A 57671-nucleotide genomic window follows, 5' to 3' on the forward strand; every position below is an offset into this window, starting at 1 on the left:
GTAATCCTCTGCAGTACGCCTGATAGTTGCATCAAGGCCATCCTTTTTTTTCTTATTAGTGTCGTTTAAGGTAATTTTAACTTCTTTGGCAATAGGTATAGTATCGTTAGGATTTTTGTTAGCTGCGTTTAGTGTATCTTTCTGTTTTTCAGCAGATATTGGCCTTGTCTTGGAAGTTATTTCCTGTGCCGAAAGTTTCAAGCTTCCCGCTGTTAGGAAAATTGATAATAAAACGATATGAAATAAGTTTGTACGCAACGGTTTTAATACTATTTTTGTAAAAATGTGGCTTATTTTAAAAGTGTCAAACTTACAATATTTTTGGCAAAATTAACCACTAAATGTAATTATAACACACGCAGCATAATATCAATATTACAATGACAGGGAACATGAATCTAAAACTGGTTTTTTTTACATTTATTGCGTTTTGTGCAGCCTCGTTTGGGCAGGATAATTCGAAATTTAAAGTAGTTCTCGATGCAGGTCACGGGGGCAAGGATTATGGTGCTATTTATCATGGTTTTATAGAAAAGAATATTGCACTGAACGTGGCTCTTAAGGTCGGGAAGATTCTTGAAAAAGATAATTCAGTAGATGTTATTTTTACAAGAAAAACTGATGTTTTTATTGAGCTTGATGAAAGGCCGAATATAGCTAACAGGGCTAAGGCAAATGTTTTTGTGTCAATACACTGCAACGGTGAAACAAAAAAAACAGCTTTTGGTACAGAAACATTTATTATAGGTGCTACTAAAAGTGCTTCTAACTTAGAGGTGGCAAAAACAGAGAATAATGTTATACATCTTGAAAAAGATAAAGTGAAATATGATGGATTTGATCCTGATTCACCCGAATCTATAATAGGTATTGCAATTCAGCAGGAAGCATACAGAGATCAGAGTATAGATCTGGCAAGCAGGGTGGAGGAAATTTTTACAGATGAAGTAAAGAGGAAGAAAAGAGGCGTAAAACAGGCTCCTTTCTGGGTACTCCATAAAACTGCAATGCCAAGTATTCTTATAGAGCTTGGTTTCCTTTCTTATAAACCTGAAGGAGACTATCTAAACTCTGATGCCGGTCAGGATGAATTGGCAAAAGCTATTGCTAAAGCAATTTTAGGATATAAAAAAGAATATTTTATTCCTATCGGAAGTACTGTAAACTATAAAGAACCTGAAGTAACAAAGGATACTAAAAATAAAACGGAAGAAAAAACTACTGTTGCAGCTACATCTTCTTCTGCGTCTTCAAAAGGGGTTGTTTTTAAAGTTCAGATAGCTGCAAGCGGAAAGTCACTTGAGCTTGTTCCTTCTAACTTCAAAGGTCTTAAAAATCTTTCTAAAGATGATTCAACTTCTGTTATTAAGTACTATTATGGGCAAACAGATGATTATGAAGAAGCTAAACAATTATTAGCTGAAGCCAGGGATAAAGGGTTTCCAACGGCATTTATAGTTCCGTTTAAAGACGGAAAAAGAATAAAAATTGAGGAAGCTTTAAAAAAATAAATGTCATTAAACCTTTAGAGTAATATTCACATTTTTGTAAAATTATTGTCCTACATTTGTTAAAAAATTATTCCATTTTGAAAGTATCAAGAGAAGTTAAAACCGCAGTATTAGTTATAGGATCTATATTATTGTTTATATGGGGATATTACTTTTTAAGGGGTAGGGACCTGTTTAACTCTTACAAAACATATTATGTGATTTACCAGGATGTGGAAGGTCTTTCTCCTTCAGCGCCTGTGACACTTAACGGACTTGTTGTAGGGAAGGTTACAGGTATTAAGTTTAAAGACTATGAAACAGGTGAATTAGAAATAGAAATGCAGGTGAAAACTGATTTTCCAATTTCTAAAACCAGCCATGCTACATTATATGAACCTGGTTTACTTGGCGGAAAGCAGATAGCTATAATTCCAAATACCAAAGATCATACTGAAGCAGTGGACGGCGATTATTTAATTAGCGGTTTAAAACCGGGTATGCTTTCAGTAGTAGGAGAAAAACTTTCTCCCCTGCAGACAAAAGTTGAAGCTACAGTAGTTACAGCTGACAGTCTTCTTCACAGCCTGCATAATGTTTTTGATGTTAAAACACAGGAGAACCTTCGCATAGCTATTGCGGAAATGAGTCATACTATGGAGCAGTTTGATAAAACAGCCCAATCATTAAATGGTGTGGTATCGGGCAATAAAGCAAATATTGACGCTTCAATGCAAAATCTTAGCAGGACAACGGGCAATCTGGCAAAAATATCAGATTCACTTGAACAGGCTAATATCGGGCAAATGGTTAAAAACCTTGAAAAAACGCTTGGTAAAGTTGATGCATTAATGAATGATGTTCAGCAGGGTAAAGGTACATTGGGTAAATTGATGACAGATGAAGCAATGTATAAAAACTTAACTGATGCCTCAAATGAATTAAAAGAGCTTTTGGCTGATTTTAAAAATAATCCTAAACGTTATGTTCATTTTTCAGTATTTGGAAGAAAATCAACTCCTTATACAGAAGAGGTCAAAATTGAAAAAAAATAGGATTGAAGTTATTAGCTTAATCACCTTTATTATATGAGTTATTTAGATAATATCCTTTTTGTTGTAGTGCTTGCGTTGGGTTTTGGCTATTTTGCGTTCAACGTTAAAAAGCTGATACGCAATATTAAATTAGGCCATGATATTGACCGCTATGATAATCCCGGCGAAAGATGGGCTAACATGGCTATGATAGCTTTAGGGCAGTCAAAAATGGTTAAAAGACCTGTTGCAGGAATATTACATATTATTGTATATGTGGGTTTTATTATAATTAATGTTGAACTTCTTGAAATTATTATAGACGGTATTGTCGGTACTCATAGGCTTTTCTCATTTATGGGAGGTTTTTATAATTTCCTGATAGGCTTTTTTGAAGTTCTGGCTTTTGGGGTAATAGTTGCTGTAGTAATTTTCTGGATACGAAGAAATATAATAAAACTGAAAAGGTTTATTCATAATGACCTTAAAGGCTGGCCTAAAGATGATGCTAATTATATTTTATATTTTGAAACGGTATTAATGATACTGTTCCTTACAATGAATGCTGCCGACGGGCATTTACAATCGGTAGGGGCACATCATTATATACAGGCCGGGTCTTTCCCTGTTTCAGGATTTGTCTCTCCGGTTTTTAACGGAATGCCTGAAAGTACCGTTATAATTATAGAAAGGACTGCATGGTGGCTGCATATTATCGGGATAATGGTGTTTATGAATTATTTATATTTTTCGAAACATCTTCATATTTTATTAGCCTTTCCAAATACTTATTTTGCTAACCTTAAACCTAAAGGTAAATTTGCAAATCTTGAATCTGTTACCAATGAGGTTAAGCTTATGATGGATCCGAATGCTGATCCTTTTGCTGCTGTACCTGCAGGAAATGAAGGAGATATGCCGGCAAAATTTGGAGCAAGTGATGTTCAGGATCTTAACTGGGTACAGTTAATGAATGCCTATACCTGTACAGAATGCGGAAGATGTACAGCTTCGTGCCCTGCAAATATTACAGGTAAAAAGCTTTCTCCTCGTAAAATTATGATGGATACCCGTGACAGACTTGAAGAAGTGGGTAGAAATATTGATAAAAATAAAGGAACATTTGTTGATGATGGCAAATCGTTGCTTAACGATTACATTACGCCGGAAGAATTATGGGCTTGTACTACCTGCAACGGTTGTGTAGAAGCATGTCCTGTTAATATAGACCCTCTTTCTATAATAATGGATATGCGAAGGTACCTTGTTATGGAGCAGAGCGCTGCACCTGTTGAACTTAACGGGATGATGACAAATATTGAGAATAATGGAGCTCCGTGGCAATACAGCCAGATGGACAGGTTAAACTGGAAAGACGAAGCATAATGAGCACTGAAGACATAGACAAAAATTTACAGCCGATCACTGAAAACGGGGAACATTTAAGCCCGATACTTCCTGAAGGTATTAAAAATTATCTTATAGATATTGATGGTACCATTTGTGATGATATACCAAATGAGGAACCGGAAAGGATGGTAACTGCGGCTGTATATCCTGATGCACTTGAAACGCTAAACCGATGGTATGATGAAGGCCATATTATTTTCTTTTTTACTTCCCGTACGGAAGCGCATAGAGAAATTACTGAAAACTGGCTTAAAAAACATGGCTTTAAATATCATGGTATGCTTATGGGCAAACCGAGAGGTGGTAATTATCACTGGATAGATAATCACCTTGTGAAAGCAACACGATATAGAGGTAAATTTACAGACCTTATTGATAAAGAAGTTACAATTCAGGTCTTTGACGACGGTAAGCACGAATAATTAATGATTATGACTGAGGAAAATTTTACAGTTCCGACAATGGCCGATATGATGGCCTCCGGCAAGCAGCCTGAAGTTTTATTTTGGGTTGGCTGTTCTGGTAGTTTTGATGACCGGGCAAAAAAAATTACAAAAGCCTTTGTTAAGATACTTAACAGGGCAAATGTATCTTTTGCAGTTTTAGGAACAGAAGAAAGCTGTACCGGAGATCCGGCAAAAAGGGCGGGTAATGAATTTTTGTTTCAGATGCAGGCAATGACAAATATAGAAGTGTTAAACGCTTATGACGTAAAGAAAATTGTTACTGCATGTCCGCATTGTTTTAATACCATAAAGAATGAATATCCTGAGTTAGGGGGCAACTACGAGGTTGTTCATCATACACAATTTTTAAAATCGTTGCTTGATGATGGCAGGCTTACTATTGAAGGAGGTCAGTTTAAAGGTAAAAAAATAACATTTCATGATCCATGTTATTTAGGACGTGCCAATAATATCTATGAAGCTCCGCGTGATCTTATGGAAAAGCTGGATGCCGAATTGGTAGAAATGAAACGTTCTAAACGTAATGGCTTATGCTGTGGTGCCGGTGGCGCCCAAATGTTTAAAGAACCCGAAAAAGGAAACAAAGATGTAAATGTTGAAAGAACTGAAGATGCTCTTGAAACACAACCGGAAATTATTGCTGCAGGATGTCCTTTCTGCAATACGATGCTTACCGATGGTGTGAAGGCTAAAAACAGGGAACACGACATTAAAGTAATGGATGTGGCAGAATTAATTGCCAATGCGAAGGATTTATAACAATAACAATTATGTACGTTCCGTTTGAAACACTACCTGAAGAATCCAGAATTTGGATTTATCAGTCTAACAGGAAATTTTCTGACGAGGAAGTTGCCGAAATAGAAGGATCACTTAAAAATTTTCTTGAAAACTGGGCTGCACATGGTGCAGGCCTTGAAGCTTCTTACCAAATTAAATATAACAGATTTATAATTTTAGCTATAAATCAAAGCATACAGGCAGCTACAGGTTGTTCTATAGATGCCTCTGTTCAGTTTATACAGGCACTTGAGCAAAAGTATAATGTTGATTTGCTTGATAAAATGAATGTTACTTTTAAATTAGGAGAACATATTGCATATAAGCCTCTTATATATTTTAAAAAGATGGCAAAAGAAAAGGCAGTTTCGGCAAATACAATAGTATTTAATAATTTAGTTAATACAGTAGGGGAATGGCAGGATTATTGGGAAGTACCTGCTGGAGAAAGCTGGCATAGCCGTTTCTTTTAAACAATACCTACAGTAACAAAAATATAGGAATCATCATTAGCAACTGGTAATGATGATTTGTTATTTAAAAAAATATAATTTTTAATGAGGTCTTTTATAATAATTTTCCTGTTATCCATTCAGTTGGTTTCGGCCCAGAAAGCGAGGGTTTTTAATGATTTTGATTCGGAAACCGAAAGAAAATGGGTTGACAGTATTTATAACAGGCTTTCATTTGAAGAAAGGGTAGGGCAGCTATTTATGGTAGCGGCATATTCTAATAAAGACTCCACCCATATTAAAGGCATTGATAAACTAATAACCGATTACAAGATCGGAGGGCTTATTTTTTTTCAGGGCGGGCCTGACAGGCAGGCAAAACTTACAAACCGTTATCAGGCACAGTCTAAAGTGCCTTTATTTATCGGTATAGATGCGGAATGGGGATTAAGCATGCGACTGGATTCTACTTATCGTTATCCCTGGAATATGACACTGGGTGCTGTACAGGATATGAAACTTATTGAAAAAATGGGCCAGCAAATGGCTATTCAGGCAAAGAGAATGGGTATCCATTTTAATTTTGCACCTGTACTTGATATAAATACTAATCCTCTTAACCCTATTATTGGCAACCGTTCTTTTGGTGAGGACAAGTTTAAAGTAACTGAGAGGGCATTAGCTCTTATGAAAGGTATTCAAAGCCAGGGAGTATTTGCTACAGGTAAACATTTTCCCGGTCATGGAGATACCGCAGCCGATTCCCATCATTCATTGCCTTTTCTCCCTTTTAGCAAAGAAAGGCTTAATGATGTTGAATTTTATCCCTATAAAAAATTATTTACGGAAGGCCTGTCAAGTATAATGGTTGCGCACCTTAATGTGCCCAGTATAGAACCAATGCCTAACTATCCTACATCGCTGTCGTATAATGTTATTACCAATATTGTGCAGGGTGAGCTTGGATTTAAAGGACTTATTTTTACTGATGCTTTAAATATGAAGGGGGCAAGCAGTTATATGCAGCCCGGAGATATAGATCTGGAAGCATTTTTAGCCGGTAACGATGTACTGCTTTTTACAGAGAATGTTCCTGTTGCCATAGAAAAATTTAGACAGGCTTATATAGACAGTGTTTTATCTGAGGCCCGATTACAATATTCTGTAAAGAAAATACTAGCTTATAAATATAAAGGCGGACTTAATCATTATAAACCTATTGACCTTCAAAATCTTTATAATGACCTTAATGGGCACGAATATGATGATTTAAATTATCAGTTATATGAAAATGCGGTTACTGTTCTTAAAAATGAACAGGAAACAGTGCCGGTTATGCGACTTGAAAACGAGAAAATAGCATATGTAAAGCTTGGCGACGATGATGGCTCCGATTATTTAAATACTCTTCAGAAGTATGCAGATGTTACAGAGGTAGAGGCTGACAGCCTTCATTTGCTTACTGAAAAACTAAAAGATTATTCAACAGTTATTATTGGTTATCATAAAGCTGATGGTGCATGGAAAAAACATGATCCTTCACCAAAAGAACTCATATGGCTTGACACTATTGCTAAAAATAAAAAAGTAATATACACCCATTTTGCAAAGCCTTATTCGATGATTCCTATTAAAAGTTTTAATAATATTAAAACAGTAATATTAGCTTATCAGAATAATGCTATAGCAGAAACTGTTGCTGCAGAAATTGTTTTCGGGGCTATCGGTTCTAAAGGTAAATCGCCTGTAACAATAGGCAGTGCATTTAAACTTAATGATGGACTGAATACTAAAACAACTAACAGGCTAGGTTTCACCACTCCTGAAAATGTTGCCATGAGTTCAGCAAAGCTGTCTAAGATCGATATGATAGCCCAACGTGCTATTAATGAAAAAATGACACCCGGTCTCCAGGTATTGGTAGCGCGGAAAGGCAAAGTTATATATCAGAAATCTTTTGGGTATCATACTTACGATAATGATATGAAAGTGAAAAATTCTGATATTTATGATGTAGCTTCCTTAACAAAAGTACTTTCTACACTGCCTAATATTATGCAGCTTTATGATAAAGGAAAATTATCCTTAGATGAGAAGCTGGGGGATATGCTGCCTGTGTTTGCTAATACCGATAAGAAAAATATAACCTTGAAAGATATGTTGCTACATCAGGCAAGGTTTCAGGCGTGGATACCTTTTTATCAGGAAACACTTGACAGCAATAAAATGCCGGATTCTTTACTTTATAAAAAGACCTACAGTGCTGAATTTCCAAATCAGGTTGCCGAAAACCTGTTTCTTATAAAAGGTTATGAAGACACAATTGTAAAACGTATAGCAGAAAGTAAATTACTTAAAAAGAAACAGTATAAGTATAGCGATTTCACATTTATCCTTCTCAAAGAATACCTTGAAAAAGTAAGCGGAAAGCCTTTGGATAAATTAAGTGATGAAGCTTTTTATAAACCATTGGGTGCTGCTTTTACATCTTACAATCCATTACGTAAGTGGGATATGAGTATGATACCACCTACAGAAATAGATAATTATTTCCGTTATCAGGTAATTCAGGGATATGTGCACGATATGGCTGCTGCTATGGAAGATGGAGTTGCCGGCCATGCAGGATTGTTTTCTAATGCTATGGATGTTGCCAAGATCATGCAGATGTATCTTCAGAAGGGTAATTACGGAGGAAAACAGTATTTCTCTGCCAAAACTTTTGATACTTTTAATACTTGTTATGCTTGCAAAGAAGGGAACAGGCGCGGTTTAGGATTTGATAAGCCTCAAATTGAGAAGCTGGGGCCTACTTGTAACTGCGTTTCAAAATCCAGTTTTGGGCATACCGGTTTTACTGGTACTATGACATGGGTTGATCCTGAAACAGAAATTGTATATGTATTCCTTTCTAACCGTACATATCCGGAAGCGACAGAAAACAGGCTTTCTAAAGAAAATATCAGAGAGGATATTCAGCAAGCTATTCAGGATGCTATAATAGATAATCAGTAAAAAGGTAAATTTATGCAGTCGTCAGCAACTACACCAAATGAATATATGGAAAACCTTCCTGAGGACAGAAAGGAAGCCATGAACAGACTGAGGGAAGTTATAGTTAAAAATCTTCCTGAAGGGTTTGAAGAGCGAATAAGCTATGGTATGCTTGGTTGGGTTATTCCTCATTCTCTATATGCGCCGGGTTATCATTGTGATCCTAAACTGCCATTGCCTTTTCTTAATATAGCTTCTCAAAAGAATTTTATTGCAGTATATCATATGGGCATATATGGAGATAAAAAATTATATGATTGGTTTGTTGAAGAATTTTCTAAACGCAGTAAATATAAACTGGATATGGGTAAAAGCTGCATACGCTTCAAAAAGCCTGATGCAATTCCGTATGAGCTTATAGGTGAGCTGGTTTCTAAAATTACTCCTGAACAATGGATACAGTGCTATGAAACTAATCTTAAAAGGTAGCAGCTTTTTGGCAGATAACTATTACGTTAATTTCAAAGCAAAACAGGTTTGGCCTGTTTTTTTTGTGTATTTTCGTTACTTTATTCAGTCACTTTATGAAAATTGCAATAGTATGTTATCCAACCTTTGGGGGTAGTGGTGTTGTAGCTACCGAACTTGGATTGGAACTGGCACGAAGAGGCCATGAAATACATTTTATCACCTATAGCCAACCCGTACGTCTGGCACTTTTAAATCCTAATATCCATTATCACGAAGTTCACGTTCCTGAATATCCATTATTTCACTACCAGCCGTATGAGCTTGCATTATCAAGTAAATTAGTTGATATGGTTAAGCTTCATAAAATTGAGTTACTGCATGTACATTATGCTATTCCTCACGCTTATGCAGGATATATGGCTAAGAAGATGCTTAAAGAACAGGGAATTAAAATACCTATGGTTACAACACTGCATGGTACAGATATTACCCTTGTTGGTAACCATCCGTTTTATAAGCCTGCTGTAAGTTTCAGTATCAACCATTCCGATATTGTAACATCAGTATCTCAGGACCTGAAAGATGCCACATACAGGCTGTTTGATATTAAAAGGGAAATTGAAGTTATACCAAATTTTATTGAAATAGATAAAAACAGGATTGATGAAAATTCTGAATGCCACCGTTCGTTAATGGCAACAGAAACCCAAAAAATAGTTACCCATATTAGTAACTTTAGAAAAGTTAAACGCATACCTGACGTAATAAGGATATTTAATGAAATCCAGAAAGTTATGCCGGCTAAATTAATGATGGTAGGTGACGGGCCTGAAAAAGAACCTGCCGAAAAGTTGTGTGTAGAGTTAGGAATAAGTGATAAAGTTATCTTTTTTGGGAATAGTAACGAGATAAGTAAAATATTGTGTTTTTCTGATTTATTCCTTTTACCTTCTGAAACAGAAAGTTTCGGTCTTGCCGCACTTGAAGCGATGGCAAGTGGTGTTCCGGTAATATCAAGTAATACTGGTGGTTTGCCGGAAGTTAATAAAGAAGGTTATTCAGGGTATCTTGGAAATGTAGGAGATGTAAAGTATATGGCTGAAAAAGCTATATCTATATTATCGGATGATAAGGTATTATTTGAATTTAAGTCTAACGCTCTTAAAGTAGCCCAGGAATTTGATATACAGGCTGTAATGCCTATGTATGAAAGGGTTTATCAAAAAGCTTTAAAAATGCATAAAAAATGAAAAAAATAATTGTAGCTATTATATTGCTTATTACCATTGTTGGTTGTGGCAGTCAGGCTGTTAATAATAGTGCTTCACAAGGAAAAGAAGTTACTTTTGATCAGCTTAAAAAAGATGCTTTTGGAGGACGGGAGGAAAGATCTAATGTTATAATTAAGTCTGAAGAAGAGCTAAAAGCTTTATATACAGAAATGAACTGGAACGACATGCCGGATGTTAATTTTAATAAATGGAATGTTGTTGCGTTATTTATGGGACAAATGAGCAGCGGTGGACATGGTATACATGTAAAAAGCGTTACTGTAGATAATGGAACTGCAACCGTACATACAATTGAAACTAATCCGGAAGGAGGTATGGCTCTTGCGGTAATGACAGCTCCTTATTGTGTTGTTATAATTCCTAAAACAGAAAATGTAATTGTTGAATAAACACTTTAAAACTAAACAATAAAGCCACTAAATTAGTGGCTTTATTGTTTAGTTTTTTTTTAAATCTTAAGTTCAGTATATACCGGAAAATGGTCTGAAGGATAACGATTATGTTTTAGCTCTTTTAAAACTATATACTTTTTTACTACTATGCCGCTTTTAGGCACAAATATGTAATCTATTCTTTTTGTAGCTGGTTCGGTAACATTAAAATCATTAAAAGTTGCTACAGGGCCTGTAACATCTTTTGCTGCAGTTTTACTATCATTGAGTTCAGAACTGATAAGTTTTATACTTTCGCTGTCGTCTTCCAGATTAAAGTCTCCGGTAAGAGCAAACGGAAGATTTTCTTTATTGAGTTCTTTTATTTTTTTAAGAATGAGTTTTGCACTATTAATACGTGCAATATTACCCAAATGATCAAAATGGGTGTTGAAAATCCATATTTTTTCTTTTGTTTTCAGGTCTTCAAATAATCCGTAAGTACAAACTCTTCTGCAGGCAGCATCCCAGCCAAAAGAAACTTTATCAGGAGTTTCAGATAACCAAAAAGTTGATTGTTGTAAAACCCTGTATTTAGCACTGTTATAAAATATTGCAGAGAATTCGCCCTCCCGTATTCCGTTGTCACGGCCTACACCTATATATTTATAATCTTTTAATGTTATAGTAAGATAATCTACCTGTTGTGGTAATGCTTCCTGCACGCCCATAAAATCCGGAGATAATTTTAAAACCTGATCTGCAAGCATTTCTTTACGATTATCCCATCTGTTTTCACCGTCACTTGGAACATCAAGCCGGATATTGTAACTCATTACTTTAATTATCTGAGCATTGCTGTAAATTGAAGTCAGTCCAATTACTATATAAACAAATAGTTTTTTCATAGTTTAGTACTTAATAAACGAGTAATTATGAGTTATTGTGATGTAAGCCCAAAGAATTTGAATTCACCATTTAACTTTATGAATTGAAAAGCATGACTGGTTCCTTTGTGGCCTTTTGATAATTCATCAGGTTTGTAAGTTTGCACCCATACCTCATATACTTTTAAGTCTTTAGGGGAGTTTTGCGGTAAAAATGCCGGCCTGAAATCTTTTAATACCATACTATTAAAAGCATAACCTCTTTTTATTAATGCTTTATATACGGGAGAAACCTTAAAATCGGAAGCTACAGTAATATAAAATACCTGCGCGGGAACAAAATGAGTAAAATCTCCTAATTCTCCGGCCCCCGGGCATTCTGCGCAATCAACCTCTTTAAGACTTATAGCAGTATAAGCTGTATTATCTTCGTTTTCCAGTGCTTTTATAAAGGCTACAAATGTCTTGTCCAGTTCATCCCATGTTGTAGCAGATTTCTGTACAGCAGAAACAGGCTTTTTTGTGTTAGACGTTTTCTTTTGGGCAAAGCTGTTATTGCATAATAATAGTAAAATAAATACAAGATATTTCATAGCTATAAATTTCTGCAGCGAATATAATTAATCTGAATGTTATATTGCAAAAAACGCCGGTTAGTACCAGCGTTTTTTATTTTTTTTAGAAGCTTCAGACTTCCTTGAATTATTCTGTTTGTTTTTATTCTTATTGCGAAGATCGGGTTTTTTCTGCTCAGCAGGTTTTGTTCCTGCTGGTTCTTCAGCAAATGGAAAGGGGTGTCCTTCTATTACTTTAAGTTTTATGCGTATAAGTTTTTCAATATCCTTAAGATAAGGTAGCTCATCCTTACCGCAAAAAGATATGGCTAATCCTTCGTTTCCGGCTCTGCCAGTACGGCCTATACGGTGTACATAAGTTTCAGGTATATTAGGAAGGTCAAAATTAATAACATACGGAAGACTTTCAATATCTATGCCTCTTGCAGCAATATCTGTAGCTACTAAAACAGGTATTTCTTTATTTTTAAAAGCATCCAGTATCCGCTGTCTTGCACTTTGAGATTTGTCGCCATGTATTGCACCGGCTTCTACACCGTTCTTTTTTAAAGCTTTTACTACGTTGTCTGCTCCGTGTTTGGTACGTGAAAACACCAGTACATTGCTTAAATTTTCATTACGGATGAGATGATAAAGTAATTTACGTTTATCGCCCTTATCTACGAAATATATCTGTTGTTTAACCCTTTCTGCAGTAGAAGATACAGGAGTTACCGAAACATATTTTGCATTATTTAGAAAAGTATCTGCAAGTTCGCGGATAGCAAGGGGCATAGTTGCCGAAAATAACAATGTCTGCCTGTTATCAGGAGTCAGTTTTATTATTTTTTTTACGTCGTTTATAAAACCCATGTCAAGCATCTGGTCTGCCTCATCTAATACTAAAGTATGAAGATGGTCAAGATTTATAAAACCCTGTTTATGCAGATCAAGCAGCCTCCCGGGAGTTGCTATAAGAATGTCAACACCTTTTTTTAGCTGATCGGTTTGTGGCACCTGGTTTACTCCGCCAAATATAGTTAGCTGGCGTATGTTTGTATACTTACCATAGGTATCAAAACTTTCACCTATTTGTAATGCAAGCTCACGGGTAGGTGTTACTACAAGCGTACGTATATGCTTTACTTTTTTAGACGAACCTACAATATGGTGTAAAGAGTTAAGTATAGGTATTGCAAAAGCTGCTGTTTTTCCTGTTCCGGTCTGGGCACAGCCTACCAGATCTGTTCCTTCAAGTATTATGGGTATTGCCTGCTCCTGTATTGGAGTTGGATTCTTGTATCCTTCTTCCGTTAAAGCCTGTTGTATATTTCGTATTAAATTAAGATCTTCAAATGTCATTTAAATAGTGTTTGGCTCTTAGTAGCCGCTACAAAGATAGTTTAAAAAAAATTAGCGTATATTTTTACAATCCTGCCTTTTAAAAGCTGTATTTTTACAACCCAAAATTCATACGGTATAAGTTCCCAATTTATGACAAAAACTGAAAATAAAGGCCTTAAATCAACATTCATTGGTATAATCGTAAGTGCTTTGCTTGCAGTGCTGAAAGCACTTGGTGGAATTTTTGGTAATTCTTATGCTCTTATAGCAGATGCTATAGAATCTACGGCAGATATTTTTACATCCAGTATGCTTTGGTTAGGTTTAAAATGGGCATCTAAACCGGCTGATGAAGATCATCCGTACGGACATGGCAAGGCAGAAGCCCTTATAGCTATCGGAATTGGCGCAGCTTTAGCAATTGCGGCCTTTGTTATAGGAAAAGAAAGTATTCACAACATCATAACTCCTCATAAAACACCAAAACCTTATACCCTTATTATATTATTAGTGGTAATATTAACTAAGGAAGTATTATATCGTTACGTTAAAAAAACCGGACACGAAACAAACAGTGATGCTATTAAGGCCGATGCTTTTCATCACAGGAGTGATGCTATTACTTCTGCTGCTGCATTTGTAGGTATAAGCATTGCTTTAATAGGAGGTAAAGGGTATGAAGTTGCTGATGATTATGCCGCTTTATTCGCTGGCGTAATTATTCTTATTAATGTATATCACATAGTGAGGCCTGCTATTGGTGAATTGCTGGATGAAGACCTTGACCCGGCATTAAATGAAAGAGTCCGTGAATTAGCAGCCGAAGTTAAGGGAGTTAAAAATGTTGAAAAATGCCATACACGTAAAATGGGTATTTTAAACCATGCCGATCTTCATATCTGGGTAGATGGAGGCTTATCTGTAACAGAAGGGCATACTATTGCACATGCCGTTAAAGATCATATCCAGCATGTATTACCTCAATTTGCGGAAGTTATGATTCATATTGAACCCGATGGTCATCATCATTAATATACATCTGTTAACACTATATATTACAGCCCATTCTTAGCTTTCATAAAATCTGTTACCAGATAGGCTATAAGCTTTCCTGTAATATGGTTATTTTTTTCATTATCAAGATCGGGAGCGCCTTCACAAATATGTAAATAAGCTGCATTTTTATGATGGCCGAAATAATTAATAAACTGCCTTACTTTTTCAACGCTGAAACCACTTGGTGTTATAGCACTGCTGGCAATATTGGGCAAGGCATCAAGATCTATTTCAATTCCGAACGGATCATCACTTATAAAAGAAAGAGCATATACTTTTTCTTCAGCAAAGTTTTTTTCCTTTCTTACAGCTATTTGTTCGTAGGTGTTAAACTTAACAGCATCACTGTGTTTTTTAATAGTTTCCATTACACCTTTAGAAGTATAATTTTCATGAAGGCCAAAAATAAAATACCTTTTAAGAAAGCCTTCTTCAAAAGCGTAAGAAAAGCCATTCCCGCTATGGCGCCCTTCTAATAGCCTGAAGTCAGTATGAGCATCAAAATTAATTGCGTTTACCGGTTTGCCTTTTGCAAGTGCAGTACCTTTTATATTACCATATGCATTATTATGGCCGCCACCTATTATTATAGGTTTTTTACCTGCAGCAACTATCTGGCATACGGTATGGGCTACGTCTTTATCTATTTTTTCTACCAGTTCAGAAAGGCTTTTTCGTCCTTCTTTTGTAGATGCATCAAGGGTAACAGCAGTATTCATGGCTTCGGTTACATCTATCTGGCCAAGAATAATTAAATTATTCCCTTTTGTAAATTTATTATGCTGCAGGTTTACAATGCTCTTAATAGCCGACTCCCACGCAGATGCGGTACCAGGCCTTCCGAAATTAGCACGCACTCCTATATCTTCCGGTACACCCAGCAGAACATATTCAGCTTCAGTGGTTTTAAGAAAATCTACTATGTCAGCTTCTTTGGGAATCGTGAGTATCCGTTCGCCAAATTTTATCTCCCCGCTACGGTGTGCTGTATATTTTGTGAGGTCGTTTAGTGTAAACCTTATGATGTTTTCCATGATGTTTTTGTTGGCGTAAAAATACTATTTTCCGCTAATTTTACGTTAAAATACCATTGGGAAATTAAAATATATATAAATTTGGGAAAAATATTTTAACAATGGAAAATCAAAAAAGTAACTCTAGCCTAAAAGCTATTATAGTAATATTGTCTATATTACTGGTAGGTAGTTTGGCTTACATGTACAAAATGAGTACTGACAGTGAGACTACAGAAAAAACATTAATGTCTGAAAAAGAAAAGCTTATTCATGACCTTGAAGAAACAAAAGCAAGTTATGATGCAGCTATTTCAGAGAACTCATCTTTAAAAGGAGATCTTGAAGCTGAACGTGCTAAAATTGAAGAATTAATTGCCGAAGTAAAAAAATCTAAAGGCGATGCAGCTTCTCTTGCACGTTACAAAAATGATTATTTTAAGCTTAAGCGTGAGCATGATGCATTAATTGCTGAAAATAAAATGCTTAAGGAAGAGAATATGAATTTAACTTCTCAGCGTGACAGTACTATGACTGCACTGGACGAATCAAGAAGGTTTAATGATACTCTTGTAAATCAAAATGAAACGCTTTCTAAAACAGTTGAGAAAGCAGCTAAGCTTCAAATTCTTAATCTGCATATTCAGCCTTATAAAGAAAGAAGTTCAGGAAAACTTGTTCAGACGGATAAGGCAAGAAGGGTAGATGTTGTTAGGGTTACCTTTACAATTGCTGCCAACGAAGTGGCTCAGGCCGGTAATAAAACGTACTATGTACAGGTTATCGATCCTAAAAATAATGTAATTGGAGATAAAGCTACTGAAGTGTTTGGAGACTACACGTTAACTTACAGCTTTATTACGAATGCTATTTATGAGAACAAAACGATTGAAGTTAATGAAACAATTTCGGGCAAAGACTTTGCTAAAGGGCTTTACCACGTAAATGTTTTCGATAAAGGCCAGCTTGTAGGTAATACTACATTTAATCTTAGATAATAAATAACTTTTTATTTATAAAAGAAAAGGAGCCAATTGGCTCCTTCTTTATTATATAGCTTTTCCTTCAATAAATACTGTTTCTATTAAATTGCTTCCAAAAGCGTAGGGTAGCTGATAATAAGAGGTTACAGGCTGAGTAATTATAATATTCGCCTTTTTTCCTTTCGTAATACTTCCATGTGTATCACTGATTCCCATTGCATAAGCACCGTTTATGGTGGCGGCATTAATAGCTTCTTCAGGAGTCATTTTCATTTTAATACATGCAGTTGCTACAACAAGATTCATGTTGCCCGATGGCGTAGTACCCGGATTAAAATCTGTAGCCAGGGCTAGGGGCAGCCCGGCTTCTATCATTTTACGGGCCGGGGTATAAGGAATGCTTATGAAAAAAGAACAGGTAGGTAATGCTACCGGCATAGTATTGCTGTTTTGCAAAGCTTTAATATCTTCATCAGTAACTACTTCAAGATGATCTACACTTAGAGCATCGTATTTCACACAGGCTTCAATACCACTAATTGCAGTAAACTGGTTTACATGAATCTTAGCCTGCAAACCATATTTTTTACCTGCTTCCATAATGCGTTTTGTTTCATCTATAGAAAAATAGCCTGTTTCAAGAAAAGCATCAATGTAATCTGCTAGTTTTTCTTCTGCTATTTTTGGAAGCATTTCATTTACTATTAAATCTATATAACCGGAGTGATTTTCTTTATATTCAGCAGGAAATGCGTGTGCCCCTAAAAAAGTAGCTTTAATAGCAACAGGATATTCTTTTTTAAGGCGTTGTATTACCCTAAGCATTTTAAGTTCACCCTCAACAGTTAATCCATACCCCGATTTAATTTCTACGGCTCCTGTACCTTGCTTCATTACTTCTTCAAGGCGTTGTTTCGATTGCTCATAAATATCATCTTCGCTGGTCTCATTAAGCTTTTTAGCGGAATTTAATATACCGCCGCCTCTGTTAAAAATTTCTTCATAACTTAAACCATTAATACGGTCTACAAATTCCTGTACACGGTTACCGGCATAAACCAGGTGGGTATGGCTATCACACCACGTTGGGAGTACAGTTCTGCCTGAAGCATCAATTACTTCACAATCGTCCTGAGCTGGGCAGGTGTCCATAGTGCCAAAATCTGCTATAAGATCGTCTATGATAAGAAGCCAGGCATTGTTAAGTATTGGGAGGTGAGCCATATCTTTTCCGGACACTTTTGTGATATTTGTATTTCGAACCTGAAGCAGCTCCTTAATATTTATGATAAGAGTTTTCATGAATTAAACTTTTTTGTAAAAATAGAATGGATTTTAAAAAACTCCTATATTTATAGTAAAGAAATAAAAATCTTAGTGAAAAGAATTAAATATAATAAAGTGCGAAAAGTACAACCTAACTCTTTTGAGTATACAGGCGAATACACTGATGAACCTGTAGCAATGCAATTGTTTGTTTATGATGAGCATGGCTACAAAGAATTCAAAAATGTAGTACTGGACAAGGTAATAACAGAATGTAAAGATACACTTCAGGCTGGTAATATAAAATGGCTTAACATACACGGGCTGAACGATACCGGGCTTATTCAAAAAATTACAGATCTTTTTAAAATAGAACCTTTTATTGTTGGCGATATATTAAATACTTCACGGCGTACCAGGATAGAAGAGATGGACGATATATTGTTTTTTAGTGTTAAGTCAATTCTTCCCGAAGAAGAGGACGGTATAATAAAAACAGAGCAAATCAGCTTTTTACTAAAGGATAATGTAATAGTATCTTTTCAGGAAAAAAAGAGTGATTATTTTACGCATATCAGAGAACGCATCCGTACAGGTGGAGGTATAGTTCGCAAGAAGAAAAACGATTACCTGTTATATCTTATGCTTGATGCTATTATGGAGAACTTCTTTGTGACAATCGAGCGTTTTGAAGATAAAGTTGAGGCACTGCATGATGGGAGGATAAATTATAAAAACGATTTTATTGCAGGTATTCAGGAAAGCCGTGATAATCTTAATTTTATAAAAAGATCTATAACTCCCTTAAGGGAAGCTTTATATAACCTAAAAAGCGAAAAAGAAGAAGATGAATATGAAACCATAAGCAAATCTACCCATTCTTACTTTGCACGATTACATCAAAAATGCCTTGAAATGCTGGATCAGGTAGATTATGGGCTAACTTCACTGGATAGTGCATCTAATTTTCATTTTTCAGCACAAAGCCAGAGGATGAATCAGATCATGAAAACCCTTACTATATTTTCAGTTATCTTTATGCCGCTTACTTTTATAGTAGGAGTTTATGGGATGAATTTTGATAATATGCCGGAACTGCATGAAAAAGACGGATATTATTGGGCATTGGGCGTTATGGTTTTTATAGCTATCTGCATGACGATTTATTTTAAAAAGAAAGACTGGTTTTAATATGAAATTTACAAGTGATGTATCGGGAAAAGAATTTCCTGTTAAAGAAAAAGTTTCGGCTAAGTTTATAAGACAGCCTATTTTAGATATTATAAAAAAAGAAAAGCCTGCTTTTGATGATACCTGCAATTTATCTATGGGAGAGCTTAACCAATACCGTGAAAAGTATATAACTGATTTTCTTGAAAAAGAACTTGGGGATCTTTCTGAAATGGAAACAAAAGTGGTAAACGCCCTTAAAAACAAAACATTACTGTCTGATAATCCGGATGATGATGACGATAATAACACTTTTGGGCAGCGTATTGCAGATAAGGTGGCATCTTTTGGTGGAAGCTGGACATTTATTATAATTTTTGTATGCTTTCTTTTAGGCTGGATAGCAATTAATGTTTTTGTTTTTTTTAATAAAGGTTTTGATCCTTATCCGTTTATACTTTTAAATTTACTGCTTTCCTGCATTGCAGCTTTACAGGCTCCTGTTATCATGATGAGCCAGAACAGGCAGGGAGAAAAAGACCGTGAAAAGGCTGAGAATGATTATATGATAAATCTTAAATCAGAACTGGAAATACGCATGCTTCATGAAAAGCTTGATCATCTTATACTACATCAGGAACAATCGCTTATTGAAATACAAAAAGTACAAATGGATATGATGAATGATATATTAGCCAGAATGGACAAAAAATAGTTATTCAAGTATAAGCTGCATAAATACAACATCAAGCCAGCGGTTAAACTTAAACCCTACCTCTTTTAATAGGCCTGTTTCTCGAAAACCAAATTTCTTATGAAATTCTATGCTGCCTTTATTTTCGGCATCTATACCTGCTATCATACAGTGTACACCATTTTTGGTGGCAATAGCAATTAGATCTGCCAAAAGAATTTTGCCAATGCCTTTACCATGATACTCTTCACTAACATAAACAGAGTGTTCTACAGTGTATTTGTAACCATCTTTAGTGCGAAAAGTACCATAGGTTCCGTAACCAGCAATATTGCCTTTAATATCGGCAACTATAACCGGCCAGTTATCCTGTTTTTTTTCGGTAAACCACTGCTGTATGTATTCTGTTGATTTAGGATTATAATCATATACTGCGGTGCTGTGCAGAATATTATAATTTACTATGGTAAGTATTCCGGCCAGATCATTTTCAGTAGCCGATCGCAGGGTTATTTCCATATAACAAATATAGATTATTCTGTTTTATAACACAAAAACCTGTATAAGTTATACAGGCTTTGTTAATTTGAAATGAGTGTTACTATTTTAAAGAACCCACCATATCTTCAGGTTTGACCCATGCGTCAAAATCTTCAGGGGTAACATATCCAAGGCGGACAGCCTCTTCTTTGAGCGTTGTGCCGTTTTTATGTGCCGTCTGTGCAATTTCTGCAGCTTTATAGTAGCCTATTTTAGTATTAAGAGCAGTAACAAGCATTAATGAATTATCTACAAGCTCTTTAATACGGGTATAATTTGGTTCAATTCCCTGAGCACAATGCTCATCAAACGAAATACATGCATCACCTATAAGCCTTGCAGACTGAAGAAAATTTGCTGCCATTAACGGTTTAAACACATTAAGTTCATAATGGCCCTGAGTACCCCCTATAGTAATAGCTACGTCGTTACCCATAACCTGAGCACACACCATAGTAAGCGCTTCACATTGCGTTGGGTTAACTTTACCCGGCATAATAGAAGATCCCGGTTCGTTTTCAGGAATTAATATTTCACCAATACCGGAACGCGGACCCGAAGCCAGCATACGGATATCATTAGCTATTTTATTAAGAGATACTGCAAGTTGTTTAAGAGCACCATGCGTTTCAACAATGGCATCGTGAGCAGCAAGTGCTTCAAATTTATTTTCTGCTGTTACAAAAGGGTGACCCGTAAATTTAGCTATGTATTCAGCTACTTTTACATCATACCCATTAGGTGTGTTAAGCCCCGTACCTACAGCAGTACCGCCAAGTGCTACTTCTGAAAGATGTGAAAGCGTGTTCTTAACAGCTCTTAATCCGTGGTTAAGCTGTGCAACATAACCTGAAAGTTCCTGACCTAAAGTTAGGGGAGTAGCATCCATAAGGTGAGTACGGCCTATTTTTACCACATTCATATATTCCTGTGATTTTGCTTTAAGTGTATCACGAAGTTTTTCAACTCCGGGTATAGTAACTTCTACTACAGCTTTGTAGGCAGCAATGTGCATACCTGTTGGGTAAGTATCGTTTGAAGACTGCGATTTGTTAACGTCGTCGTTAGCTTTTAATACAGGTTCGCCTTCGCCAATTTTTCCGCCGGCAAGTACCTGAGCCCTGTTGGCTACAACTTCATTTACGTTCATATTACTCTGTGTTCCTGAACCGGTTTGCCAGATAACTAATGGGAACTGATCGTCAAGTTTACCTGCCAGTATTTCGTCACATACCTGAGCAATTGCATCACGTTTTTCAACAGAAAGTACTCCTAAGTCATGGTTTGCGTAAGCTGCTGCTTTTTTTAGGTAAGCAAAGCCTTCAACTATTTCTTTTGGCATAGAGCCCGAAGGGCCTATCTTAAAATTATTTCTTGAACGTTCAGTTTGTGCACCCCAGTATTTGTCTGCCGGTACTTTTACTTCACCCATGGTGTCTTTTTCAATCCTGTATTCCATTTTCAGAATGTTTTATTGTTGTATTTGTTTGTTATAGATAATGGCTGTCTAAGTGCCTGACCATCTGCCTGGCAATTTTAAAAGCCTGCCAAAAATACGCATTATGCACAGGTTTAAAAAATGATTTGCTAAATAATTTAAACTGATTTTGGTACCCAATTGTTGGTTAAAATAAATATTCAGCTTATATTTGGGGCAGAATTAAACAATCTGAAAAATGGAATTTACACAATACTTAGGTTTTCTAGCTTTCCTTACCATAATTTCTATTGGATTTTGGCTAATGATGTTCCTTGTTCCTTTTGTAATGTACTGGGTTACGGGAGGTGCTATTGATCTTTATAAAGAAAAAAGAAATAACAGGAAAGATAAATAAGAATTCATATTATTTCTACATAAAAAATCCCTGATAAATATTTATCAGGGATTTTTTATGTATTACAATTTAGTTATTTTGTTTAGTTTTCGCTAATCGGAAAATAAAGGCTTATAACTGTACCTTTTCCTAATTCACTTACCGCAGTAATATAGCCTTTATGGTTCTGCATGATTTTTTTGCATAATGCAAGCCCAACGCCGGATCCTTTATATTCGGTATTTGAATGCAGTTTTGTAAAAATGTTGAATATCTGCTCCGAAAATTGAGGTTCAAAGCCTATACCGTTATCTTTTACATGTATTACATTGTAATAGTCGCGGTCTATGCCGTTATATGTCATAGGTACAGGGCTTGAAGTAATAGTTATTACAGGGCTTCTGTCTTTAGCCGCATATTTTATTGAATTAGCTATTAAGTTGGCAAATAACTGTTTTAGCAAGAAAGAAACACCTTTTACTTTTGGTAATTCTTCTGCCTGTATGATTGTAGATTTTTCATTTATGGTTTCCGACATTTCATCGCGAAGCTCATCAATTATTTCATTTAAATTTATATCAGTAAATGCGTCATCAGTATGCTTAAGTCGGGTATATTTTAAGATATCTAATAATAATGTCTGCATTCTGTTGGCTGAAATGTTCATTCGCTGTATAGCATCCTGTACGTTTTCAGATATTTCTTTTTCCTTGCTTAATATTCTTGAAGAAATGACCTGGATTTTTCGTAAAGGCTCTTGTAGATCGTGAGTACTTATCCAGTTTATATTTTCCAGTTCAGAATTTGTTTCTTTAAGCAATTCGCTTAGTTTTCGGTATTTTTTTTCTTCCTGGCTAATAATTAGCAGGTTTATCTGGCGCTGTAAGCTGTTAGCATATGCAGATGCTGTGGCAATTTCAGGCTGTAGCCATGGTTTACTGGTACAGCTTACTATTTCCCTCCATAATTTAAAAGAGTTTCGGGGTGATAATCCGTTCTTATCTTTTATAATAGCTTTATTAGGATCTCCTCCCCAGTTTACTTCTGTTTTTGTTTCCGGCCTAAACCATATAATGCAGTTGTTACTGTCAATATCTAAGCTATGATATATTAGCCCTGATGTGTTTTGGCACATTGCAGTATAGTCAGGCAGATAATCGATAAGTTTATCGGTATAAAAATTACCATTATTTGTATAGGCAGCAAGCCAGTTGGCTAATTCCTGAATTTCATTTTCATTAGGTGTAATGCCGTTTTTATATACACTGCCGTTAAAAACTATTGCTACGCCGGATGCATTACATAACCCCAGAATACCATCAGCTTCAACCAGATTGCTAAGTTTTCCATTTCCTTTAGCTGTAAGGCTGAAAGTATTTAATTTTTCAAGTTCAGTATTTGTTTTACGGGCTACTTCATATTCTTCAGTAGCCTGTCGTACATCTATTTGAGAAGTTATAAAATGCCCCTGCAGCTGTGCTGCAAGTCTCACTTCCGGGGTAAGGTTTTTAGGAGAATAATGATGGCAGGCTATAAGTCCCCAAAGTTTCTTTTTATAAATCAGAGAAATTGTAAGTGTAGCGCCAACTCCCATATTTTGCAAATACTGAACATGAATAGGCGAGGTGCTTCGCAGGATTGACAGGCTCAAATCCAGGTTTTTATTCTCTGCATCGTCTAATGTAAAAATTGGTACAGGAGTATAGTTTATATCTGCAATAAGCCTTAACAGGTTTTGCATATATAATTCCCTTGCCTGGGGAGGAATATCTGTGTGCGGATAATGCAGCCCTAAAAAGGGTTCCAGATCTTCACGAGCGCTTTCGGCAAATACTTCTCCGTTATAATCTTTGTCAAAGCGATATATCATTACCCTGTCATATCCTGTAATTTCTCTTGTGCCTTTCGCAACTAATGCACATAATTCCTTAAGGGTATGGGTATCATGCATATATAACAGAAACTGAGAAGTCTGGTTATATACATCACTGGCATTATTATCATTATCACCTACAGGTTCGGCTTCAAGTATATAAACCCCATTACTGTTATGTACAGTACATAAAAAATCTTTTCCCTTTAGTGTAAGCCTTAAAAGGGAAGAGGAAAGCATCTGATCAGTTGTTATATAGTCCTTTAATAAAGCAACTGTATTTTTATCAAAAATGGCTTCCAGGCTTTTGCCTAAAAGAGACAGATGATCTACACCGATATAATCTATAGAGTTTGCACTGCAAAAGTCTATTATAAAAGAATCTCCTTTTAAACCTAGTAAAAACCCATGAGGCTGAATACTTCCCGGTATATGAATAGGTTCCTGCTCACAATTTGTAAGGTTAACAATACCGCGATTAACAATGTCTTTTATCTTCATAAAATTATTTAGAAGTGTTTTTTGTAAAATGTAAATTTATTGCATTAAAAGCAAAATCAGCCCCTGCTATTATATCTTCCGCACAATTGTTTTCTGCTTCAAAAAGTGTTAATGCCGCTAAAAAGTTTTTCCAGTGGCTTCCCGTTTTATTTCCATATCCTCCAAAATAAGATGCTCCGTTTTCTGGTGTGTAGCCTAAAGCGTCAGTTATGTTTTTAAGAATTACCCTGCCACCTAACGAAGAGCCTTCAATTACATACATAATGCCCAAAGCAAAAGCAACAGAATGATTGTTTAGCGCAGAACTTAGAGGTTTTATTTCTTCTTTCTTATGATAGCCTAAAACGGTTAAATCATTGATCAAAAGGTGGTTTTTACTTCTTTCCTGTAAATCTGTAACTACATTTTTCAGCAAAGGGAAGATGTTTTCTTCTGCATCTTTTACCACATCCTGCATCAGGCTGAGATATAGGGTATATTGTTCTTTGGTTACCTCAGAATTAATAATAGATTCTGAGACAGGCAGTTTTTCTAACGATATATGTGATTGGGCTGTAGCGCTTCTTAAATTTTCGAGGAAAGTAACAGTGGGTGCAGTATTGTTCATTATTTATTGCTCAAAGTGTATACAAAATTATTATCGGCAGGTTTAAAATTTTGCCAGTTAATTGTTATGGCGTGTTCAATGGATTTTTTAAGATGATCAAACAGTTCCAGTTTTGGTAAATAAAAGTTAGCTCCTAATTCTCTGCTTCTTGCTATTGTTTTTTCGTCACGCGATGTAGAGAACATAATAATAGGGAGTGTTTTATGATTTTCACTGTCCCGTATGATTTTTAATATTTCCAGACCATTCATTCCGGGCATATTAATATCCAGAAAAACAATATGCGGGTGCTGTGGCGCATTATCCAGAGCATCCAAAAGCTCCTGTCCGTTATTTTGTATTACTACTTTATAATCTTTATTTATTGTTTGTATAATCTCCAGAAAGAACCCCTGATCATCCGGATCGTCATCAGTATAAAATATGGTAAATGCGCTTTTCATATTCGCTTTTATAATTAAGATAGGGGTACTATAACAAATATAATTATTTTACAGGCGTGAATAGCGATTTTTGCAATTTTTTAAGATGCCAAAATAATGCTTTATATTGTGTTAAAAGGGAAATTTAAAATCTTTTATTTCAAATCATAACGGAAAGTGTAAAATACTATAATTGTACCTTATGAAGTGAAGCTTAGTTTTGTAAATATATCTAAACTAATTGCTGTAACTATTTACAGCTATTACTAAAAAATAAAAAGGTACCGAGCTGGGGGGCAGGTACCTTTTATTTTATAGTTTTTAAAGGCTTAATATAAAGCTGTCCTTATTTAATCCGTCTGTTATATATTGCCAGTTAATATGTACTACATCGCTTAATATCTTTTTAAGCATATTAAAATCATTTGGCTTTTTTATATAAACATTTGCTCCTGATACAAAAGTATCTTCAATATCCTGTTCTGATGAGGAAGTAGAATAAATAGCCACAGATATTTTTTCAAGCCTTTTGTCGGCCCTTATTTCTTTAAGGCATTCTATACCTGATTTTCTTGGCATATTAAGGTCAAGGAAAATAATATCCGGCAGGGCATTTTCTGTATTATAAAGGTGTTCCATTAATTGCTCACCATCATTAAAAGCAGATATGCTATAATTAATCTTCACTTCTTCAAAAGCCTCTTTAAAGAACAAACGATCGTCTTCATCGTCATCAGCCAGCATTATGTGCAGTTTTGTTGGTCGCATTTACTTGTTTCTTATACTTTATGGTTATGCATAACGTTTCTGTTTCATTATTTTCTGAAACGCTGTAGGAGTTACTCCGGTAATGTTTTTAAATTGTTGTGATAAGTAGGCAACGCTGCTGTAATTCATCATAAATGATATTTCCGTAAGGGAGAGATTTTCCGTTAGCAGCAATTGTTTAACCCGTTCAATTTTATGCAAAATAATAAAATTTTCTATAGATATAAAAGTAACTTCCGAAAATACCTGAGATAGTGTTCTGTAACTTTCTCCCAGTTTTTCTGAAAGAAATGTTGATATTTTTAATGATTGTACACCTTTATCTGCATAGAGCATTTCTATAATTACATTCTTTATTTTTTGTACCAGTATGCTTTTTTGGTTATCTACAATCTCAATACCAAATTCTTTTAACGAATTCAGAAGATTGTTATAGGTTTCCATAGGTATATTTTCTTTAAATTTAACATACCCCGGTTCTGTTACTTTACAATCTATATTAAACTTATCCAGCTGTTGCTGCAGCAGGACTTTACACATCATGTCTATGTTATATTTTATGTAAAGCTCCATTTATTCCCCCTTGCTTAAAGTGAGTAAAAATAAAATAATTTTTTAACATTCTGTCACTAGTGTATAAAATTATAAATCCTGTGTCTTTAATTGTAATATTAGGTTTACAAGTAGTTTAAGGCTTTTTTAGTAGTTGTAAAAATTATCTAATTGTTTATTAAAGGATTAAACAAAATATATATAATATTTTTACTTTTAATTAGAAAAAATATTTTTTTATGCTTTCTTTTCAAATACCGCCCGATGGAGGTATGCTGTATACAGAAACCAATATGCAGCATTTGTTTCCTGAGCCTTTAAATGCTATAACTTCCGTTTTTTTCATTGCAATTGCCCTGTATTGGAGTTTTAAGCTCAGAGGAAAATACAAACATCATGCTTTCTTATCTGTGGCGGTTTGTATGCTTTATATAGGAGGGATAGGGGGGACAATTTATCATGGATTGCGACAATGGTCCTTTTTTATAATAATGGACTGGCTGCCAATAATGCTTTTGTGTGTTGCTGCGGGTGTTTATTTTTTAACGAGGATTATAAAATGGTATTATGCTCTTGCCTTGGCAGCCGCATATATCTGTTTTTTGGGATTTATAAGAAACAGCTCCTTTGCATATGAAAACACGCAGTTATTTATAAATATTAATTATGCAGTATTGGCAGGCATGGTATTAGTGCCGGTGTTTTTGTTTTTATGGATTTCAAAATTTAGGTATGCAATATGGGTTTCTATCGCGTTAATAGCTTTCATAACAGCTCTTACCTTTAGAATAGGTGATAACTGGAATTTATTATCTGTAGGAACTCATTTTTTATGGCATATTTTTGGTGCTGTGGCTGCATTTTGCATGTTTCAATATATTTATTTTGTTAACGAAAATAATGTACCTCTGAAAAAATCCTGAACAAATCAAAAATCCATGTTCTGTAAACAGGGATTTTGTTAGTTTATAATACGTAATCTTCAAATAATTTTTGTGCTCTGTACTCTAGGTCATCACATAATCCGGGATGGGGTCTTGATGTTTGTATAACTGAACTTCTTACAGCAGTTAACCACCTAAAGCGTTCCGGCACTTCAAGCCTTGCTATAGGCCCGCCATCTTTAGCACCCCTGCCAATTTTTTCAAATGATTCCAGGTTAAGGCGTATCTGGTCTATATCGGCTTCCGGCGCAAGCATTGTAAGTTTAGGTTCATTTACTGTAAATAGTACTTTTATAAACCGTTGCCTTTTGCAAAAAAGCACAATGCCTGCATTTACAAATTCTTCGCGTTCTACCCTTGGCACTACGCGAATTACGGCATATTCATATAAGTGCTTTTCTTGCATCGCTGGCTTGTTTTACAAATAGTTCAGAATTTTTTAACCGTGTAGTTAAAAAACTAAAATATACTTCTTTTATTTCTTCAGGAGATTTATCAAGTTCTTCCCAGTACAGCCATTCATCAGGTATTAAATTTACTATTGCACGAATTTTGTCTTCTGTCAAAAGGGCTTTGTATTCTGTATCTGTTTCTTCTATTAAAGATGCCTGAGGCAGTAAAACATGATCTTTTATTAAAACAAAAGGACTTTTTGCATGCCCAATAGGATCATCAAATGAATGGTGAAAATATAGGCTGGCTCCATGATCTATAAGCCATAGGTCTTTATGCCATATAAGCATGTTAGTATTTCTAAATGTACGGTCAACATTAGTAATGTATGCATCCAGCCATACAATCTGCGAAGCCATTTTTGCATCTACAGCGGTAACAACAGGATCAAAATTTATGGCACCCGACAGATAATGCAGCGCAAGATTAAGCCCTTGAGAGCCTTGTAATAAATCCTGGATTTCTTCATCAGCTTCAGTGCGTCCAAAAGCTTCATCAAGATTTGCAAAAACAAGTTCAGGAACGGGTAGGCCAAGAATTCTGGCTATTTCTCCTCCCAGCAGCTCAGCTATAAGAGCTTTACTGCCATGACCGGCTCCTTTAAACTTTAATACATATTTAAATTCATCATCAGCTTCTGCCAAAGCGGGCAGAGAGCCGCCCTCACGAAGAGGGGTAAGGTACCGCGTAACATTTACTGTGCGCAGATGAGGTATATTCTCCATATATTTCAGGCCTTTCAGGCTTTTTTTGAAATGTAAATATACCTATTTTAAAAAACATATTAATTTTAAATATTGTTCTTGGGTGTGTTTTTAATTTGTTGGTTTATAGAGCTTTGATTTTCTATAAGTGGTTCTTCTTATATAATTTAACCTTTTCTTAAGATTCACTTAAGACTGTTCCTGCCCTTCAATTTTCAATTTATACTGCCGTTATTTTGTCATTACAAAGTAACAATTATGAATGTGTCGGGATCTTTTAAATTACAATTACAGCTTTCAAAAAGACTGAGCCTGCTGCTTAACTTTATAAAGTTATTTCTACTATTATCGCTATTGCTTAGAGTGGTTTTTTACTTTTGGCAGTATGATGAAGTATCATGGAATATTTTATATATAGCCAGAACACTTTTAACAGGACTGTTTTTCGATTTAGGTACATGCAGTTTTATTTTACTACCATCTTTACTGTACATTTTTGTGGTTCCTAATCGTTTTATTGGTTCGTGGGCAGATAAGGGGTTAACCTATTTTTTCTTCTCTCTTACAATATTCATTCTTATGTTTACATTTCTTGCCGAAATCACTTTTTGGGAAGAGTTCAGAACGAGATTTAATTTTATTGCGGTAGATTATCTTATTTACACACATGAAGTAATAAGTAATATACAGGAGTCTTATCCCTTACCATTACTTATTGGTATAGTGCTATTAGCTACCGCTGGCGTAGTATTTATTTTTATTAAAAAATCAGTCTTCAAAAATACCTTTTCAGATGGCATATCACTCAGGCAAAGGGCTATAGTGCTTCAATTGGGGCTTATGGTTATGTTCTTTTTCGTTGGTTTGGTTAGGAATACCGATGCCGAGTGGTCTGCTAATCGTTATAATAATGAAATATCTAAAGCAGGAATTTATTCATTCTTTGCAGAGTTCAGGAATAACAGAATGGATTATGCTGATTTTTATACTACAGTAAATAACAAAAAAGCTTTTGCACTGGCACGGAATAATGTAAAAGAAACTAATAGCCACTTTGATGATAATAGTCTTTCGGTAAAAAGGGAAATTGAAGAAGATGGTACTGAAATTAAACCAAACGTTGTTTTTGTTTTGATGGAAAGTATGAGTGCTGCTTTTATGCACGAATTTGGAAACGACAAAAACATCACTCCTTACCTGGATAGCCTTGCGCAAAACAGTATTTTGTTCTCTAATTTGTATGCTACAGGTACACGTACAGTACGCGGTATGGAAGCTGTTACGTTATGTATTCCCCCTACGCCGGGGCAAAGTATTGTAAAACGCCCTGATAATCATGACTTGTTTACGGTATCTACAATATTTAAAAAACAGGGATATGATAATAGCTTTTTTTATGGAGGCGATGGGTATTTTGACAATATGAACAGTTATTTTGGAGGTAATGGGTTTACAATATATGACAGGGGCAGGGGAAGCGTGCTTAACGATAACATTAAAACTACCAGGAATATAATAACCGATAAAGAGGTAACCTTTGAAAATGCATGGGGCGTTTGTGATGAAGATATTTTTAATAAAATGCTTTCAGTGGCAGACGGCAAATACAAAGAAGGCAAACCATTCTTTAATTTTATAATGACTACGTCTAACCACAGGCCTTATACATATCCGGACAACAAGATAGATCTGCCATCCGGTAAGAGCAGGAATGGTGCTGTAAAATATGCAGATTTTGCATTAGGCAAAATGCTTGAAACTGCGCGTACTAAACCTTGGTTTAAAAATACTGTATTTGTGATAATAGCAGATCATTGCGCAAGCAGCGCCGGAAAAGATGAAATAGATGTTGCAAATTATCATATACCTGCTTTTATTTATAATCTGCAGGGAGGAGTAAACCAGAAAATAACAAAACAATGCTCTCAGATAGATATCTTCCCTACATTATTTGCTTTGATGAAGTGGGATTACCAATCTAATTTTTACGGCAAAGATGTATTGTTGTCCGATTTTAAAGAAAGGGCATTAATGGGTACTTACAGAAAGCTTACTTTAATGAAAAAAGATCAGGTGATGATATTATCTGACCAGAAAAAGCAAAACTTTTATAATTATTCAGTAAATGATAACAGCCTCCAGCCAAAAAGAATTGAGAAAGGATTTCTGGATGAAGCTATTTCATGGTATCAGACCGCAGATTATTTATTTAGCCACAAACTTTTAAAAGAAGATAAAAACCTTTAATTAGTAAATAGTAAATCCCCCAAAGAACTATGATATAAAACTACGCTATGTGTACCATGAAGGTATGCTGTAACTCAATTACTATATATTATGGCAGCGAAGTTTTTATTATGGACAATGTTATGTACAACATTACTTAATGCACAGGTTTCAAAAGATAGTACAACTGTAAATACTGTTAAAAATCCCGGAAGATATTACAGATTTAGCTATAAACAGCTTGCAGTACCTGTAGTGCTGGTGAGTTATGGTGTCATTGGGCTTGAAAGCCATCCTATTATAGGATTAAACAGGCAGTTACGTGATGAAGTTAAAGAAGATATTGATGAAAAAATCACTATAGATGACTTTTCCCAATATGCTCCCATGGCCTCAGTATATGCACTTAATGCTATGGGTATAGAAGGTAAAAATAATTTTAAAGACCGTACTATTGTTATGGCTACTTCTTATCTTATAATGAGCGGTACTGTTTTAGGTCTCAAATCGCTTACAAAGGTAGAACGGCCAGACGGAAGCTCTAAAAACTCTTTTCCTTCCGGCCATACAGCTACTGCTTTTGCAGGTGCCGAATTTTTGTGGCAGGAATATAAAGATAAATCAGTTTGGTATGGTATAGCAGGATATGCTGTTGCTACAGGTACGGGTTTATTCAGAATATATAATAACAGGCACTGGTTAACCGATGTGGCAGCAGGTGCAGGAATAGGAATATTGAGTACCAAAATAGCGTATTGGCTGCAGCCTTATCTTACCAATAAGCTGTTTACCGGAGGCAATTCTGTAAAAGAACAAAAATATACTACAGCTATTGCTCCTTTTTATAATGGTAATCAGTTAGGCTGTTCAGTGGTGATTAAATTTTAAAAAATTTCTATGGTCTTTACAATAATCTTACTTTTCGTAGCAGTTATAATAGCCTTTTGGATAAGTGCTATTGCAGGTGGAGGGGCAAGCCTGATTATATTACCTGTATTAAATATACTTCTTCCCTTGTCACATATTCCTTTTACACTTACTATAGGCACTTTTACAAGTTCTGCATCACGTATTGCAGTATTTAAAAAGAATATTTATTGGCCGCTATTTTTTTGGTTTGTACCATTTTCCGTTCCAGCTGTATTTTTAGGAGTATATTTTTTACGTTTTTTAAATCCAGTATATCTTCAATTTTTTATAGCATTTTTTCTTTTACTTAATTTGGTTAAATTTTTAAAAAAGAAGAGAAGTAGGGAAACATTAAAAAAGCAATCTGTATGCAGTATAGCTATTATAGGATTTTGTGCCGGTTTTATTTCAGGAATAACAGGAGCTGTAGGATTATTATTTAATCGTTTTTATTTAAAGCTTGGATTACGTAAAGAACAAATCGTTGCTACACGTGCTGCAAACGAAATTTTTATTCATTTAATAAAATTGTTAATGTATCTCTACATAGGGCTTTATTCAGAAAAAGCTTTTGTATTAGGTTTGGTAATTGCAGCAGCATCGGTACTATCAGCTTTAACGCTCAAATATATACTTCCATTTGTTACCGAAAAAACTTTTCATAAAACTGGTTATATGGCTATGATAGTTTCGGGAGCTTTTTTGATGTCGAACGCTACCTCTGAAATTGTTCAGCTAAACAATGTAAAATTTATTTCAGAAACAGATTGCGATAAAACAGAATGGGGAGTAGTATGGAATGATGCCTATTTTGAAATAGAGCATTCTGCAAACAGTATTGAATTCGAACGCTCTATATTGTATAGTGATTTACCATTTTCTTTGCAAAAAGAATATGATAAAATTAAATTTCTATTTAATGAGATCAAACTTGAAAAAGTATACAAATTAGGAAAGGCTGAGCATTATGAATTTTATGCTTACAAAAACAATAAGCTGTGTAAATATAAATTCATCGATTTTTAAAAGGCTTGGCATATTTTTTTTAAGATAGCATCAAATTAAAAAAATCAAATTAACTTTATTAAAAATTAGGCAATGGATATTTTGGTTGTTGAAGACGAGAAAGGTATTTATGATTTTCTTAAGCAGGGGCTTGGAGAAGAAGGATATAGCGTGACAATAGAATCTTCAGGAGATGCTGGTTTGGTTACAGCACTTAAAAAACATTTTGATATTATACTTCTCGACTGGATGCTGCCAAAAATCAGTGGGCTTGAAATATGTAAAACCATTAGAAAATCAAATAAGACTACTCCTGTAATTTTTCTTACGGCAAAAGATACTGTTCAGGAAACAATAGCAGGATTACAGGCAGGCGCAAACGATTATATTAAAAAACCTTTTAGCTTTGAGGAACTTTTGGAACGAATTAAAGTTCAGCTGCGAAATGTAACAGAAGAAAAACCGGAATATACCCTTGGGCCAATTATTTTGCGAACAGACACTCATCAGGTATTCTATAATAAAAATGAAGTAGCACTTACTCAAAAAGAGTTTGCCTTACTAGAGTTTTTATTAAAAAATAAAGGTATTGTGTGTACACGCTCTGAGATTATTAAAAATGTATGGAATATCCATTTTAATTATGATACGGGAGTAATTGACGTTTTTATAAACGGTATTCGTAAAAAACTGGGACTCACTAAAGAAGAAAATTATATAAAAGCCATTCGTGGTGTTGGATACATAGCTAATGAAATCGATTAAAAAATCGCAATCTATAAAAGACAGAATTGCCCTGTATAATCTTATAAGCACTGCTTTGCTGGTGCTTATTGTTTTTTTTGTTATATACAGAATAGTGTCGTTTTCAGTTAACAGGGATATTAATGATGATTTACAGATTGAAATTAATCTTCATACCTCCTATGTTTCAGATCAGGAGAAGTTTACAGGCCTGGTAGATAAAAATGAATGGAATGAAAGTGAACATAAAGAAATTGTAATTAACCCTGTTTTCATTCAGGCTTTTGATATTCATGGTGCAACAAAAGAAAAATCGCCCAACCTTAAAGACGAAAGCCTTAAATTATATAAAAACAGAGGGCCTAAAGATTATAAAAATACTAGCGTTGCTGGTATCCCGATAAGGCAGGTACAGGCTCCTTTGCTTTTTAAAGGTAAGCTTAAAGGATATATTGTAATTGCTATGTCTGTTGAGCAACCCCGCCGGGTACTTGATAATCTTCTTATTGTATTATTTATTGCCTATCCCATTGTACTTATAGTTTTGTTTTTTGTGACCAGGATAATTGCCGGACAAAGTATAAAACCTGCATTAAATATAATTACTGCCACAAGAAATATAACCGATGACAATTTTTATGAACGTATAGCATTACCCAAAAAAAGAGATGAGCTTTATGTTTTATCTTCTGCTATTAACGGGTTGCTTGACAGAATTGAAAATGCAATTGCACGTGAAAAACAGTTTACATCAGATGCTTCACACGAACTCCGAACTCCTTTAGCAGTAATAAAAGGTACACTGGAAGTACTTATACGAAAACCACGTACGGCGGGGGAGTATAATGAAAAGATTAAATATTGCATTGAAGAAGTAAACCGAATTAACACAATGGTAGATCAGCTTTTGCTTATGGCCAGATTTGAAAACCAAAAAATGGCTGTTGCGCTGCAAAAAATAAATCTTGATGAGGTTGTTTTGCATGCACTAGAACGCTATTCCCCTAAAATCGAAGCTAAAAATATAGACGTGGATTTTGATTTTAATGACCATTTTGAGGTGACTACAGATGCAGGTATGGCAACCCTTATTATAGAAAATATCCTGTCTAACGCTATAAAATATTCTAATGACGGAGCCAAAATACAAATAACGCTTCAGGTAAAAGAAAATACCACTATTTGTATTATAAAAGATAACGGAATAGGTATAGCTGCAAACGACCTTGACAAGATATATATGCAATTTTATCGTTCTGAAGCATTAGACCATGCCAATATAAAAGGTACGGGGCTCGGCTTATCAATTGTAAAGAGATTATGTACTATACTTAATATAAACCTTGATGTACAAAGTCTTAAAAACGAAGGTACTACAGTAACACTTGTTTTTAATAATTAAATTATTTCTAATGTTTAATTTATAAAAGATTCTACGGCCTTAAAAGCAGAAGATTTCAGATTTTTATTTAAGGGTTAATTAACATTTTACACTTGCTAATGGCTTAGTTTTGGTTAACTTGTTTTTTATCAATTCTGTCTGCTTATGAAATTCTATAAAATCCCTTTACTAGTTGTATTAGCTATTACTTTTGGTTTTTGTAAAAAGGAAATAAACAAACCTGCTTTTAAACAAGAAGCTAAAGTTAGTATTGTAAAACCTAACCCTGAAATAGTTAAAAGGGAAAAAGTAATTGCTTTCGCTAAAAAGTATATGGGAACAAAATACTGCTATGCAGGTAGTGATCCTGAAAAAGGTTTTGACTGTTCAGGATTTGTGAATTTTGTATTTAAACATTTTGATATAGCCTTGCCAAGAAGTTCATCTGGCTTTACAAATTTAGGCGAACCCTTACAGCCTGAAGACTTCCAAGTAGGGGATATACTGGTATTTTATGGTTATAGAGATCGCGATTCTGTTGGGCATCTTGGTATTATATGTGAAGCTAACGGTATGCAATCTAAATTTATACATGCGTCATCAGGAAAAGAAATGGCTGTTACCATTAGTGAACTGGGATCTGACATGTACACAGCGAGATATTATAAATGTATAGATCCGTTCAAATTATAATTGTTTCTATTTCAGATATATTTAATAAAACAGGCTAACCCAATAGAATTTAATTGGATTAGCCTGTTTTATATTTTAAAAGCTTTATGTTATTGTTATTTTGCAGCATATAATAAGCTGGCTAACCTGTCGTCACGTTTATAGACATCATCAAAAAACGCAACATTTCCATTTTCATCAGCCCATGCAGTAAAATACGCTATATATACAGGAATTTTCTTTTTTAAAGTATAAGTAGTTTCTTTACCTGCATTCATACGGGCATCAACTTTATCCGCTGTCCAGTTACCATCTTCTTTCGTAATTAATACCGCAAGATCTCTTGCTTTTTCGACTCGCACACACCCATGGCTGAAAGCTCTTTCATCTTTATTAAACAGACTTTTTGCAGGAGTATCGTGCAGGTAAATATTATTAGAGTTAGGAAACATGAATTTCACTTTTCCAAGAGAATTTTGTCCTCCCGGTTTTTGTCTAACCCTGTCTCCAACCCATTCCATATTATGTTTTGAAAGATAATTAGGGTCTTTTGCAATACCGGGTTTAATTTCTTTATTAAGTATACTTGTTGGTACATTCCAATATGGGGCAAAATTTAAATAACTCATTTCACCGCTAAATACCACCGTTTTATTAAGTTCTTTACCTACAACAACCTTAGAGGTAAAATAAGGTTTGCCTTTTTTAAAGTATACCAGCCTGAAAGAAGGTATATTTACCGCAATAACCTCTGGAGCCTTGTCCATTTTAGGAGATATCCAGCGGCAGCGTTCCATATTAACTGTAATGGTTTTTATTAGTGATGAAACAGGTACATTAAGTTCTTTAACCATCGCTGGGCCTATTTTACCATCAAAAACACGATTATGTTTTTCCTCATAGGCTTTAAGTCCATCAGCAAGATCACTGTCATAAACAGACTTTCCCGAATCATTTTTCAGATACCCCTCAAGGGCCAGCCTTTTGCGTATTTGTATAACAGCAGCCGCAGAATCACCTTCTTTTAATGATTTTATACCTTCATCGAGGGCAATTGTTCCCCATCCTCCTTTTTTCTCTATTTCACGGTATTTTTTAAGTCCTTTTTTTAAGTTATAATACTGGCTGAAAAGTTCCGATTCATCTCGTTTTATGAGCCTTGGATCCTGCATAAGTGTATCCAGATAGGCAACATAATCTACTTTTTCGCGTGGCAGATACCATCCTGTTTGCTTGCTTTTGCTTGGGTCAAGTCCTTCAAGTACATTTTTAGTATAATAGAAGTATAAACTGCTTATCAATAGTTCAGATTCCATATCAGGTTTGTTGCCCTGATTGTCAAATACCTCATTTATTTTATCTTTATAGGGTATTTTTAGCTCTAAACCTTCATCATCAATCTGGTTTACTTTATTATGTAATACATCGGCAAATTCTATTAAGCCCCTTTTATCATGCCATATATAATGGTTGTGCTTTGAATAAAGTTTTTTTATCTCTCCTTCAAATTCTTTAAAATCCGGATATTTTGCAAAAAAAGGTTCAAATTGTGTATTGTCAATCGGTATTGTATCTTCATGATCGTGTACTTCTGTATTTGCAGTTACCTCAACTTCGCCGTCTTTATTCTTTTTACAGGATACAGTTGCAAATGCAATTATCACTGTAAAAATCATTATTAAATTTATTCTTCTCATTTGTTTATGTTTTTAATAAAAGTAAGAAAAAAACTGTTAGAGCGGTACGGGTTTAAGCTAGTATTAATACAGTTTAACTAAGAATTATGAACGCTATAATTTTATCTTAATACGGTTATAAGCAAAAATTTGATTTACTAATTTTGCTGTAAAATTTAATCGCATATGGAAAGTTTTAAAGCACTCATTAACAGTAAGGATCTTGTATTAGTAGATTTTTTTGCTACCTGGTGCGGACCATGCCAGATGCTTGCGCCGATTCTTAAAGAAGTAAAAGATACTTTAGGAGACAGCATAAAAATTATAAAAGTAGATGTAGATAAAAATCAGGCTTTAATGTCGAGTCCTGAGTTTCAGGTTAAGGGAGTACCTACATTAATGCTTTTTAAACAAGGAAAAATGCTTTGGAGGCAATCGGGTGTTGTACCTAAAGAAGAAATTATAAGAACAATTAAAAGTTTTCAATAATCAGTATTCAGTAGCATACCCATTATATAATTTGTAAAACTACTACTGAACACTGATTACAGTATACTTTATACCGGTTCCTGCTGGCTCAGACAGTGAAAACTGCCTAATCCCCATATAAGATCGGTAGAATCAATACCAATAACCTCGCGGTCTTTAAAGCAGGATTGAATAATGTCCAATGCTTTTGTATCATTACCTGCATCCTGAAATGTAGGCACAATAACGCTTTTGTTTGCGATATAAAAATTAGCATACGATGCAGGAAGCCTTTGATCTTCATAAATTACAGCCTTTGGCATTGGCAGTTCTATTATATTAAGCTGTTTACCATTTTCAAGACGCATTTTATTAAGACCTTTTAGGTTTTCCTGAAGAAGCTCATAATTTTCATCGTTTTTATGCTCCTCAACAACTGTTACTACAGTGTCTTCGTTTACAAAGCGTGTAATATCATCAATATGTCCGTCTGTATCATCGCCTACAATACCATCTCCTAACCAAAGAATGTGCTCAACTCCATAGTATTCAGAAAGATATTCTTCAATCTGTTTCTGGCTAAGGTGCGGATTGCGGTTCTTGTTTAACAAACATGCAGTAGTAGTCATAAGTGTGCCCTTACCGTTAAACTCTACGCTGCCGCCTTCCATCACAATACCCGGATGAAAAACTTTAAGCCCCAAAGCTTCACCGATACGGGTTGGTAAAACATCATCAAGATCATACGGAGGATATTTATCTCCCCATGCATTGTAACCCCAGTCAACAATAGCTTTTTCACCAGTTTGTTTATTAACAACAAAAGCGGGTCCGTGGTCTCGGCACCAAGCATCATTGGTAGGGTGCAGGTAAAAGCTTATTTCGTTAAGTTTAGAACCCGGAACGGTAGGAGCAAATTTTTCAATTTCTTTAAGAGCAAATTGCTGCATTGCAGTATCAGCAACATTAATACATACTTTTTGGTGGCGCGATACCTGTAAAATAAATTCACAGTAGGGTTTGTAAATAGTATGTAGCTTGCCCGGCCATGAAGCCTCTTTATGAGGCCATGAAAGCCACAAAGCACGTTGTTGTGCAAATTCTGCAGGAAATGAAAATCCTAATTGTTTGGGAGTTGGTGTATTAAAAGTCATTATAATTTTATGAGTATGAAATTGACAACCTAAAACAAACTACTCTTCGTCCAGGTAACGTTTAGTTATAGGCTGGTAACTGTCTATTCTTCTGTCGCGAAGGAAAGGCCAGTGTGTGCGGTAATGATCTGTTTTTTTAGTGTCAAGTTCAACTACTGTAGTTTCTTCATTTTCGTGAGAAGCAAGATACATTAGCTTACCCTGAGGGTTGGCCACAAAGCTTCCTCCCCAGAATTTCATAGCACCATCCTGCTCATAACCTACGCGGTTTACGCTCACTACATGGACACCATTTGCTACTGCATGTGAACGCTGAATGATTTGCCATGCATCATATTGTTCTTTGTTAGTGTCTTCATCCTGATCTGTTGCCCATCCAATAGCGGTAGGGTAGAACATGATCTCAGCGCCCATAAGTGCAGTTATACGGCTCGCTTCAGGATACCACTGATCCCAGCAGATAAGAACACCAATTTTTGCATATTTGGTCTGGAAGGTTTTATAACCAAGGTCGCCGGGTGTAAAATAGAATTTTTCGTAAAAAGCAGGATCATCGGGTATGTGCATTTTACGGTATTTACCAAGGTAAGTACCATCGGCATCAATAACCGCAGTAGTATTATGGTAAAGGCCTTCGGCACGCTTTTCAAATAAAGAGGCAATAATAACAACATTAAGCTCTTTAGCGACCGGACTTAAAGCTTCTGTGCTTGGTCCCGGTATAGCTTCGGCTAAACTAAAATTGTCATAATCTTCCACATCACAAAAATATAATGATGTAAATAACTCCTGAAGGCATACAATCTGAGCGCCTTTTGCGGCTGCATTACGAATTTCCTTAATGGCTTTATCCAGATTTTGCTGCTTTTCTTTTACGCAGCTCATCTGTACCAATCCTACTTTTACTTTACTCATGGCTTTACATAAAAATTGAGGTGCAAATTTACGCAAAAAAGTTGGCTTTTTAAAGGTTAAGCCTGTTAGGGTTTGGTTAAAGTGAAAGCAGTTTATAATAGTGGTTTATATTTTATTTATTAACTTAAATGTTAAAATTAATTAATTTTATTAACAAAAATTTAGGTATTTTAGCTAAATAGTAGTTTTATTCCGTGCATTAAATAGGGTTTTACCTAATGTAGACGTCAATTCTAAATACCAACTTTGATCATTAACCAATTTAAATACAGAAATCATGAAGAAATTATTTTTATGCATAGCAATTGCAACTTCTATTACCATTAGTTGTAAAAAAACTAAAGATGATGATAGCGCAACTTCAAATACCGTTACTCATAAAGAATCCGACATTCCGCCAGGATGCGTTTACTTTACACCTCTTGAAGGGATGGCGCCTGCTGATCAGATTCAGTGGCTAAAGAGCAGGCAGGGTACAATATGTAGTAATTATTTAACGTGTGTTCTTGAAAGCCATCAGTTAACATCTCAGGAAAATACAGATTTACAAAATCAAATTGGTGCTAATCCTCATTATACATCCATTAAATTAGGTGATATATTACAAAATAAATTGTGTAATTATAATGAGTATAGAACTTTTACTGCTGATCCGTCAGGAAATATAAGCATGGGATCAACAACTTCTTTTTCAATTACTAGTACGTGTTACTCATTGCCACTATTTCACGCCATTTCAAAAATTCCTAACGTTACCCGTGATACGGACTTAAAATTTATTAAAGCTCAAATTAATGGCTATACAACAATCGTATTTCTTATTGATGGTATAAGCAGTAGTTATTTTGATTACTCACGATGGCCTACATTTACTGCGGAAAAGAATCCTTTATAATAAACAGACCATAAATGTTTGAATATATTAAGCCCATTAGTTGTTATGTGCTATTGACGTTTATTTTGTTCTTTGTATTTGTAAACAAATATACCAGGCAGAATAAATATCTGATGTTTATTTTATTTATTTCTTTGCTTACAGAAATATTTTCGGCCGTTTTAGAGCATTCTGATTATTCATTGGGTTTAACTTATTCTCTTAGTATGATTATCAATGGGAGTTTATGGTTAATATTAATATCAGAGGTGTTCTCAAATAAAAAGGCTGCAAGTATATTGCTTGCGGCCTTTCTGTTATTTAGTATTATAAATCTTTTTTTTGATGAAGGGTTAACAAACTGTAATTTTAATACTTTTATAGTTGGAGCTTTTATATATATATCAATTTTTATATATGAAAGCTTTTATCAATTGAAGAAGGAGAATTTATCATTTTTTCTTTCAAATAATTACCTGCTGTTATCTGCTCCCATACTTTTTTTCTTTGGGTTAAGTTTTGTTTTTGGTTTTAAAAGCAGAGAGCTTGCTGAAACTACAATTTTTGGTAATGTCAGATTATATGAATTCATAATTTACTTTGTCAATATTATTTATTATACCCTGATCAATATTTATATTTATCGTGAAAAAAGACTAAAACATGTTAGATAATATTGCATTTGGAATTGTAATAAGTGTGCTGTTTATCAGCCTGCTGGTGCTTTTCTGTGTTTTACTCATAAAACTCTACATCAATAAAATAAAAAATTATACCAGGCTTATTTATCAAAAAGACCTTGAGTACCAAAAAACGCTTAACAGCACTATTCTGGAAACTCAGGAACAGGTACTAAACAATATTTCACAGGATCTGCACGATGATGCAGGGCAGCAACTTACCTATATTAACTTTATGGTCGAAAATCTTAAGCTGGATAAACCTGAGCTTCAGGATGCACTTAATCCGTTAAGTAAGTCAATCGTTACCTTGTCTAATTCTATACGCAGTATAAGCCACTCATTAAATAGCCAGTTATTAGTACAGGAGAGTCTTTTTAAGGCTATCGAGGCTGAGGTACAAAGGCTTAACACTAATATCCGTATTAAGTTTGATTTTGTTTTTAAAGGTACCCGAAAGAAAGTATTTGACAGCAATGAGAAAATTGTTATTTACCGTATATTTCAGGAGGTTATAAATAATACACTAAAGCATTCAGAGGCTACAGTTGTAAACGTAATTTTGAAAACCGAACCATTTTTTGAAATGATAATTACAGACAATGGTAAAGGCTTTGATTTTAATCAAAGTGATGAAAAATCAGGAATGGGACTTAAAAATATTATTAAACGCGCCGAAATTATTAACTTTAGAGTTGCAATTGATACTGTTCCGGAAAAAGGGACTACCATTACAGTATCAGAAAAATAGCTTATGGACAAAATTACTATTGGTATTGTTGACGATCATAAAATCGTAAGGCAGGGGCTAAAAGAACTTCTGGAAAAAATAAGCAATTATAAAGTTACTGCTGAGTTTGACAGCGGTACTGAGTTTTTGACCGCACTGCCATTACAGGATAAGCCTGATCTTTTTATAATAGACTATTCTATGCCCGGATTAAATGGGGTAGAGGTGCTACAGGCTCTTGAAGATAAAGAAGAGGAGTATAAAGCATTATTGCTTACCCAGCATTTTGATGAACAGATTATAGATGCGGCTTACCATCATGGTGCAAGAGGCTTTTTGCATAAAAACTGCACTGCTCACGACCTGAAATTTGCAATAGATAATATAGCCAATATAGGGTATAATAATGTTGTTGAAATTTTAAAACGGGTAAGACAATATGACCCTACGGCAAATAAAGCATCTAAAAATGCAATTAAGCTGTCAGACAGGGAATATGATTTTCTTAAACTTGTGTGTAATGAAAAAGAATATACCTATGAGCAAATGGCTGATATTATGTCGGTTTCTGTAAAATCAATAGAAGCGTATCGAACAGCATTATTTGAAAAACATAATATAAAATCTAAGGTTGGATTAGTATTATTCTCTTACAAACATAAGCTTACCGAACCTTTTATTTAAATATTACGGTATCAGATAAAAAAAGATGCCGAAAAAATGCAATGCGCTTCCGCTTAAAACAAACAGATGCCAAATAGTGTGGTTGTAAGGTATCTTTTCTTTAGCAAAAAAGTAAATGCCTATTGTATAGCAAAGCCCTCCGCCTAATAGATAATATAATGCTCCGGCCGCCAGATTTTCTATGAGGGGTTTTATAGCTATTATAATTAACCACCCCATTATTGCATATAGTGCCAGCGATAATTTTTCTGATCTTCTTAAAGGAGAAAATTTAAAAATGAATCCTGCTATTGCAAATCCCCATATTATTCCGAAAATACTCCATCCCCAAGCCCCTTTAAGACCTAATAAAGCTATAGGAGTATAAGTACCGGCAATAAGAACATATATACAAAGATGGTCTATCTTTTGAAAGATACGTTTCCATTTAAGACTATATACTGCATGGTATATGGTAGATGCAGAATATAATAATACCAGGCTTACCCCGAAAACAAGTGAAGCGGCAAGATGCATTTTTGTTCCTTTAATTGCAGAAAAAACTGTTAGTAGTATAAATGCAGCCACAGAAAGCACAGCTCCCGTTCCGTGAGTAATTACATTCCATAATTCTTCCTGTTTTCTGTTTCTTTTGGGCATGGTAAAAAGTATTATTTACAAAGGTAAAAGATTAATGGTTTACAACTAATTAAGAAAAGTATAAATATCGAAAAGCCTTGTAGTTACACAAGGCTTTTCGATATTTAAAACAGCTTATTATGCTGTTTGAAGGGCAGGAGCCAAAGGAAAATCTATAGGCAATTGTGTTGTGCGGTGAAGATAATTTGTAACTGTTTTATCTCCTATAAGAATTATAATATCTATTAATGCAGCTTCATTGTAACCAGCTTCAAACAAATTATTTATGGCATTCTGTGAAGCTTTGCCTCTATTAAGCGTAGTCTCTTTTACAAATTCTGCCAATGCATTAAATTTGCTGTCAAAAGAAGCGTGGCCACTACGTATTTCAAGAACCTGATCGTCGGTAAAGCCATTCATTTTACCAATTAATGTATGGGCAGCCAAACAATAATCACATTCATTTACCTGACTTACTACTAAATTTACAATTTCTTTTTCTTTGGCTTTAAGGTTGCTTTTACGGTTTTGTAGAGTAAGGTAATCGCCAAGAGCAGTTTCGTTTTTAGCAAGGTAAGCGTATAAGTTAGGAACCTGTCCTAGACCTTTTTCAAGGTTATTAAATAATGCCTGGTTGTTTTCAGAAACATCTGCTTTTGTTGGTACTGTGAAATTTTCCATTTTATTACGTTTTAAATTTGTTTGTCGTTATTGACAGTACAAAGTTGCGACAATAGCAAGCGTAAAAAAATGGATACTTTTCCCGATGAATGTGCAATTCTTCCCTAAGCCACTTTTTCTAATGATTTTTTAAAATCGGTAGGGCTAACACCAAAGTGTTTTTTAAAGAATCTACTAAAATGTGATGCATCTTCAAAGCCAAGTTCAGACGCTATTTCTTTGGTAGATTTATCCGTGTAATAATATAGTCTCCTTGCTTCAAGGTTTATACGTTCCTGTATTATTTGTAAAGGTGTTTTTTGTCCGTATATTGCAAAAACATTAGCAAGGGTTTTTGGAGACTTGTTTAGTTTACCGGCATAAAATTGTACTTCGTGTTCTTTTCGGTAATGGTTTTCTACCAAAAGATTAAAGTTTCTGTACAGGCTAAACTTTGTATCATCATCAACCGTTTCATCTGTAAACTGCTGTCTGGCAAGGCGTGTAATAGTTATTATTAAACGAACCAAAAGCATTCTTAGCATTGCACCCTGAATTTTATCAGATGTATCGAACTCATCTTTAAAAATACGGACTAATAAGTCTATTTTTTCCTGTTCTTTTTCATCAAGAGAGATAAACATAATTGGTGTTGGGCCATAAAATATAAAGCCGGAACAGCTAACTTCTTTATCATGGTCAACAATACAGTAAAATTCACGGTTAAATAGCCATGAAGTAATATATTCAGGATTTTCAAACCTAAAGGACTGGTTTACCATTAAAGGTATGATTGAATTAGCAGGGAAAGTATATTCAATCTCATCAATTATTATTTTTTGCTCTTCACCTCTGTTCCATGCAATTGTAAGTAATTTATCTTCCCTGTCGCGGGTAAAAAACTTTCTGTCAAAAGCAGGTTCTTCAATTACAAGCCTAAAATCAGCGTTAGAAGTATTGTCAGTATATTTTAAGTTCATCAGTTATTATTTAATCATATTAAAAGTAAACAAAAAAAGCAAAAGGTTTTGTAGCACAGGCATGGTCGGCAACCAGAAATATTATGATTATATTTGGGTTTTCTAAGTAAACGCCTACATGATCAGAAATCTTTTTACAGCCTCACTATTAGTTTTGTTTTTTAACCATAACTCTTATTCACAAAAGTACACTATAGAGGTTAAAAATAATATGAACTTTAACCGAAAGGAAATTGTAGCACTAAAAGCAAAAGATTTAATTAAAGAAAAAAACTCACTTCAAATTAGAAATCATAACTCGGGTGACTATCTGCAAACACAATGGATTGACTATGAAAGTGATGGCGTAGCTGATGAATTACTTTTTCAGGCTGATGTGCCGGCTAGATCTACTGTGCAATATGAAATTGTATTTAATGATAATATCAAAATAATTGAAAATAAAGAAGCTGCTTTTGCGCGTTTCGTACCGGAACGGTCTGACGATTTTGCATGGGAAAATGATAAAGTAGCTTTTAGGGTATATGGACTTAAAGGACAGGAAGAAGCTTTAAGAGGAGTTTCCGGAAGTACTTTATCGAGCGGGGTAGATATATGGCTAAAACGTGTAAATTATCCTGTTATAAATAAATGGTATGCAGAACATGTAAAGTCACCCGGGTACTATCATACTGATCACGGTGAAGGTTATGATCCTTATCATGTGGGAAACAGCAGAGGTACGGGAGGTACAGGTGTTTGGATAAATGACAGTCTTCAGGTTTCTGAAAACTTTACCGATTATAAAATTATAGCAAGCGGCCCGTTACGAACAATATTTGAGCTTACTTATAAACCCTGGAGTGATTATAAATAAAAGAAACAAAAAGAGTAACACTTGATTTGGGTTCTAATTTTTCTAAATTTGAAATTAGTACTGTTTCCAAAAAAAAAATAAATAATTACGCTATTGGTATTGCACTGCATAATAATGAAGGTAATGTGGGTATAAATAAGCGGGAGGGTTGGTTTAGGTATTGGGAAACAATGGACGATTCTTTTGTGGGGGAAGGTATTGTAATAGATCCGTATTTACTGAAGGATGCTTTTGCAAATATTTCTAAAACTAATGACCAGAGTAATCTTTTAGTTCTTGTAAAGCCGGTAAAGAAGATTACCTACTATGCAGGATTCGCATGGCAAAAAAGTAATCAGATTCATTCTCTGGAAGATTGGGACTTATTATTAAAAAGACAGGCTTTAATTGCTAAAAATCCGATTGAAATTAAAATCATAAAAAATTAAAAATAGTTCATACAAGTAATGAATATACAAATAAAATTTTGCGCGCTAACATTGCTGTTTTTTTCGGTAGTCACTAATGCCCAAACACTAAAAAAAGATATAGTTAGGCTGGATGTTAAAACACAATTGGAATATTGTAAAGTACACACCGCCAAAACGCTTGCTGCTATTCCGGATGATGGCCATTCTATCCCCAGGAGCATACCTAATAATAGTAAAGAGTGGAAGTATGTAGATTATAAAGACTGGACCAGTGGCTTTTGGCCCGGGCAATTATGGTTTATATATGAAACTACCAATGATAAGAAATGGGCTGAAGCCGCAGATAAATATACACAATACCTTTTGCCTTTAACGGAGTCTAAAGCCACAGATCATGATTTGGGTTTTCAGGTATTTAATAGTTTTGGAAACGCTTATCAGCTTACAGGTAAAAAAGAATACAAAGCTGCTGTTTTAAGAGCTGCCGACACGCTGGCTACTTTATTTAATCCTAAGGTAGGGACTATACTTTCATGGCCTCATGCCAATTATGGTGGGCACAATACCATAATAGACAATATGATGAACCTTGAATTATTGTTTTGGGCATCTAAACACGGAGGAAGTAAAAACCTTTATAAAATTGCAGTAAAACATGCAGAAACAACTATGCAAAACCATTTCAGGCCTGATTACTCTGCATATCATGTTGTTGTATATGATCCTGAAACCGGTAAGAAGCTAAAAGGTGTTACTGCACAGGGATATTCTGATGATAGCATGTGGGCAAGGGGACAGGCCTGGGCTATATATGGCTTTACAATGGTATATAGGGAAACCGGGGATCGTAAATTTATTGATTTTGCCCACAAAGTTGCCCGTGTATATTTAGACCATCTTCCGGCTGACCAGATTCCGTATTGGGATTTTAATGCGCCTGATATTCCTAATGCACCTAAAGATGCATCGGCTGCAGCCATTACAGCATCAGCATTACTTGAACTTTCTACATTTACTAAAGACAGGACTCTTAAACGGGAATATGAAAGTAAAGCCATGAAAATGATCAGGGAACTTACAGATCATTATCAGAGCCGATATCAAAATGACGCTTTGTTATTGCATTCTACAGGGCATAAGCCGGCAGATAGTGAAATCAATAATTCTATAATTTATGCCGATTACTATTATTTGGAATGTTTGGTAAGGCTTGAAAAACTGAGATGGGTTAAACGCTTTTTTTAAAATACTATGCAATATAATTTATTACAAAAAGCAGGCTTTAGTGTAAGCGAAATTAGTTTTGGCTGTATGTCGCTTAAAAGTACTTCTGCCGATAATGATGCTATTATACATAAAGCTATAGACGAAGGTATCAATTTGTTTGATACGGCTGACCTTTATGAGAAGGGAGAAAATGAAATTTTGCTTGGTAAAGCTGTTAAGAACAAAAGAAAGGATGTTTTTATTTCTACCAAAGTAGGTAACCGCTGGAAAGAAGATGGTACCGGGTGGGAATGGTGTCCTAAAAAAGAGTATATACTTAAAGCTGTAGATGATAGCCTTAAGAGGTTACAAACAGATTATATAGACTTATATCTGCTTCATGGCGGAACGATTTATGATCCGTTTGATGAAACTATTGAAGCTTTTGAAAGGCTTATTGATATGGGCAAAATAAGAAGTTATGGACTATCATCTATAAGGCCTAATGTTATTCGGGAGTTTGTAAACCGATCTAATATTGCTGCTGTAATGACGCAGTATAGTTTTTTAGACCGTAGGCCTGAAGAAGAAACACTTAACGTATTGCATAAAAATAATATTGGTGTTTTAGCCAGAGGCACTGTAGCAAGCGGATTATTAATAGATAAGCCTGCTACTGATTATATCGGAATGAAAGAAGAGGAAGTTAAGTTAATAATAAATAACCTGAAACATAATTTACCTGACGGCAGAACACTTGCAGAAACGGTTATGCGCTACGTAACAGATAATCCTGCAATAACTACAGCAGTAGCAGGCATTAGAACAATGCAACAGCTTAATGAGGCCATTGCAGCAGCAAATGCGGATGTTTTAAGTAAAGATGAACGGGATACCCTAAAGAATTTATGGATTGGAAATACCTATAAAGAGCACAGATAAATTCACATTTATTAATTATAAAAAACAGTATATTTAAATTTAATAACAATAGTATTTATCTGCTAATATGGAAAACATTACAGTTATAATTATGCTGTTGTTTGGCATTGCCTTTTTAGGATTGCTGAGTAATAGGTATAAATTTCCTTTTCCTATAGTTTTGGTTTTATCGGGATTGCTCATAAGCATAATTCCGGGGCTTCCTGTAATTGCATTAAGCCCCGAAATTGTTTTTTTAATATTTCTTCCGCCATTATTATACCATGCTTCATGGCATACCAGTTGGCATGATTTTAAAGGAGCCATACGCCCTATAAGCCTTGCAGCAATCGGGTTGGTGTTTTTTACAACACTGGCAGTTGCAGTTGCCGCTCATGCACTTATAGATGATATCAGCTGGCCGTTAGCTTTTTTAATAGGGGCTATAGTTTCTCCGCCAGATGCAGTTGCAGCAAGTTCTGTAACAAAAGGATTGGGACTGCACCCCAGATTAATTACCATACTTGATGGAGAAAGTCTTGTTAATGATGCCAGTGGCCTGGTAGCCTATAAATATGCTTTGGCAGCAATTACGGCAGGTAACTTTGTTTTTTGGGAAGCGGGACTAAACTTTCTTGTTGTTGCGGGGGCAGGTGTTGCTATTGGTTTAGCTATGGGATATATTATGTATCTTATACATAAAAAGTTTGTTTGTGACCCTATAATAGAAGTTACTTTAACCTTTTTGACCCCTTTTGCAGCCTATCTTATTGCGGAGCATTTCCATTTTTCGGGAGTTTTGGCAGTTGTTTCCTGCGGATTGTACCTATCATTCAGATCTGCAGAAATATTTACGCATCAAAGCCGTGTTATGGCTGTAACAGTATGGGATGTAGTTGCCTATATACTAAACGGACTTATTTTTATTCTAATAGGGCTTCAGTTAAAACAGGTAATGGACGGTATTAGTTCTTATTCAACAGAATCTTTAATACTATGGGGACTATCTATAAGCTTTGTTGTTATTATAGTGCGCTTTTTATGGGTAGTACCTGCTGCTATGCTGCCAAGATTTTTAAGCAAACGCATAAGGAGTGCTGAAGAATTTGATCCACGAAATCTTGTCGTATTTGGCTGGGCAGGTATGCGTGGAGTTGTCTCAATGGCTGCTGCATTGGCAATACCCCTGACTTTGCCGGGAGGAGAAGCTTTTCCGTATCGTAGTCTTATAATTTTTCTGGTATTTTGTGTTATCCTTTCTACTTTGGTTTTTTTAGGACTAACATTACCCTGGATCATCCGTAAATTAAAAATTGAGCCGTATTCTATATACGCTGAAGAGTATGAGGTACGAAACGCGATTGTATCGCAAACTATAATGCATATTGAGGATAATCTTTCCCTATTACAGGATGAATTGCTCAATAATATTAAAAGCAAGTATGAAGTTAAGTTTAACAGGCTGCAGAAAACTGAATTGCCCGCTAATTATTTTGGTAACGGAGCCCCTTTGGCATCAAATATTTTTAATGAATATACCCGCCTGCAGATAGAACTATTAAATGTTGAGCGTAAGAAAATAGAAGAGATGCACAAAGAGGGCAAGACTAATGAACATATTCTTCGTAAAATAGAATTAGAACTCGATCTTGAGGAAACAAGGCTGAATATGGATATGTATGGCGAATAGAACTTCTTACTCTTAAAGATTATTTTTCTTGATGTTGCCAGCCTTACGTTTTAACTAAAAATTATTGAGCTTTTTTATGCAGATATTTAATTATGTAATAATTTTATAGGCTATGGAAGCAAATAATAAAAGAGGCTTTGTATTTAGGCAATATGAAGCACCGTATATGTCTCCGTTTGATAAACTCTTCGAGATTTTTACTGAATTAATCACTTATACATCGGGCGATTTAGATGAAGCTTTAGACTGGTTAAGGCAACTTGATAAAGAATATAAGCTAACCGATGAAAACTATACCATAGACGATTTTATTGAAGACCTTAAAAAAAGAGGTTATATAAAAGATGAGGTTAAGGATGATGGTACAGGAGGATTAAAGATTACGGCAAAAACCGAAAGATCTATCAGGCAGCAGGCATTAAATCAGATTTTTGGTAATTTAAATAAAAGCGGATCAGGAAATCATAAAACAAAGCATTCGGGTAGTGGAGACGACCATACCGGAGAATTCAGGGAATATCATTTTGGAGATGGACTTGACAAAATCGCCCTTACCGAAAGCATAAAAAATGCTCAGGTAAATAATGGTATAGATAGTTTTATGCTTACCGAAAATGATTTGGTTGTAGAAGATTCACATCACAAGGCACAGATGAGTACTGTATTAATGATAGACATTAGCCACAGTATGATACTTTATGGTGAAGACCGTATTACACCTGCAAAAAAGGTTGCTATGGCTCTTGCAGAACTTATAACTACACGTTATCCTAAAGATACGTTGGATATATTGGTTTTTGGTAATGATGCCTGGCCTATAGCCATTAAAGATTTACCGTATTTACAGGTAGGTCCGTTTCATACCAACACAGTCGCCGGGCTTCAGTTGGCTATGGATATGCTTCGAAGAAAACGTAATACCAACAAACAGATTTTTATGATTACCGATGGTAAGCCAAGTTGTGTGCGTGAAAAAGACGGAAGTTACTACATGAACAGTAACGGACTTGATGAATATATTGTAGATCAATGCTATACTATGGCACAGCAGGCCCGTAAGCTTCATATACCAATTACTACCTTTATGATTGCCAGCGACCCTTACCTGCAAAAGTTTGTTAACCGTTTTACCGAGGCTAATCAGGGTAAGGCTTTTTACACAGGGTTGAAAGGTTTAGGAGAAATGATTTTCGAGGATTATGAGACCAATAGAAAAAAACGAATTAAATAGAAATTTAGAGAAGGAATGATGAATATAGAGAACATAAAAACACTTGGTGACCTTAAAAAAGCAGGATATCAGAGTAAAAGCATTAAAGACGAACTAAGAAATAATTTAAGAGATAAGATAAGTAAAGGAGAAACGGTTTTTGAAGGCGTATGGGGTTTTGAGAACACAGTAATCCCTGAACTGGAACGGGCAATTTTATCACGTCATAATATTAACTTATTAGGACTTAGGGGACAGGCTAAAACCAGGCTTGCACGCCTAATGATAAATTTACTGGATGAGTGGATACCTGTTGTAGAAGGATCTGAAATTAATGATGATCCGCTTAATCCAATATCGCGCTTTGCAAAAACGCTGATAGAGGAAAAAGGAGATGATACGCCTATAAGCTGGCTGCACAGGAGTGATCGTTTTTATGAAAAGCTGGCTACTCCGGATGTTACTGTGGCAGATATAATTGGAGATATAGATCCTATTAAGGCTGCAAATTTAAAACTTTCTTATGCTGACGATCGTGTTATACATTTTGGAATGATACCACGTGCCAACAGATGTATTTTTGTTATTAATGAGTTACCTGACCTTCAGGCAAGAATACAGGTAGCATTATTCAATATACTACAGGAAGGAGATATACAAATACGAGGATTCAAGGTAAGAATGAATCTTGATCTGCAATTTATATTTACTGCCAATCCTGAAGATTATACTAATAGAGGAAGTATTGTAACTCCGTTAAAAGACCGTATCGGTTCGCAAATTCTTACGCATTACCCGGAAACGGTAAAAATAGCAAGGACTATTACAGAACAGGAGGCTAATCTTGATGGGCGACAGAGTGATTTTATCCATGTACCATCTATAGCTAAAGATTTATTAGAACAAATAAGTTTTGAAGCCCGTGATAGTGAGTTTGTAGATTATAAAAGCGGCGTAAGTGCAAGGATGAGTATTACAGCTTTTGAAAACCTGCTGAGCACTGCCGAAAGAAGAGCATTAATTTCAGGTGATGAAAAAACTACGGTTAGACTTTCGGACTTTATGGGAATTATACCTGCTATTACCGGTAAAGTGGAGTTGGTTTATGAAGGAGAGCAGGAGGGAGCAGCCGTTGTTGCAGAACATCTTTTAGGCAATGCTGTTAAAACAATGTTCCCGGATTTTTTCCCAAAAATAGAGAAACTGGAAAAGAATAGTGATAAAGGACCATACCAGGAAGTAATTGACTGGTTCTTTAATGAAAGTGGATTTGATCTGCCGGATGATGCGAGCGATAAAGAATATAAAAAACAACTTGATTCTATTATTCCTTTAAAGCAGTTGGTACTCAAATATCAACCCGATGCACCTAAAGAAGATCAGTATTTCTTAAAAGAATTTATTCTGTGGGGATTGTCTGAATTTAAAAAGTTAAGTAAAGACAGATATACTCAGGGATATCAGTTTAAAGATCTTTACGGAAGTTATATCAGTAAAAATTTATAGTTAAAAAACAAAAACCTGTTCAGCAATGAGCAGGTTTTTTTATACACTATATCGTTTCTATAGCCATTATCTTTTCTTCAAATACATCTTTAAAATCAGATTTGCTTTTTATCCTTGTTTTATAGGTGTAGATGGTAGAAACGGATAACTCTAAAAAGTCTGCTACCTGATTACTATCCTGAATACCCAGGCGATATAAAGCATAAATGCGAAGTTCTGTATTTAAGAGTTCTCCTTTTTTTACTATTGTCCTGTGATCGGGAGGGAAAAGAGTATTAAAATCTCCTATAAAAGAGGGGAATAGTCTTAAAAATATCTCATCAAATTGATGAAACAGGCTTTCTCTTTCTTTTTTAATATTATAAGCCTTGAGGCTTGTGAGCACTTCATCAGTTTTTTTAGATATTATTTTTTGAATGGTGCTTTTTTGCATGTGGTCTATTTTATTAATAAACTCAGATGTAGCCTTGATGAAATAAGCAATATATTCTTCTTTTATTGTATTGGCTTCGCTAAGGCTCTTATTCATTTTTTGCAGTTTCTCATAAGATGATGCCATTGCTTTTCTGGAAGCATTGCGTTCTTTTAGCTGCTTAAAAATTATAATAAGAAAAAGGATAATTATTAAAGCCAGTACAGTTAATAGTATTACTATTTTTTCGAGCAGATCGTTTTTATCGTTTACCTTATTTAGCTGGGCTTTTTCTATAATAGGGAGTATAGATGATATTTCAATTTTTCTGTGCCTTGCATCATAAAATGTAGCATCGTCCATAGCAAGGTTAATATATTTATTTGCTTTTTCTAAATAACCTTTCTTAAAAAGTTCATTAGCAAGATTGCGCAATGCCACTGTTTCTTTAGTAGCGTTTTTAACATCTGCAATTGCAGCCAGTGTTAAGTAATATATAGCCTTGTCAGTATCTCCTTTCTCAGAATAAATATAACCTAATGAAGATGTGGCTATGCCATAATATTCTGTAGGGAGTTTAAAATGATTTATCCAGTAGCTAAAAGCTTGTTCTGCACCCTTCCAGTCCTGTTGTTTTAGTCTTTTAAGGCTTTCAGCTGCCCAATAGTCATTTGTATTTTGCTTTACCAGCGAAATAGCCTTTTCCAGTAAAAGGTTTCCTTTCTGTATGTAGTTAATATTGTAACGATGGTCTCTGGTATAATCGGCAAGATCATAGTAAGCACGTGCTTTTACAGAATAATAATCATATTGATTTTTAATATCCAAATTTTCCGCCTGGATGCTGTTAAGAGTATCTATAGCTTCTTTAAAAAGACCTGAAGATAATAAAACAAACCCTTCATTTATTTTGCTAAGCGATAAAAGCTTATTGTCTTTGAGTAATATAGCTTTTGATTTAGCCTGCTCAATATAATAGTAAGCAGAATCATATTTAAAAGATTTATATTCTTCAAAAAGATTCATATAATCATAATACAAATTCCTATTATCGTTACTGAGTGTATATTTATGAATATTACGGTTCAGTTCTTTGATCCTTACATATTTCTGCTTTATATAAATATCCTTTTTTTGAAGCGAACGATCAAGACTGTCAAGAACAGGATTAATATTTTTTGCTGTTGCAGTTAATGTAAACAGAAATAATATAAAGTAAAATCTTAGCATGTTTTGTATAGTAGAGATTTTTTAATGCGGCTGAGTAATCACTTCTATTTGATGAAAAGTAATAATCAAGGTGTTTTTTTTAACAGAATTTTTAAAGATGCTAAATGTACTGTAAAATATTACAATTTGGTAATAAAAAAGCAATATATATAAGGTATATAAAAAAATAACGCTATAAATTTTAAATATCTTCATTTATTTAGACTTTAAAAGCTATTTTTAAATCTAAATTATATCTTGATTTTTTTAAAATAATATTTTATTAATTTATTGAAATACAGTGTTTTAATTTTAATTATAACGATATAGTATCTTGATTTTACCTGAATGTTTTTTTTACTCCGTCTTTAACAGCTAGCTTCGTCATATTCTTTTTTTAAGAGGACAAATTAACTAACAAAAAACAACAAAATTTATGAGATGTAAAATTATCTATTTGTTAGCTATCATCGGTTTTTTAGCCATTGGCTGTAGTGAGACTGATGATGGTAATCATGTAGACCCAATCACTCTTAATGAGAAAATTAATGGTGAATGGGGCTTAATGAATTTAAAGATGGTTGACGAGTATGCGAAGTCAAATAAACTTGAGCCATCTGAACAAGATATTAGCACATTATTTAATTATCCTGATTTCAGGATAAAACTTAATGTTGATGACAAGATGCAGCCTACTTCCTATGAAGTTACAGGTGAAGTTCCACCTTTATTTGCCTTGAATGGGTATTGGAAATTAAGCTCAGATTTCCAGCAGCCTACAGGTGAACCTGTGAAGATCTATTTATATAGTGATGCAGAGAAAACTCAAAAAACAGATGAATTAAAACTTACATCTGTACCGGGAAGTAACGAAGAAATGGAAATTCAGCTTGTTAGGACATCTGAAGGTACGCCATTCGTGTCCTACACATTCAGGTTAAATGCTATTAATTAAAAGTAATATGAAAAAACTAATACATATAATAGTACTGGCTTTTATAATGATTCCGAACTTTATACAGGCACAGCAGGAAATGGGAACACCGGCAAAAATATGGTCGTATCCTGTTGTATATAAATATGATGAAGAAGTTACATGGTATTTTGATCTTTCAACTACTGCTTTTCCAGAAGGAGAGGATATTTATCTATGGATATGGTCGCCATCTGAACCGGATGCAGGTAACTGGGAAAACTCTTCTGATTTTGCAAAACTTACCTATGAAGGAAATAAAGTATGGAGCTTTACGCTTACGCCTACAACTTATTTTTCCGTAACTCCTGAAGAAATTGCTGCGAGTGCAGGTTTTTGGCTTAGACTGAAAGACAAAACAGGAACTAAACAATCTGATGTTGCAAATGTTACTTATACACCTTTTGATGATTTTGCTACTGCGAATGAACTAATAAGGGCATATCCTCCTGCACCTACATTAACCGGCGGATTAAGTATATTATTTAATGCTAATCTGGCACCCGGTTTTGAAGATGCAACAAGTGTACATTTTCATAGTGGACTTAATAACTGGGATATTAAGCAGGAATATCAGTCGTGGCTGCCGGAAATTGTTGAAAAAACAAAACTTAAAAATCTTGGTGGAGGTATTTATAAAATGGATTTAATTCCATCAGTATATTATAATGCTCCGGAGGGCTATGTTATGGAAAACCTGGTTTTTTTAATGGTTAAAGATGATTGGGCAGGAACAATACCCGATCAGGTTCTTAATGCAGCCGAATATATTCCCCCACCGCCACCTAAGTTTATGTTCTTTCCGGCTCAGATCAGTAAAAGAGACTTTTTGGGTATAATAAGAACTAATAATGAGAGCAATGTTAACAAACTTCTTTATACTGTTACCGCTGCAGATCATGTTATTACAGGTGAATTTTCTGGTGGTGTGGCAGAAATTAAAGGTTTTGTAAATCTGGTGTCAGAACTTAACGGTGTAAATGCTACCGAAATTCATGTTTTGGTTAAAGACAATAACGGCAGGGTTATTTCTGATACAACCATTCCTTTAAAAACGGTAGACTAACAAACACTATCAACCCAAAAATCAATTCTAATGAATAATATAAATACAAATGTGGTCCAGAAAAAATACTGGGCTAATAAATCGTTGGTATTCATGATTCTCATGCTTTTTCTTTCTGCGGGTATGTTCGCACAAGGGAAAAAGCTGATATCAGGCGTTGTTTACGATAATACCAAGACTCCGATGCCGGAGGTTAATATACTTGAGGCAGGAACTACAAATGCTACATCTACAGATGTAGATGGTAAATTTGTTATAGAAGTTAATACAGGAAGTACAATAGTAATATCATTTGTAGGGTTTACTACGCAAAATATTACCATTGATGCTTCTACAACTACTTTAGATGTTCACCTTGAAGAAAGCGCTATTATGCTGGAAGGCGTAGAGCTTGTATCTGTAGGTTATGGTTCTATGCGTAAATCAGATCTTACAGGGGCTATATCTACAGTAAAAGGTGAAGACCTTGTAAAAGGTGTTATTACTTCTACAGAACAGGCTTTACAGGGTAAAGTTGCGGGTTTAACTGTAACACAAAGTACTGGTGACCCAAGTAGCGGTGCTACTTTGCGTTTAAGGGGAGGAACTTCATTAACGGCAAGCAATAGTCCGCTTATTGTTGTTGATGGTATAGCAGGTGTAGATATTAATATAGTTCAGCCATCAGATATTAAGTCGGTTGATGTATTAAAAGATGCATCCGCAACTGCAATATATGGTTCTAGAGGAGCAAATGGTGTTATTATCATAACTACAAAAGGGGGAAGTAAAAAAACAACTGTGGTTTATAACGGATATACCGGTGTTAGCCAGGCTTCTAATAATCTTGATCTACTTTCGGCAGATCAATGGAGGGCTTATGTAAGGAAAAATAATCTTACAGATGCTGTAGATTACGGCGGTAATACTAACTGGCAGAAAGAACTGCAG

58 protein-coding genes (1 of these 58 running past the window's edge) are annotated in these 57671 nt (G+C 34.9%); 36 read left to right on the forward strand and 22 right to left on the reverse strand.

All coding sequences use genetic code 11. The features are described from left to right. The coding region (locus tag NHE85_RS13545; protein ID WP_374676564.1) for a hypothetical protein at positions 1-258 on the reverse strand (258 nt) is incomplete at its 3' end. A gap of 134 nt (positions 259-392) precedes the next feature. On the opposite strand from NHE85_RS13545, the gene NHE85_RS13550 reads away from it, so the two are divergent. The 10 genes from NHE85_RS13550 (at position 393) to NHE85_RS13595 (ending at position 10779) form a co-directional block, all read left to right on the forward strand. Next, complete coding sequence (locus NHE85_RS13550) at positions 393-1511, forward strand: N-acetylmuramoyl-L-alanine amidase (protein WP_252812677.1); 1119 nt, start codon at positions 393-395, stop codon at positions 1509-1511. Between the two features lie 77 nt (positions 1512-1588). Then, positions 1589-2545: an MlaD family protein gene (locus NHE85_RS13555; RefSeq protein ID WP_252812678.1), complete on the forward strand. Its 957-nt coding sequence runs from the start codon at positions 1589-1591 to the stop codon at positions 2543-2545. 33 nt (positions 2546-2578) lie between these two features. Then, complete coding sequence (locus NHE85_RS13560) at positions 2579-3910, forward strand: 4Fe-4S dicluster domain-containing protein (protein WP_252812679.1); 1332 nt, start codon at positions 2579-2581, stop codon at positions 3908-3910. After that, the gene (locus NHE85_RS13565) at positions 3910-4356 is read left to right on the forward strand and encodes a phosphoheptose isomerase (RefSeq protein WP_252812680.1); all 447 of its coding nucleotides are present in this window, start codon (positions 3910-3912) and stop codon (positions 4354-4356) included. The genes NHE85_RS13560 and NHE85_RS13565 overlap by 1 nt, the downstream gene beginning before the upstream one ends. A gap of 9 nt (positions 4357-4365) precedes the next feature. Continuing rightward, the gene (locus NHE85_RS13570; protein WP_252812681.1) at positions 4366-5160 is read left to right on the forward strand and encodes a (Fe-S)-binding protein; all 795 of its coding nucleotides are present in this window, start codon (positions 4366-4368) and stop codon (positions 5158-5160) included. A gap of 11 nt (positions 5161-5171) precedes the next feature. After that, on the forward strand, positions 5172-5654 hold the full coding sequence (locus NHE85_RS13575; RefSeq protein WP_252812682.1) for an ABC transporter ATPase: 483 nt from the start codon (positions 5172-5174) through the stop codon (positions 5652-5654). An 84-nt stretch (positions 5655-5738) separates the two neighbouring features. After that, positions 5739-8648, forward strand: coding sequence for a glycoside hydrolase family 3 N-terminal domain-containing protein (locus NHE85_RS13580; RefSeq protein ID WP_252812683.1), 2910 nt, complete (start codon positions 5739-5741; stop codon positions 8646-8648). Positions 8649-8660: 12 nt separating this feature from the next. Continuing rightward, positions 8661-9116, forward strand: coding sequence for a DUF1801 domain-containing protein (locus NHE85_RS13585; RefSeq protein ID WP_252812684.1), 456 nt, complete (start codon positions 8661-8663; stop codon positions 9114-9116). 95 nt (positions 9117-9211) lie between these two features. Then, positions 9212-10348: an N-acetyl-alpha-D-glucosaminyl L-malate synthase BshA gene (bshA, locus tag NHE85_RS13590; RefSeq protein ID WP_252812685.1), complete on the forward strand. Its 1137-nt coding sequence runs from the start codon at positions 9212-9214 to the stop codon at positions 10346-10348. After that, positions 10345-10779 (forward strand): protease complex subunit PrcB family protein, encoded by a 435-nt coding sequence (locus tag NHE85_RS13595; protein ID WP_252812686.1) that lies wholly within the window; start codon positions 10345-10347, stop codon positions 10777-10779. The genes bshA and NHE85_RS13595 overlap by 4 nt, the downstream gene beginning before the upstream one ends. Before the next feature lie 59 nt (positions 10780-10838). Here the strand turns inward: NHE85_RS13595 and NHE85_RS13600 are convergent, their stop codons facing one another. Genes NHE85_RS13600 through NHE85_RS13610 form a run of 3 tightly spaced genes read right to left on the reverse strand, consistent with a single transcriptional unit; the run spans position 10839 to position 13564 of the window. Then, the gene (locus NHE85_RS13600; RefSeq protein ID WP_252812687.1) at positions 10839-11669 is read right to left on the reverse strand and encodes an endonuclease/exonuclease/phosphatase family protein; all 831 of its coding nucleotides are present in this window, start codon (positions 11667-11669) and stop codon (positions 10839-10841) included. A 32-nt stretch (positions 11670-11701) separates the two neighbouring features. After that, entirely contained in the window at positions 11702-12241 is a 540-nt protein-coding gene (locus NHE85_RS13605) for a hypothetical protein (RefSeq protein ID WP_252812688.1), read from the reverse strand. Between the two features lie 60 nt (positions 12242-12301). Then, a complete protein-coding gene (locus tag NHE85_RS13610; protein ID WP_252812689.1) occupies positions 12302-13564 on the reverse strand; it encodes a DEAD/DEAH box helicase in 1263 nt (420 codons plus the stop codon). Positions 13565-13696: 132 nt separating this feature from the next. On the opposite strand from NHE85_RS13610, the gene NHE85_RS13615 reads away from it, so the two are divergent. Further along, positions 13697-14578, forward strand: a complete 882-nt coding sequence (locus NHE85_RS13615; RefSeq protein WP_252812690.1) for a cation diffusion facilitator family transporter — start codon at positions 13697-13699, stop codon at positions 14576-14578. A gap of 23 nt (positions 14579-14601) precedes the next feature. Here the strand turns inward: NHE85_RS13615 and NHE85_RS13620 are convergent, their stop codons facing one another. Beyond that, a complete protein-coding gene (locus tag NHE85_RS13620) occupies positions 14602-15636 on the reverse strand; it encodes a formimidoylglutamase (RefSeq protein WP_252812691.1) in 1035 nt (344 codons plus the stop codon). Between the two features lie 101 nt (positions 15637-15737). Between NHE85_RS13620 and NHE85_RS13625 the strand changes: the two genes are divergently transcribed. Then, a complete protein-coding gene (locus NHE85_RS13625; protein ID WP_252812692.1) occupies positions 15738-16613 on the forward strand; it encodes a hypothetical protein in 876 nt (291 codons plus the stop codon). A gap of 51 nt (positions 16614-16664) precedes the next feature. Here the strand turns inward: NHE85_RS13625 and hutI are convergent, their stop codons facing one another. Then, positions 16665-17900: an imidazolonepropionase gene (gene hutI, locus NHE85_RS13630; RefSeq protein WP_252812693.1), complete on the reverse strand. Its 1236-nt coding sequence runs from the start codon at positions 17898-17900 to the stop codon at positions 16665-16667. 75 nt (positions 17901-17975) lie between these two features. On the opposite strand from hutI, the gene corA reads away from it, so the two are divergent. Beyond that, positions 17976-19055 carry a magnesium/cobalt transporter CorA gene (corA, locus tag NHE85_RS13635; protein WP_252812694.1) on the forward strand — a complete coding sequence of 360 codons (1080 nt, stop codon included), beginning with the start codon at positions 17976-17978 and terminating at the stop codon, positions 19053-19055. Position 19056: 1 nt separating this feature from the next. After that, positions 19057-19749, forward strand: a complete 693-nt coding sequence (locus NHE85_RS13640; protein ID WP_252812695.1) for a DUF1003 domain-containing protein — start codon at positions 19057-19059, stop codon at positions 19747-19749. Here NHE85_RS13640 and NHE85_RS13645 read toward each other — a convergent pair whose 3' ends face one another. Next, positions 19750-20247, reverse strand: coding sequence for a GNAT family N-acetyltransferase (locus NHE85_RS13645; protein WP_252812696.1), 498 nt, complete (start codon positions 20245-20247; stop codon positions 19750-19752). A gap of 82 nt (positions 20248-20329) precedes the next feature. Continuing rightward, positions 20330-21727, reverse strand: coding sequence for a class II fumarate hydratase (fumC, locus tag NHE85_RS13650; protein WP_252812697.1), 1398 nt, complete (start codon positions 21725-21727; stop codon positions 20330-20332). Between the two features lie 217 nt (positions 21728-21944). Here fumC and NHE85_RS13655 point away from each other — a divergent pair, with 217 nt between their 5' ends. Next, positions 21945-22103, forward strand: a complete 159-nt coding sequence (locus tag NHE85_RS13655; protein WP_252812698.1) for a hypothetical protein — start codon at positions 21945-21947, stop codon at positions 22101-22103. An 82-nt stretch (positions 22104-22185) separates the two neighbouring features. On the opposite strand, the gene NHE85_RS13660 is transcribed toward NHE85_RS13655, so the two are convergent. The 5 genes from NHE85_RS13660 to NHE85_RS13680 form a co-directional block, all read right to left on the reverse strand. Beyond that, the gene (locus tag NHE85_RS13660) at positions 22186-24456 is read right to left on the reverse strand and encodes an ATP-binding protein (protein WP_252812699.1); all 2271 of its coding nucleotides are present in this window, start codon (positions 24454-24456) and stop codon (positions 22186-22188) included. A 4-nt stretch (positions 24457-24460) separates the two neighbouring features. After that, positions 24461-25063, reverse strand: a complete 603-nt coding sequence (locus tag NHE85_RS13665) for a biliverdin-producing heme oxygenase (RefSeq protein ID WP_252812700.1) — start codon at positions 25061-25063, stop codon at positions 24461-24463. Further along, positions 25063-25506, reverse strand: a complete 444-nt coding sequence (locus NHE85_RS13670; RefSeq protein WP_252812701.1) for a response regulator — start codon at positions 25504-25506, stop codon at positions 25063-25065. Before NHE85_RS13670 ends, NHE85_RS13665 begins: the two co-directional genes overlap by 1 nt. A gap of 300 nt (positions 25507-25806) precedes the next feature. Beyond that, positions 25807-26253 (reverse strand): response regulator, encoded by a 447-nt coding sequence (locus NHE85_RS13675; RefSeq protein ID WP_252812702.1) that lies wholly within the window; start codon positions 26251-26253, stop codon positions 25807-25809. Between the two features lie 24 nt (positions 26254-26277). Next, positions 26278-26796, reverse strand: a complete 519-nt coding sequence (locus NHE85_RS13680) for an AraC family transcriptional regulator (protein ID WP_252812703.1) — start codon at positions 26794-26796, stop codon at positions 26278-26280. A gap of 248 nt (positions 26797-27044) precedes the next feature. On the opposite strand from NHE85_RS13680, the gene NHE85_RS13685 reads away from it, so the two are divergent. Continuing rightward, a complete protein-coding gene (locus NHE85_RS13685; protein WP_252812704.1) occupies positions 27045-27728 on the forward strand; it encodes a hypothetical protein in 684 nt (227 codons plus the stop codon). 43 nt (positions 27729-27771) lie between these two features. Here NHE85_RS13685 and NHE85_RS13690 read toward each other — a convergent pair whose 3' ends face one another. Together NHE85_RS13690 and NHE85_RS13695 are read right to left on the reverse strand one after the other, a co-directional pair. Next, positions 27772-28155, reverse strand: coding sequence for a DUF3037 domain-containing protein (locus tag NHE85_RS13690; RefSeq protein WP_252812705.1), 384 nt, complete (start codon positions 28153-28155; stop codon positions 27772-27774). Beyond that, positions 28133-28927, reverse strand: coding sequence for a HipA family kinase (locus tag NHE85_RS13695; protein ID WP_252812706.1), 795 nt, complete (start codon positions 28925-28927; stop codon positions 28133-28135). Before NHE85_RS13695 ends, NHE85_RS13690 begins: the two co-directional genes overlap by 23 nt. Positions 28928-29164: 237 nt before the next feature. Here NHE85_RS13695 and NHE85_RS13700 point away from each other — a divergent pair, with 237 nt between their 5' ends. The 6 genes from NHE85_RS13700 (at position 29165) to NHE85_RS13725 (ending at position 35864) form a co-directional block, all read left to right on the forward strand. Then, positions 29165-31153: an LTA synthase family protein gene (locus NHE85_RS13700; RefSeq protein WP_252812707.1), complete on the forward strand. Its 1989-nt coding sequence runs from the start codon at positions 29165-29167 to the stop codon at positions 31151-31153. A gap of 90 nt (positions 31154-31243) precedes the next feature. Next, positions 31244-32020, forward strand: coding sequence for a phosphatase PAP2 family protein (locus NHE85_RS13705; RefSeq protein ID WP_252812708.1), 777 nt, complete (start codon positions 31244-31246; stop codon positions 32018-32020). 9 nt (positions 32021-32029) lie between these two features. Then, entirely contained in the window at positions 32030-33067 is a 1038-nt protein-coding gene (locus NHE85_RS13710; protein ID WP_252812709.1) for a sulfite exporter TauE/SafE family protein, read from the forward strand. A gap of 72 nt (positions 33068-33139) precedes the next feature. After that, positions 33140-33811, forward strand: coding sequence for a response regulator transcription factor (locus NHE85_RS13715; protein WP_252812710.1), 672 nt, complete (start codon positions 33140-33142; stop codon positions 33809-33811). Next, entirely contained in the window at positions 33798-35192 is a 1395-nt protein-coding gene (locus NHE85_RS13720) for a HAMP domain-containing sensor histidine kinase (protein WP_252812711.1), read from the forward strand. Before NHE85_RS13715 ends, NHE85_RS13720 begins: the two co-directional genes overlap by 14 nt. Positions 35193-35336: 144 nt before the next feature. Then, positions 35337-35864 (forward strand): C40 family peptidase, encoded by a 528-nt coding sequence (locus NHE85_RS13725; RefSeq protein WP_252812712.1) that lies wholly within the window; start codon positions 35337-35339, stop codon positions 35862-35864. A gap of 95 nt (positions 35865-35959) precedes the next feature. Here the strand turns inward: NHE85_RS13725 and NHE85_RS13730 are convergent, their stop codons facing one another. Continuing rightward, the gene (locus NHE85_RS13730; RefSeq protein ID WP_252812713.1) at positions 35960-37540 is read right to left on the reverse strand and encodes a murein L,D-transpeptidase; all 1581 of its coding nucleotides are present in this window, start codon (positions 37538-37540) and stop codon (positions 35960-35962) included. A gap of 165 nt (positions 37541-37705) precedes the next feature. Here NHE85_RS13730 and trxA point away from each other — a divergent pair, with 165 nt between their 5' ends. Continuing rightward, a complete protein-coding gene (gene trxA / locus NHE85_RS13735) occupies positions 37706-38008 on the forward strand; it encodes a thioredoxin (protein ID WP_252812714.1) in 303 nt (100 codons plus the stop codon). A 68-nt stretch (positions 38009-38076) separates the two neighbouring features. Here the strand turns inward: trxA and NHE85_RS13740 are convergent, their stop codons facing one another. Beyond that, positions 38077-39141: an agmatine/peptidylarginine deiminase gene (locus tag NHE85_RS13740; RefSeq protein WP_252812715.1), complete on the reverse strand. Its 1065-nt coding sequence runs from the start codon at positions 39139-39141 to the stop codon at positions 38077-38079. A gap of 39 nt (positions 39142-39180) precedes the next feature. Continuing rightward, positions 39181-40056 (reverse strand): carbon-nitrogen hydrolase, encoded by an 876-nt coding sequence (locus NHE85_RS13745; protein WP_252812716.1) that lies wholly within the window; start codon positions 40054-40056, stop codon positions 39181-39183. A gap of 277 nt (positions 40057-40333) precedes the next feature. On the opposite strand from NHE85_RS13745, the gene NHE85_RS13750 reads away from it, so the two are divergent. From NHE85_RS13750 to NHE85_RS13760, 3 genes are all read left to right on the forward strand, one after another. Then, positions 40334-40951 (forward strand): hypothetical protein, encoded by a 618-nt coding sequence (locus tag NHE85_RS13750; RefSeq protein WP_252812717.1) that lies wholly within the window; start codon positions 40334-40336, stop codon positions 40949-40951. Between the two features lie 642 nt (positions 40952-41593). Next, positions 41594-42361 carry a sensor histidine kinase gene (locus NHE85_RS13755; RefSeq protein ID WP_252812718.1) on the forward strand — a complete coding sequence of 256 codons (768 nt, stop codon included), beginning with the start codon at positions 41594-41596 and terminating at the stop codon, positions 42359-42361. Positions 42362-42364: 3 nt separating this feature from the next. Beyond that, positions 42365-43024 (forward strand): response regulator transcription factor, encoded by a 660-nt coding sequence (locus NHE85_RS13760; protein WP_252812719.1) that lies wholly within the window; start codon positions 42365-42367, stop codon positions 43022-43024. Between the two features lie 3 nt (positions 43025-43027). Here the strand turns inward: NHE85_RS13760 and NHE85_RS13765 are convergent, their stop codons facing one another. From NHE85_RS13765 to NHE85_RS13775, 3 genes are all read right to left on the reverse strand, one after another. Then, a complete protein-coding gene (locus NHE85_RS13765) occupies positions 43028-43663 on the reverse strand; it encodes a hemolysin III family protein (RefSeq protein ID WP_252812720.1) in 636 nt (211 codons plus the stop codon). Between the two features lie 117 nt (positions 43664-43780). Beyond that, positions 43781-44323 (reverse strand): carboxymuconolactone decarboxylase family protein, encoded by a 543-nt coding sequence (locus NHE85_RS13770; protein WP_252812721.1) that lies wholly within the window; start codon positions 44321-44323, stop codon positions 43781-43783. A 104-nt stretch (positions 44324-44427) separates the two neighbouring features. After that, entirely contained in the window at positions 44428-45282 is an 855-nt protein-coding gene (locus tag NHE85_RS13775) for a helix-turn-helix domain-containing protein (protein ID WP_252812722.1), read from the reverse strand. Between the two features lie 118 nt (positions 45283-45400). On the opposite strand from NHE85_RS13775, the gene NHE85_RS13780 reads away from it, so the two are divergent. The 7 genes from NHE85_RS13780 to NHE85_RS13810 all read left to right on the forward strand — a co-directional run bounded on the left by NHE85_RS13780 (position 45401) and on the right by NHE85_RS13810 (position 53081). Further along, positions 45401-46138, forward strand: coding sequence for a DUF4861 family protein (locus NHE85_RS13780; RefSeq protein ID WP_252812723.1), 738 nt, complete (start codon positions 45401-45403; stop codon positions 46136-46138). 26 nt (positions 46139-46164) lie between these two features. Further along, on the forward strand, positions 46165-46566 hold the full coding sequence (locus NHE85_RS13785) for a DUF4861 family protein (protein ID WP_252812724.1): 402 nt from the start codon (positions 46165-46167) through the stop codon (positions 46564-46566). Between the two features lie 18 nt (positions 46567-46584). Beyond that, positions 46585-47793 (forward strand): glycoside hydrolase family 88 protein, encoded by a 1209-nt coding sequence (locus NHE85_RS13790; protein WP_252812725.1) that lies wholly within the window; start codon positions 46585-46587, stop codon positions 47791-47793. Between the two features lie 6 nt (positions 47794-47799). Then, positions 47800-48696 (forward strand): aldo/keto reductase, encoded by an 897-nt coding sequence (locus tag NHE85_RS13795; RefSeq protein WP_252812726.1) that lies wholly within the window; start codon positions 47800-47802, stop codon positions 48694-48696. Between the two features lie 67 nt (positions 48697-48763). After that, a complete protein-coding gene (locus tag NHE85_RS13800) occupies positions 48764-50365 on the forward strand; it encodes a Na+/H+ antiporter (RefSeq protein WP_252812727.1) in 1602 nt (533 codons plus the stop codon). Positions 50366-50477: 112 nt separating this feature from the next. Next, positions 50478-51596: a VWA domain-containing protein gene (locus NHE85_RS13805; RefSeq protein WP_252812728.1), complete on the forward strand. Its 1119-nt coding sequence runs from the start codon at positions 50478-50480 to the stop codon at positions 51594-51596. Positions 51597-51614: 18 nt separating this feature from the next. Then, complete coding sequence (locus NHE85_RS13810; RefSeq protein WP_252813312.1) at positions 51615-53081, forward strand: sigma 54-interacting transcriptional regulator; 1467 nt, start codon at positions 51615-51617, stop codon at positions 53079-53081. Positions 53082-53127: 46 nt separating this feature from the next. Here the strand turns inward: NHE85_RS13810 and NHE85_RS13815 are convergent, their stop codons facing one another. After that, positions 53128-54723, reverse strand: coding sequence for a DUF6377 domain-containing protein (locus tag NHE85_RS13815; RefSeq protein ID WP_252812729.1), 1596 nt, complete (start codon positions 54721-54723; stop codon positions 53128-53130). Between the two features lie 415 nt (positions 54724-55138). Here NHE85_RS13815 and NHE85_RS13820 point away from each other — a divergent pair, with 415 nt between their 5' ends. The 3 genes in view from NHE85_RS13820 to NHE85_RS13830 are tightly spaced (at most 30 nt apart) and all read left to right on the forward strand, a layout consistent with a single transcriptional unit that may run on beyond the window. Beyond that, positions 55139-55657 (forward strand): DUF5004 domain-containing protein, encoded by a 519-nt coding sequence (locus NHE85_RS13820; protein ID WP_252812730.1) that lies wholly within the window; start codon positions 55139-55141, stop codon positions 55655-55657. Between the two features lie 7 nt (positions 55658-55664). Then, positions 55665-56741 carry a hypothetical protein gene (locus NHE85_RS13825; RefSeq protein ID WP_252812731.1) on the forward strand — a complete coding sequence of 359 codons (1077 nt, stop codon included), beginning with the start codon at positions 55665-55667 and terminating at the stop codon, positions 56739-56741. 30 nt (positions 56742-56771) lie between these two features. Continuing rightward, a protein-coding gene (locus tag NHE85_RS13830) for a TonB-dependent receptor (protein WP_252812732.1) crosses the window boundary here: on the forward strand, positions 56772-57671 show its start. 2031 nt of this gene lie beyond the right edge of the window; the window shows 900 of its 2931 coding nt (coding positions 1-900); the start codon lies at positions 56772-56774; its stop codon lies off the right edge, out of view.

The sequence above is a fragment of the Flavobacterium sp. NRK1 genome (assembly GCF_024054175.1).
Lineage (GTDB): Bacteria > Bacteroidota > Bacteroidia > Flavobacteriales > Flavobacteriaceae > Flavobacterium.

Coding starts and splice junctions, on each gene's coding strand:
- NHE85_RS13550 (WP_252812677.1), top strand. CDS start 393: ATGAATCTAAAACTGGTTTTTTTTACATTTATTGCGTTTTGTGCAGCC.
- NHE85_RS13560 (WP_252812679.1), top strand. CDS start 2,579: ATGAGTTATTTAGATAATATCCTTTTTGTTGTAGTGCTTGCGTTGGGT.
- NHE85_RS13565 (WP_252812680.1), top strand. CDS start 3,910: ATGAGCACTGAAGACATAGACAAAAATTTACAGCCGATCACTGAAAAC.
- NHE85_RS13570 (WP_252812681.1), top strand. CDS start 4,366: ATGACTGAGGAAAATTTTACAGTTCCGACAATGGCCGATATGATGGCC.
- NHE85_RS13575 (WP_252812682.1), top strand. CDS start 5,172: ATGTACGTTCCGTTTGAAACACTACCTGAAGAATCCAGAATTTGGATT.
- NHE85_RS13580 (WP_252812683.1), top strand. CDS start 5,739: ATGAGGTCTTTTATAATAATTTTCCTGTTATCCATTCAGTTGGTTTCG.
- NHE85_RS13585 (WP_252812684.1), top strand. CDS start 8,661: ATGCAGTCGTCAGCAACTACACCAAATGAATATATGGAAAACCTTCCT.
- bshA (WP_252812685.1), top strand. CDS start 9,212: ATGAAAATTGCAATAGTATGTTATCCAACCTTTGGGGGTAGTGGTGTT.
- NHE85_RS13595 (WP_252812686.1), top strand. CDS start 10,345: ATGAAAAAAATAATTGTAGCTATTATATTGCTTATTACCATTGTTGGT.
- NHE85_RS13600 (WP_252812687.1), bottom strand. CDS start 11,669: ATGAAAAAACTATTTGTTTATATAGTAATTGGACTGACTTCAATTTAC.
- NHE85_RS13605 (WP_252812688.1), bottom strand. CDS start 12,241: ATGAAATATCTTGTATTTATTTTACTATTATTATGCAATAACAGCTTT.
- NHE85_RS13610 (WP_252812689.1), bottom strand. CDS start 13,564: ATGACATTTGAAGATCTTAATTTAATACGAAATATACAACAGGCTTTA.
- NHE85_RS13615 (WP_252812690.1), top strand. CDS start 13,697: ATGACAAAAACTGAAAATAAAGGCCTTAAATCAACATTCATTGGTATA.
- NHE85_RS13620 (WP_252812691.1), bottom strand. CDS start 15,636: ATGGAAAACATCATAAGGTTTACACTAAACGACCTCACAAAATATACA.
- NHE85_RS13625 (WP_252812692.1), top strand. CDS start 15,738: ATGGAAAATCAAAAAAGTAACTCTAGCCTAAAAGCTATTATAGTAATA.
- hutI (WP_252812693.1), bottom strand. CDS start 17,900: ATGAAAACTCTTATCATAAATATTAAGGAGCTGCTTCAGGTTCGAAAT.
- NHE85_RS13640 (WP_252812695.1), top strand. CDS start 19,057: ATGAAATTTACAAGTGATGTATCGGGAAAAGAATTTCCTGTTAAAGAA.
- NHE85_RS13645 (WP_252812696.1), bottom strand. CDS start 20,247: ATGGAAATAACCCTGCGATCGGCTACTGAAAATGATCTGGCCGGAATA.
- fumC (WP_252812697.1), bottom strand. CDS start 21,727: ATGGAATACAGGATTGAAAAAGACACCATGGGTGAAGTAAAAGTACCG.
- NHE85_RS13655 (WP_252812698.1), top strand. CDS start 21,945: ATGGAATTTACACAATACTTAGGTTTTCTAGCTTTCCTTACCATAATT.
- NHE85_RS13660 (WP_252812699.1), bottom strand. CDS start 24,456: ATGAAGATAAAAGACATTGTTAATCGCGGTATTGTTAACCTTACAAAT.
- NHE85_RS13665 (WP_252812700.1), bottom strand. CDS start 25,063: ATGAACAATACTGCACCCACTGTTACTTTCCTCGAAAATTTAAGAAGC.
- NHE85_RS13670 (WP_252812701.1), bottom strand. CDS start 25,506: ATGAAAAGCGCATTTACCATATTTTATACTGATGACGATCCGGATGAT.
- NHE85_RS13675 (WP_252812702.1), bottom strand. CDS start 26,253: ATGCGACCAACAAAACTGCACATAATGCTGGCTGATGACGATGAAGAC.
- NHE85_RS13680 (WP_252812703.1), bottom strand. CDS start 26,796: ATGATGTGTAAAGTCCTGCTGCAGCAACAGCTGGATAAGTTTAATATA.
- NHE85_RS13685 (WP_252812704.1), top strand. CDS start 27,045: ATGCTTTCTTTTCAAATACCGCCCGATGGAGGTATGCTGTATACAGAA.
- NHE85_RS13690 (WP_252812705.1), bottom strand. CDS start 28,155: ATGCAAGAAAAGCACTTATATGAATATGCCGTAATTCGCGTAGTGCCA.
- NHE85_RS13695 (WP_252812706.1), bottom strand. CDS start 28,927: ATGGAGAATATACCTCATCTGCGCACAGTAAATGTTACGCGGTACCTT.
- NHE85_RS13700 (WP_252812707.1), top strand. CDS start 29,165: ATGAATGTGTCGGGATCTTTTAAATTACAATTACAGCTTTCAAAAAGA.
- NHE85_RS13705 (WP_252812708.1), top strand. CDS start 31,244: ATGGCAGCGAAGTTTTTATTATGGACAATGTTATGTACAACATTACTT.
- NHE85_RS13710 (WP_252812709.1), top strand. CDS start 32,030: ATGGTCTTTACAATAATCTTACTTTTCGTAGCAGTTATAATAGCCTTT.
- NHE85_RS13715 (WP_252812710.1), top strand. CDS start 33,140: ATGGATATTTTGGTTGTTGAAGACGAGAAAGGTATTTATGATTTTCTT.
- NHE85_RS13720 (WP_252812711.1), top strand. CDS start 33,798: ATGAAATCGATTAAAAAATCGCAATCTATAAAAGACAGAATTGCCCTG.
- NHE85_RS13725 (WP_252812712.1), top strand. CDS start 35,337: ATGAAATTCTATAAAATCCCTTTACTAGTTGTATTAGCTATTACTTTT.
- NHE85_RS13730 (WP_252812713.1), bottom strand. CDS start 37,540: ATGAGAAGAATAAATTTAATAATGATTTTTACAGTGATAATTGCATTT.
- trxA (WP_252812714.1), top strand. CDS start 37,706: ATGGAAAGTTTTAAAGCACTCATTAACAGTAAGGATCTTGTATTAGTA.
- NHE85_RS13740 (WP_252812715.1), bottom strand. CDS start 39,141: ATGACTTTTAATACACCAACTCCCAAACAATTAGGATTTTCATTTCCT.
- NHE85_RS13745 (WP_252812716.1), bottom strand. CDS start 40,056: ATGAGTAAAGTAAAAGTAGGATTGGTACAGATGAGCTGCGTAAAAGAA.
- NHE85_RS13750 (WP_252812717.1), top strand. CDS start 40,334: ATGAAGAAATTATTTTTATGCATAGCAATTGCAACTTCTATTACCATT.
- NHE85_RS13755 (WP_252812718.1), top strand. CDS start 41,594: ATGTTAGATAATATTGCATTTGGAATTGTAATAAGTGTGCTGTTTATC.
- NHE85_RS13760 (WP_252812719.1), top strand. CDS start 42,365: ATGGACAAAATTACTATTGGTATTGTTGACGATCATAAAATCGTAAGG.
- NHE85_RS13765 (WP_252812720.1), bottom strand. CDS start 43,663: ATGCCCAAAAGAAACAGAAAACAGGAAGAATTATGGAATGTAATTACT.
- NHE85_RS13770 (WP_252812721.1), bottom strand. CDS start 44,323: ATGGAAAATTTCACAGTACCAACAAAAGCAGATGTTTCTGAAAACAAC.
- NHE85_RS13775 (WP_252812722.1), bottom strand. CDS start 45,282: ATGAACTTAAAATATACTGACAATACTTCTAACGCTGATTTTAGGCTT.
- NHE85_RS13780 (WP_252812723.1), top strand. CDS start 45,401: ATGATCAGAAATCTTTTTACAGCCTCACTATTAGTTTTGTTTTTTAAC.
- NHE85_RS13790 (WP_252812725.1), top strand. CDS start 46,585: ATGAATATACAAATAAAATTTTGCGCGCTAACATTGCTGTTTTTTTCG.
- NHE85_RS13795 (WP_252812726.1), top strand. CDS start 47,800: ATGCAATATAATTTATTACAAAAAGCAGGCTTTAGTGTAAGCGAAATT.
- NHE85_RS13800 (WP_252812727.1), top strand. CDS start 48,764: ATGGAAAACATTACAGTTATAATTATGCTGTTGTTTGGCATTGCCTTT.
- NHE85_RS13805 (WP_252812728.1), top strand. CDS start 50,478: ATGGAAGCAAATAATAAAAGAGGCTTTGTATTTAGGCAATATGAAGCA.
- NHE85_RS13810 (WP_252813312.1), top strand. CDS start 51,615: ATGAATATAGAGAACATAAAAACACTTGGTGACCTTAAAAAAGCAGGA.
- NHE85_RS13815 (WP_252812729.1), bottom strand. CDS start 54,723: ATGCTAAGATTTTACTTTATATTATTTCTGTTTACATTAACTGCAACA.
- NHE85_RS13820 (WP_252812730.1), top strand. CDS start 55,139: ATGAGATGTAAAATTATCTATTTGTTAGCTATCATCGGTTTTTTAGCC.
- NHE85_RS13825 (WP_252812731.1), top strand. CDS start 55,665: ATGAAAAAACTAATACATATAATAGTACTGGCTTTTATAATGATTCCG.